Source organism: Pseudomonas fluorescens, from assembly GCF_001648775.1.
Classification (GTDB): Bacteria; Pseudomonadota; Gammaproteobacteria; order Pseudomonadales; family Pseudomonadaceae; genus Aquipseudomonas; species Aquipseudomonas fluorescens_M.
In genome coordinates this window covers 1-57671 of the sequence record NZ_LVEJ01000011.1, presented here as the reverse complement: position 1 = coordinate 57671, position 57671 = coordinate 1, and the positions used below count along the sequence as shown (strand labels likewise).

Here is a 57671-nt window from a genome sequence, read left to right as displayed (position 1 = left end):
GCCAGTACGAATAACCCCCAATCCCCTGTGGGAGCCAGCCTGCTGGCGATAGCAGCACCTCGGTTTTCCTGAAAAACCGCAGCGCCAGCATCGCGAGCAGGCTCACGCCTACATTTAGATCCCCTCCGGGCCTGCCCCGCTCGCCCTCGGCCCCATGCCCCGCTATACTCGTCGGCTTTTCCTGAATTAATGCCAATAGGGTCCCGCCGCGCATGGATAAGACCTACCAGCCGCACGCCATTGAAACTTCCTGGTACAACACCTGGGAGTCCGAGAACTACTTCGCCCCGCAAGGCGCGGGCGACTCCTACACCATCATGATCCCGCCGCCGAACGTCACCGGCAGCCTGCACATGGGGCACGGTTTCAACAACGCGATCATGGACGCGCTGATCCGTTTCCGTCGCATGCAGGGTCGCAACACCCTGTGGCAGCCGGGCACCGACCACGCCGGCATCGCCACGCAGATGCTGGTGGAGCGTCAACTCGAAGCCCAGGGCCAGAATCGCCATGATCTCGGTCGTGAGAAATTCCTCGAGAAAGTCTGGGAATGGAAGGATCAGTCCGGCGGCAACATCAGCCGTCAGATCCGTCGCCTCGGTTCATCCGTCGACTGGAGCCGCGAGCGCTTCACCATGGACGACGGCCTCTCGGAAGCGGTTAAAGAAGCGTTCGTGCGCCTGCACGAAGACGGTCTGATCTATCGCGGCAAACGCCTGGTCAACTGGGACACCAAGCTGCACACGGCGATTTCCGATCTCGAAGTGGAAAACCACGACGAGAAAGGCTTCCTGTGGAACCTGAAGTACCCGCTGGCCGACGGCGCGAAAACCGCTGATGGCAACGACTTCCTGATCGTCGCGACCACCCGTCCGGAAACCATGCTCGGCGACTCCGCCGTCGCGGTTAACCCGAACGACGAGCGCTACCAGGCCCTGATCGGCAAATTCGTCGAGCTGCCACTGGTTGGCCGCCGCATCCCGATCATCGCCGACGATTACTGTGATCCTGAGTTCGGCACCGGTTGCGTGAAAATCACCCCGGCCCACGATTTCAACGACTACGAAGTCGGCAAGCGTCACAACCTGCCGTTGCTGAACATCTTCGACAAGAACGCCAACGTGCTGCCGGCAGCCCAGGTGTTCAACCTCGACGGTACGCTGAACGACAGCATCGACGGCGCGATTCCGGCTGAATACGCCGGTCTCGAGCGTTTCGAAGCACGCAAGCAGATCGTGGCTGCGTTCGACGCCGCTGGCCTGCTGGTCAGCGTCAACGACCACGGCTTGAAAGTGCCGAAAGGCGACCGCTCCGGCACCATCATCGAGCCGTGGCTGACCGACCAGTGGTACGTGTCGACCAAGCCTTTGGCCGAGCCTGCGATTGCTGCCGTTGAAGACGGTCGCATCCAGTTCGTACCGAAGCAGTACGAAAACATGTACTTCTCGTGGATGCGCGACATCCAGGACTGGTGCATCAGCCGTCAGCTGTGGTGGGGCCACCGGATCCCGGCCTGGTACGACGAGTCGGGCAAGGTCTACGTCGGTCGCGACGAAGCCGAAGTGCGTGCCAAGCACAACCTCGGCCCGGACGTGGCGCTGCAACAGGACAACGACGTACTCGACACCTGGTTCAGTTCCGGCCTGTGGACGTTCTCCACCCTGGGCTGGCCTGAGCAGACCGAGTTCCTGAAGAAATTCCACTCCACCGACGTACTGGTCACTGGTTTCGACATCATTTTCTTCTGGGTCGCCCGGATGATCATGCTGACCATGCACCTGATCAAGAACGAGGACGGCACCCCTCAAGTACCGTTCAAGACCGTGTATGTGCACGGTCTGGTGCGCGATGGCCAGGGTCAGAAGATGTCCAAGTCCAAGGGCAACGTCCTTGACCCGCTGGACATCATCGACGGTATCGAGCTGGAAGACCTGGTGCAGAAACGCACCTCAGGCATGATGCAGCCGAAACTGGCGAAGAAGATCGAGAAGCAGACCCGCGACGAGTTCGCCGACGGCATCGCCAGCTACGGCACCGACGCCCTGCGTTTCACTTTCTGCTCGCTGGCTTCGACCGGTCGCGACATCAAGTTCGACATGGGTCGCGTCGAAGGCTATCGCAACTTCTGCAACAAGATCTGGAACGCCGCGCGTTACGTTCTGGACAAGGGCGAAGACTGCGGCCAGAACGGCGAAGCCTACGAACTGTCGCTGGCGGATCGCTGGATCATCTCGCAGCTGCAACGCACCGAAGCCGAAGTGACCCGTCAACTCGATCAGTTCCGTTTCGACCTCGCCGCGCAAGCGCTGTACGAGTTCATCTGGAACCAGTATTGCGACTGGTACCTGGAACTGTCCAAGCCAGTGCTGTGGGACGAGAACGCGCCGGTTGAGCGTCAGCGCGGCACTCGCCGTACGCTGGTTCGCGTGCTGGAAGTGGCGCTGCGGCTGGCGCATCCGTTCATGCCGTTCATCACTGAAGAAATCTGGCAGCGCATCGCGCCGCTGGCAGGCATTCAGGGCAAGACGATCATGCTGCAAGCGTGGCCAGTGGCCAACGAAGAGCGCATCGATCCGGCTGCCGAAAACGACATCGAATGGCTCAAGGAACTGATGCTCGGCACGCGTAACATCCGTGGCGAAATGAACATCGGCCCGGGCAAGCCACTGCCGATCTACCTGAAGAACGTCAGCGCTGAAGACCAGCGCCGTCTGACCGAGAACGAAGCGCTGCTGAAGAAGCTGGCGCGTCTGGAATCGATCACCGTTCTGGCGGCTGGCGAAGAAGCGCCGCTGTCCGCTACCGCTTTGGTTGGCGAGATGGAAGTGCTGGTGCCAATGGCCGGCCTGATCGACAAGGGCGCAGAACTGGCGCGTCTGGACAAGGAGATCCTGCGCCTGCAGGGCGAAGTCCAGCGCGTTGGCGGCAAACTGTCCAACGCCGGTTTCGTTGACAAGGCCCCGGCCGAAGTCATCGACAAAGAACGCGCCAAACTGGCCGAGGCGGAACAAGCCTTGGGCAAACTGGCCGAGCAGCATGCGCGGATTGCCAGCCTGTAACGGCAAATCGCAATAAAAAGGCGCGCCACCCGATTGGGTGACGCGCCTTTTTTATTGCCTACTTTCCTTCATCCACTGCCAATCCCTGTGGGAGCGAGCTTGCTCGCGAAGAGGCCGTGTCAGGCGAAAGTGATGTTGACTGAGAGGACGCTTTCGCGAGCAAGCTCGCTCCCACAGAGATCGGTGGTGTTGCTGATATTGAGTTCGCAACGGCTGGATGTGGGACAATACCCGCCACTTTCAGCCATACCCGAATCGACCACGCCCATGAACGCCCCCCGCACACCCAAACCTGCGCGCAAGAAGCCTGACTCCGCGACCCCGGCCAAGACCGTCGAGCCGCGTGAAAAGGCCAGCTTGCACCCGCGCAATCGCCATCAGGGTCGTTACGACTTCCCGGCGCTGATCAAGACCACGCCGGAACTGGCGAAGTTTGTGATCACCAACCCGTACGGCAAGGAAAGCATCGACTTCGCCAGTCCCGATGCGGTGCGCGTGTTCAACCGGGCGCTGCTCAAGTCGTTTTATGGCATCCAGCATTGGGACATCCCGGCAGACTACCTCTGCCCGCCTGTTCCGGGCCGTGCTGATTACGTGCATTTCCTCGCAGACCTGCTCGCCAGCATGAACGACGGCAAGGTCCCGCGTGGCGCGATCGTCAATGTGCTGGATATCGGCATGGGCGCGAACTGCGTTTATCCGCTGATCGGCAACAGCGAATATCGCTGGCACTTCCTCGGCTCGGAAATCGACCCGACCGCCGTGGCCGCTGCCAAAGCCATCGTCCAGTCCAACGACCTGAGCAAGGTTATCCAGCTGCGCCAGCAGGAAAACCGCAAGCACATTCTGATTGGCTTGCTGGAGCCCGGTGAGCGCTTTGATCTGACCATGTGCAACCCGCCGTTCCACGCCTCGATGGACGAAGCGACCAAGGGCAGCGAGCGTAAATGGCGCGCACTGGGCAAGGCCGATCCAAAACGCAAACTGCCGGTGTTGAACTTCGGCGGTCAGTCGGCCGAGCTGTGGTGTGAAGGCGGCGAAGCACGCTTCGTGACGCAACTGATCGCTGAAAGTGCGAACTTCCAGCACAAGGTTCTGTGGTTCAGCACGCTGGTGTCGAAAGCATCGAACCTGCCAGCCATTGAAACCGCGCTGAAAAAGGCTGGCGTGCTGGAAAGCCAGGTGGTGGAGATGTCGCAAGGGCAGAAGCAAAGCCGCTTCGTCGCGTGGACCTTCCAGACCAAGTCCGAACAGCAGATCTGGCGCCGCGAGCGCTGGGTTCGCTAAACACTGCACCGACGGACACAGATCAATTGTGGGAGCGAGCTTGCTCGCGAATGCGGCGCATCAGTCAATTCAACTCTGACTGACACACAGCCTTCGCGAGCAAGCTCGCTCCCACAATGGTTTATGGTGGTCATGAGTCCGCCACCAAATCGCAGACACAAAAAAACCGTGCCCGGATCGCTCCGGGGCACGGTTTTTTTATCGCTGCGTCTTACTTGTTCACAGCGTCGGTCAGGCCTTTGGCCACAACCAGCTTGATCACTTTCTTTGCAGGGATTTCGATGGCAGCGCCAGTCGAAGGGTTACGGCCAGTGCGGGCAGGACGCTCGGTCACTTTCAGCTTGCCGATACCTGGCAAGGTGATTTCGCCGCCGTTTTCCAGCTGATCGGCAACGATTTGGCCCAGTTGGTCCAGAGCGTTACGCGCGGTGGTTTTCGGCGCGTCGATAGCTTCAGCGATGTCGGCGATCAGTTGGTCTTTAGTAAGAGCCATGTAGTGTTCCTTCCCTATCAAATTCATATGGATTGCAGAGTGCAGTGTCAGCCATCGAGCCCGATCTTCTGGATCTGGCACCCTCGGCGATAACCACGACGAGTCGGGTTATAGATACCGAAATCAGGGTTTGGTTCGACCTGACAAATGCTGATTGCACGCTTAACGCAGTGACTTCGCGTAAGACCGGGCAAAACTAGCACAGAGACGGGGAAATATCCGCCTCTAGCTACCCATTTGGTCAGCTTTATTGCTCTAAATCGGTAAAAAACTGCATAAGGCCGGTCGTGCGCCCCGGTTTTGCCCTACAACCCGCGCCAAAACCAGTGGTTGCGGTACACTGGGCGCTTTTTCGGGGGAGCCTGCCCTCCTCCCTTCCAACAGCCGAGAAGCCCATGCCGATCCGTCATTGCATCGTCCACCTGATCGACAAAAAACCCGACGGCACGCCCGCAGTTCTGCACGCCCGTGACACGGAACTGGCCGAGTCTGCAGCCATCGAGAACATGCTCGCCGACCTCAACGAGAGCTATAACGCCAAACAGGGCAAAGCCTGGGGCCTGTTCCATCCGGAGTCCGGTGCGTTCCCGTTCAGCGGCTGGCTGAAGGAATACATGGAAGGCGGCAAGGACTTCACCGCGTTCAGCAAAGTCGCGGTCGAGCACCTGCAAAAACTGATGGAAGAGTCGAACCTGTCGGTCGGCGGCCACGTGCTGTTCGCTCACTATCAGCAAGGCATGACCGACTACCTGGCCATCGCCCTGCTGCACCATAGCGAAGGCGTGGCGGTGACCGACGAGCTGGACGTGACCCCGTCGCGCCACCTCGACCTCGGCCAATTGCACCTGGCGGCGCGCATCAACGTTTCCGAGTGGCAGAACAACAAACAGTCCAAGCAGTACATCTCGTTCATCAAAGGCAAGAACGGCAAAAAGGTCTCGGAATACTTCCGCGACTTCATCGGCTGCCAGGAAGGCGTCGACGGCCCGGGCGAGACCCGCACGCTGCTCAAGGCCTTCAGTGACTTCGTCGAGAGCGAAGACCTGCCGGAAGAATCCGCCCGCGAAAAGACCAAGACCCTGGTGGATTACGCCAGCAGTCAGGCCAAACTTGGCGAACCGATGGGCCTGGAAGAGCTTTCGGAGCTGATCGACGAAGAACGCCCAAAGGCCTTCTACGATCACATCCGCAACAAGGATTACGGCCTGTCGCCAGAGATCCCGGCGGACAAACGCACCTTGAATCAATTCCGTCGCTTCACCGGTCGCGCCGAAGGCCTGTCGATCAGCTTTGAAGCGCACCTGCTGGGTTCGAAGATCGAATACGACGAAGAAGCTGGCACCCTGGTGATCAAAGGCCTGCCAACGTCGCTCACCGATCAGCTGAAGCGCCGCAACTGATGCTCGGTAATGTGCTGAAGAAGGTCGCCCTGGTTCTGCTGGTGGTCGTGGTTTATCAGAACTGGGGCAAGATCGAGCGGGTGTTCAACCCGTCGCAAATGGTTGCCGAGCAGACGCGCGCGCAAGCCAACGTGGTGCTCTACGCCACCGACTGGTGCGGCTACTGCAAGCAGACCAAGCGCTTTCTCGACAGCAAGGGGATTCCCTTCAAGGAGTTCGATATCGAGAAGGATGCCGAGGCGCGCAAAGCGTATGAGGCGCTGGGTGGACGCGGGATTCCGTTGATCGACGTTAACGGCACGTTGATTCGCGGGTTTGACCCGGACGAAATCCTCGCCGCTTTGAAATAACCAATGTGTGCGAGCCTGCTCGCGAAGACGGCTGATCATTCAACACTGTTGTTGTCTGACACACCGCTTTCGCGAGCAGGCTCGCTCCCACAATGGATCCTTAGCGGGCTTCGATGCGGAATCCAAAGCGCGGGAAGTGCACATGCACCACGCCGCCACGCTCGTCCTCACGACGAATGATCAACTCTTCGCTACCGGCAAACAGCAACTCACCCACCACCGGATCAACCCCGTAATCCGTCGCCGAGATTGCCACCTGCTGGCCAGCCTTGAATCCATTCGGATCAACAAACTGCTCGTCCGGCAATGCCGCCGGTGTCGCGTTGCGTGCCACTTCCAGCGCCTCCTCAGACGTCATCGCACTCGCGGCGCCATGACCAACGCCCAGCACTCGCCCCAACCACGCCGACACCGCCGGATACTCATCCACCAGCGGCGCGGTGACGTGCGTCGCCTTGAGGAACCACAGTGGATGCGCCAGCGCAAAGTCGGCAATCGACGGTTCACCAAACAGGAAGTCACCCTGCTCGCGCTGCAACTGCTGCTCCAGACGCGCCATGATCGTCGGCCACTGATGCTTGGCCTGCTCAGCGGACAAACGTGTCGCACTGCCACCGGAGAACAGACCGGCTCGGTCGGCGATAAAAGCTTTGATCGCTTCCGGCGGCAGCTTGGCGAAACGCACAGCCACCGATTCTGGCTGGAACACCAGGCTCACCGCATGTTGAAACACCACCGAGTCAGCCCACGTGGCAAAACTCGCGGTGGTGAACTCCTGACCTTCGGGGAAGAATGCCGGCAAAGCCTTTTCCTGCTCGAGGCGCCGCGCGATCAACGAAGTGTCGCAATAGATATCAGCGCCAATCTGCAGCACCGGGGTCTTGCGGTAGCCGCCCGTCAGCGCGGTCAGATCCGGTTTCGGCATCACCGGCGAGATATGCACCGAGCGCCACGACAAGCCTTTGAAGCCCAGCAGCAAACGGGCTTTCTCGGCAAATGGGGAGGTCGGGTAATGATGCAGAATCAACTCGGACATGCTCGGCTCCGCCGCTCAGATAGTGAGCTGGCAGCTTAGCGTGCATTTGCTTAGCAGCCTACAGATCTGCCTGATGGGAACCGATCAGTCAGATTGATAAGACGCGACCAGGCATTCCTTGGCGCTCTTGCGCAGCTTTTTGATCAGCCGCTCCTGGCGCAACGCATCGCTCTTGTCTCGGCACAGTTCGGTGTAGACCAGCGCCATGGCCGGGCTGGAGAGGAAGAACCGTGCGCCCTTGCCGCTTTGATGCTTGGCGAAACGACGCACCGGGTCGTCGCTGATCCCGCAATACAGCGAACCATTGGCCGCGCGAACGAGGTAGACGAACCAGGACTTGCTCACCGGTTCGGCCACATCGACAGATTTTTCGCTAAGGCTGGTCACTTCGGGATCAAGACGTGTAGGAAACAGGCGGCGATCTTATCAGCGACCGGCCTGAAATGCCTTCAGTCCCTTCAATGCCTGTGCGCGAACGGCGTTGCGCACCAGTGGTGTCCAGCCCAGCAGCAGGCCTTTGAAACCCAGGGCCTGACGCGACCAGCGCCACAGATCGAAGTGATCGTGGTGCTCGCAGATCTTGCCGTCCCGGAAAACGAAACGGGCCTGGATATCGTTGATGACGATGTTGCCGGTCTGGCTGAACAGGTAGGTCGCGACCCAATGCGCGCCGCCACTGCGCTCATCGGCGCGGACGTTGTCGAAGGTCAGCGAGAAGTCCTTGGCCCGGGTGGTGAGCATGCGCCACATGTCGCCGGCATCGCGCCCGCGCAGTTCACCGAAGGCCGGATCGCTGAACACTACGTCGTCGGTGTAGCAGGCGGCCATGGCTTCGGCATCGAGGCGTTGGAAGGCCTGGTAGAAGCGGGTGATCAACGCGGCGTTAGCTTCGCTCATGGGCAATCTCCAAATAGGTACAGATTGCCAGCACGATAATCTGCAATGCGCAGAAACACTATCGGCATTCGTAAACCGAATACCACGCAAGATCTTAAAGGCGCACCAAAAACTGTGGGAGCGAGCTTGCTCGCGAAGAGTCCGGCACATTCAACTTGATCTGTGCCTGAACCACCGTCTTCGCGAGCAAGCTCGCTCCCACATTGGATATCACTGGCCCCAAAAAAGGCTTAGGCGTCAGATTTTTTCGCTTTGCACTTGCACGTACAGCGCACGCCCGGCACCGAGGCCAGCAATGATCGCACCGGTACCGATGATGCCAAAGATCCAGCCCACGGCATTCCAGCCGCCGGTCCAGTCATGCACCACGCCGACCGCGAACGGCCCCATCGACGCCAGCGTGTAACCGAAGCCCTGAGACATGCTCGACAGGTTCGCGGCGACATGTGAGTCACGCGAGCGCAGCACGATCAGCGTCAACGCCAGACTGAACGTCCCGCCCTGCCCCAGACCCAGCAGAATCGCCCAGCCCCACAGGCCTTCGATCGGTGCATAGAGGCAACCGAACAGTCCGCCGAGGGTCAGCGCCATCACCACCACAATGGCCAGACGTTGATCCTTGCCACGGGTCGCCAGCCACGGCGCAGCCAACGAACTGGCAAGCTGAATGATCACCGAACCGGACAACACCAGACCCGCCTGGGTCGGCGTCAGTCCACGACCAATCAGGATCGACGGCAACCAACCGAACACGATGTAGGCCAGCGACGATTGCAGGCCCATGTACAAGGTCACCTGCCAGGCCAGTGGATCACGCAATAGACCGCGCACGCGATAGGCAACATTGTGTGCGCCATGTTTCTGGCCGATTTGCGGCAGCCAGAACATCGCTGCCACCAGCGCCGGAATCACCCAGAACCCCAGGCCCATCGCCCAGCTGTGACCGAAGTGTTCACTCAACGGCACGCTGGAACCCGCCGCCATCGCTGCACCCAGGCACAGCGCCATGGTGTAGACGCCGGTCATGGTGCCGGCGTGTTTGGCGAAGTCGCGCTTGACGATGCCCGGCAGCAGAACACCGATGATGCCGATGCTGGCGCCGCCCAATACGCTGCCGGCGAACAGGCCGATTTCACCGAAGTTGCTGCGCAAAATGATCCCGCCGGCCAACGTCAGCAGAATCCCGAGTACCACCCGTTCAGCGCCGAAACGCCGCGCCAGAATCGGCGCCAGCGGGGCGAACAAACCGAGGCAGAGCACCGGCAGCGTGGTCAACAAACCGGCTTGAGCCGCCGACAAACCAAGGCTTTTCGACACGTCGCTGAGCAACGGCGCCATGCTCGACAGCGCCGGACGCAAGTTCAGCGCCACCAGAATCAACCCCAGCAGCAACAACCACGGGCGTTTCACCAGTGGATGGGTTTGTTGCACTTGCTCGTCGTCAGCCTCGGCGTCGATCAGCAGTTCTTCAAGCTCTGCCGTGCGTTTGGGGGCTGTGGATATCTCACTGCGGGACATGGATTTCTCGGTTTCAAGGTTCATTGATCAACTGCCTCGACAAAGCTTTGGCCCGTTCCGGGTCGCGTTGCTCGACCGCATCGAGCAACTCGATGTGCAGGTCGAACACTTCCTGACGGCGCGGGACGATGTTCAGGGTCTGGCGCAATTGCGCGCCGACGATGCTGGAGAAATAGCGATACAGCTCGCTGAGGGTCGGGTTGTGCGCGGCGTCGACCAGCCGGCGATGGAACACCAGATCGCAGGCGATGTAGGTGTCGAGGTCGCCGTGGTAATGGCTGCCGCTGGTGCCGAGGGCATCACGCAATGCGGCAAGGTCTTCGTCGGTGCGGCGCAACGCGGCCAGGCCAATCGCCTCGACTTCGAGGATGTGCCGGGTTTCCCGCGCTTGTTCGAGCGAGCAACGCGACAGCGCTTTCAGCGTATCGAGCGGATCGACCAGCGCGCGCAAGTAACTGCCATCGCCCTGACGAATTTCGATCAAGCCGGAAAACGCCAATACGCGCATGGCTTCACGCACGGTGTTGCGGCTGATGCCGAGTTCGGCGCACAGCTCGGGTTCGGTCGGCAACCGCTCGCCAACCTGCCAGGCGCCGCTGTTGATGCGCTGGCGAAGCTGATCCAGGGCCTGATCGACCAAGGATCGCTTAATGAGTGGAGAAATGTCTGACATGGGATTCGCCCTTTCATCCAATCATAGGATGAATTTTCCGACATGTTATTCGGACCCATATAGGACGGCAACCACCTAGGGTCAAAAGGCGACACATGGAGCGGTATTTTCGATTGGTCAAAATTACCCTTTAAGGGTAATTTCAGGGACAGGGTTTTGGTTTCTTATGGAAAAGAACACACCCCATTACGACTTGGTGGTAGTGAAGCAAGAGTCATCAGACTGGGCGCTAAAGCCTTCACAGGAAGCGCGATGAGCTCGGGCAAGGGCATGGGGTTAAACCTCAAACGCATGCAGCAAGCCATCTGCTCGCTGGATCGCCGGATGTTCTACAAGTCCATGACTTGCTACACCAACCACAGACACTGGCAGGATGTTTACCACATTGGATTTCACGACTTGGAGTTGTATATCAAAATCACCTACTGCCCCAACGGCGGTCCTCCCGTGATCTCTTTCAAGGAGAAGAATTTATGAATACACGGCAATGCTTGAGCTGTGGCACTCAAGAGGCGATGCAACATTTCGAACGTCGCAGTTTGACTGTCAACTACAAGAATGTTTCACGTTGGGTGCACGGCATTGCAGGGTGGGAATGCAAAGCCTGCGGCGAGATCATTTTTGATAACGATACTGACAGCGCCGAACGTTATTCTGACGCCGGCGATAAATTGCTCGAAGAGTGCTTCCACGTAATGGGTGCCGAGATGAAACGCATCCGCCGCAAATTGCATCTCACCCAAAAAGAAGCAGTTAAATTGCTATCCGGCGGAGGTCACAACGCTTTTTCCCGCTACGAACGCGGCGAGCTTTCACCGCCTCAACCGTTGTTCAATCTTATGCGCCTGCTAGACCGGTACCCTCACCTGCTCGCCGAAATACACGCGATGAACGAAGGCAGTGAATTGCGGCGATTGCTCGCCGCGCGCTTCCCGGAACAGGAGACGGCACCGGTGCCTTGACAAAATCTGGTAAAAATAAACCCGGAGCTCGGTCCGGGTTTATTTCAGAACGTAGGTCAGATCAATGCAAAATCTGACTCAAGAACAGCTTCGTCCGCTCATTCTGCGGATTATCGAAGAAGTCATTCGGCGCTGCCTGTTCAACGATCTCACCCTTGTCCATGAAGATCACACGGTTCGCCACAGTCCGCGCGAAGCCCATTTCGTGAGTCACGCAGAGCATGGTCATGCCGTCTTCAGCCAGACCGATCATGGTGTCGAGCACTTCCTTCACCATCTCCGGATCGAGCGCTGAAGTCGGTTCATCGAACAGCATGATTTTCGGTTTCATGCACAGGGCGCGGGCAATCGCCACACGCTGTTGCTGGCCGCCAGACAGTTGCCCCGGAAACTTGTGCGCCTGCTCCGGAATGCGTACGCGTTCCAGGTAGTGCATGGCGATTTCCTCGGCCTTGCGCTTGGGCATCTTGCGCACCCACATCGGCGCCAGGGTGCAGTTCTGCAGGATGGTCAGGTGCGGGAACAGGTTGAAGTGCTGGAACACCATGCCGACTTCACGGCGGATCGCTTCGATCTGCTTGAGGTCGTTGGTCAGTTCCACGCCGTCGACGACGATGCGGCCCTGCTGGTGTTCTTCCAGACGATTGAGGCAACGAATCGTGGTCGATTTGCCGGAACCCGACGGGCCGCACAGGACGATACGCTCGCCCTGCTTGACGTTGAGGTTGATGTCTTTGAGCACGTGGAACTGGCCGTACCACTTGTTGACGCCCTGCATCTGAATAATGCCTTCAGGACCTACAGGCTTTTTGATTGCTTCACTCATTTACAGAACTCCTAACGCTTGTGGCCAGTGTCGAGCTTGCGTTCCAGATGCATGGAATAGCGCGACATACCAAAACAGAAAATCCAGAACACCAGGGCGGCGAACACGTAGCCTTCGGTGGCCATGCCCAGCCATTTCGGATCGGCAGCGGCTTGCTTGACGCTGTTGAGCAGGTCAAAGAGGCCGATGATGATCACCAGACTGGTGTCCTTGAACAGCGCAATGAAGGTGTTGACGATGCCGGGGATCACCAGCTTCAGGGCTTGCGGCAGAATCACCAGGCCCATCGAACGCCAGTAGCCGAGGCCCATCGCCGCAGCCGCTTCGTACTGACCTTTGGGGATCGCTTGCAGACCGCCACGCACCACTTCGGCCACATAGGCCGACTGGAACAGAATCACCCCGATCAACGCCCGCAGCAGCTTGTCGAAGTTCATGCCTTCGGGCAGGAACAGCGGCAGCATCACCGACGACATGAACAGCACCGTGATCAACGGCACGCCGCGCCAGAACTCGATGAAGGTCACGCAGATCACGCGAATCGCCGGCATGTTCGAGCGCCGACCCAGCGCCAGCACGATGCCCAGCGGCAAGGCGCCAGCGATGCCGACGGTGGCGATGACCAAGGTCAGCATCAGACCGCCCCACTGGCTGGTCGCCACGTTGCTCAGGCCGAAACCGCCGTGCAGCAGGATGTAGGCGATGATCGGGTACAACACCAGAAAGCCCAGCCCGTACATCGCTTTACGCGGGAAGCGCGAGATGAACAGCGGTGCCACACCGATGACCGCCAGCCACACGGTCAGGTCCACACGCCAGCGCAGATCCGCCGGGTAGTAGCCGTACATGAACTGGCCGAAACGTTGCTGAATGAACACCCAGCAGGCGCCGTCCTTGGTGCAATCGGCGCGCGTGGTGCCCACCCAGTTGGCATCGACGATCGCCCAGCTGAGAATCGGCGGTACCACGAGATAGATCAGATAAAACGCGAACAGGGTCAGCAGGGTGTTGAGCCAACTGGAGAACATGTTTGCGCGCATCCATGCGACCACGCCGATGCTGCGGCTCGGTGGAGGCATGTCGGGTTTGAAAGTATGAGTACTCATGCGCTTTTCCTTACCGCTCGATCAGCGCAATGCGCTTGTTGTACCAGTTCATCAGCATGGAAATGCTGATACTGATCGCCAGGTACACGCTCATGGTGATGGCAATCACCTCGATCGCCTGACCGGTCTGGTTGAGCACCGTACCGGCGAACAACGACACCATTTCCGGATAACCGATACCGGCCGCCAGCGACGAGTTTTTCGCCAGGTTGAGGTATTGGCTGGTCAGCGGCGGGATGATCACGCGCAGGGCTTGCGGGATGATCACCTTGCGCAGGGTCGGACCGTTGCGCAGGCCCAGCGAACGCGCCGCTTCGGTCTGGCCATGGCTGACCGACTTGATGCCGGAACGCACGATCTCGGCGATGAACGCTGCGGTGTACACGGTCAGGGCCAGCGTCAGGGCGAGCAGTTCAGGGATCAGCACCCAGCCGCCAACAAAGTTGAAGCCTGAAAGCTTGGGCATTTCCCAGTGCAACGGCGCGCCGAAGATCAGTGCGGACAAGCTCGGGATCACCAGCAAAATCGCCAGGCTGACCCAGAACTTGTGGAACGGTACGCCGGTTTCTTCAAAGCGCTTGGTGGCCCAGCGAGTCATCAGCACGACGCCGACGATCGCGACCAGCACACTGATCACAAACGCCCAGAAGCCGTCAGCCATCAAGGCGGCCGGCATGTTCAGGCCGCGACTGCTGACGAAGAAGGTGTCGCCGAAGTTGTGGCTGTTGCGCGGTCCCGGCATGGCCGTGAACACCGCGAAGTACCAGAACAGGATTTGCAGCAGCGGCGGAATGTTGCGGAACACTTCCACATACACGGTCGCCAGTTTGCTGATGATCCAGTTCTGCGACAGCCGCGCCACGCCGATGATGAAACCGAGAATCGTCGCCAGAATCACGCCGATCACGGTCACCAATAGTGTGTTGAGCAGACCGATGACAAAGACGCGGGCATAACTGTCCGCTTCGGTGTAGTCGATCAGGTGTTGAGCGATGCCGAACCCGGCACTGCGCTCCAGAAAGCCGAAACCGGAAGTAATGCCCCGGTGCTGAAGGTTGGTTTGCGTGTTATCGAACAAGTACCAGCCCAGCGAGACCACCGCCAAAACCGTGATGATCTGGAATAGCCACGCACGCACTCGTGGATCGCTGAGGCTGAACCTCTGCTTTGGTGCGCCGATTGAATTTTGCATGAAGTGCCCCGGAAAAAATGGAACAAGAACATCACCCGGCGGTTGGCCCGCCGGGTGATAGAACCATTAGCGCACTGGTGGTGCGTACTGAATGCCGCCATTGTTCCACAGGGCGTTCAGACCACGGTCGATCTCCAGCGGAGTGCTCTTGCCGAGGTTTTTCTCGAAGATTTCGCCGTAGTTGCCGACTTGTTTAACGATCTGCACAACCCAGTCTTTCGGCAGTTTCAGGTCTTTGCCGTATTCGCCGTCAGCGCCGAGCATACGGGCGACGTCCGGGTTCTTGGTCGACTTGGCTTCAGCTTCGACGTTCTTCGAAGTGATGCCGGCTTCTTCGGTGTTGAGCAGCGCGTAGCCAACCCAACGCACGATGGCCAGCCACTCGTCGTCGCCATTACGCACGACCGGGCCCAGTGGCTCCTTGGAAATGGTTTCCGGCAGCACCACGTAGTCCTTCGGCGAGGCCAGCTTGCTGCGCTGGGCGAACAGTTGGGACTTGTCGGAGGTCAACACGTCGCAACGACCGGATTCCAGCGACTTGGCGCTTTCATCGGAGGTGTCGAAAGTGATCGGGGTGTATTTCAGACCGTTGCCACGGAAGTAGTCGGAAACGTTCAGCTCGGTGGTGGTACCGGCCTGGATGCAGATGGTTGCACCGTCCAGCTCTTTGGCACTTTTCACGCCCAGTTTGTTGTTAACCAGGAAGCCGATGCCGTCGTAGTAGGTAATGAAGCCCGGGAATTTCAGGCCCATGCCCGCGTCACGCGAACTGGTCATGGTGGTGTTGCGCGACAGAATGTCGATCTCGCCGGACTGCAGGGCGGTGAAGCGCTCCTTGGCGTTCAACTGGCTGAATTTGACCTTGTTGGCGTCGCCGAATACGGCAGCGGCCACAGCACGGCAAACGTCAGCGTCGATCCCGAGGATCTTGCCGGTGGCGTCCGGTACCGAGAAGCCCGGCAGACCGTCGCTCACGCCACATTGCACGAAACCTTTTTTCTGCACGGCATCCAGGGTTGCACCCGCCTGAGCGAACCCGCTGACGCCGAGTACTGTTGCTGCAGTCACGATCGCCAGAGTGGATTTCAACATCTTCATTCAAACCTCCAGTTTTGCTCTTGTTGTGTCGGAGCTTGAGTCCAGTCGCACCCTTTTGAGGCGTTGTTGACCCGTGTTGGCTTTTTTTGGGGTCAACCGACGTCAGGACCTTCGCTATGAGTCTTTCAGGAGAAAATCCACATCATGGACAACTCACTTCTCACCAATCGGCCGAACGGGCTGTAGCCCTTTCACGTTCGCTGCGCCCGTAGCGGCCTTTGGCGAACATCCATCACCGGATTCTTTGCAATCCCGTCGCGGGTCGTACACTGATAGTGTTACCGCCCACGCAAGATCGGTTGCACGGTTCAAGCCATAGCAAAGCCCGTACCACACCGCTCACCGAATCGATTCGGCGACAGGTCAATAGCAAAACTTGTAACCTTGCGACATCTTCTTAACGGATCAACCTGGCGCGCACTCCAATCACGCACTTAATGAGAGCGCCCGCACATTTTTGGAGCAGACATGACCGAGCCCCTGATTCTTCAGCCTGTTAAGCCCGCAGACGCCTGCGTGATCTGGCTGCACGGCCTCGGCGCCGACCGCTACGACTTCCTGCCGGTGGCCGAGGCATTGCAGGAAAGCCTGCTGAGCACGCGTTTTGTATTGCCGCAGGCACCGACACGCCCAGTGACGATAAATGGCGGATATGCCATGCCGAGCTGGTACGACATTAAAGCCATGAGCCCGGCGCGGGCGATCGATCGGGATGAGCTGGAAGCATCGGCCGAGCGCATCATCGAATTGATCGAAAACGAGCGCGCCAGCGGAATAGACGCCTCGCGGATTTTCCTCGCCGGTTTTTCCCAGGGTGGCGCGGTGGTTTATCACACCGCTTTTCTGAAGTGGCAGGGTGCGCTGGGTGGCGTACTGGCGCTGTCGACGTATGCGCCAACGTTCAGTGATGAACTGGAGTTGTCTGCCAGCCAGCAACGGATTCCGGTGCTATCGCTGCACGGTCAGCACGACAACGTGGTGCAGAACTCGATGGGCCGCAGCGCCTACGAGTATTTAAAGCAGCATGGTGTCACCGTGACATGGCAGGAATACCCAATGGAGCACGAAGTGTTACCCGAAGAAATTCGCGACATCGGCGTCTGGTTGACCGAACGCCTGCGCTAAACATCGAGTTTAAAAACGCCCTTTGATCCCTCCTACTACGCCGCGCCCGTTTCTTGCATTACACTGGCCGGCGTACATTCCTTAATCAATTGATGAGATGACCGTGCTCAAAGCACTCAAGAAGATGTTCGGTAAAAGCGAGGCTGAGCAGCTCGCGCCAGTTCCCAGTGCGCCGTCGCACGCCCCCGGTCATCGCACCGATGCCCCACAGGCCGACCGCCCCGCTCCCGTAGCGGCACCGAAACAGCAGCCAGAACCTGCACCGGCCGAGCCAATCGCCGCCGAGCCTGCGCAGAGCGAAGCGCCGAAACCGGCCAGACCACGCCGCGAACCGAAGCCCAAGGCACCGGTCATTGCGTGGAAACTCGAAGACTTCGTCGTCGAGCCACAGGAAGGCAAAACCCGCTTCCACGATTTCAAACTGTCGCCAGAACTGATGCACGCCATTCAGGACCTGGGCTTCCCTTATTGCACGCCGATCCAGGCGCAGGTGCTGGGTTTCACCCTCGCCGGCAAAGACGCCATCGGCCGCGCGCAAACCGGTACCGGCAAAACCGCCGCGTTCCTGATCTCGATCATCACCCAACTGCTGCAAACGCCGCCGCCGAAAGAACGCTACATGGGCGAACCCCGTGCGCTGATCATCGCGCCGACCCGCGAGCTGGTGGTGCAGATCGCCAAGGACGCCGCTGACCTGACCAAGTACACCGGCCTCAACGTCATGACGTTCGTCGGCGGCATGGATTTCGACAAGCAACTCAAGCACCTCGAAGCGCGCCACTGCGACATTCTGGTCGCCACCCCGGGCCGCCTGCTCGACTTCAACCAGCGCGGCGACGTGCACCTGGACATGGTCGAAGTGATGGTGCTGGACGAAGCCGACCGCATGCTCGACATGGGCTTCATCCCGCAAGTGCGGCAGATCATTCGCCAGACTCCGCCGAAATCCGAGCGCCAGACCCTGCTGTTCTCCGCGACCTTCACCGAAGACGTGATGAACCTCGCCAAGCAGTGGACCACCGACCCGTCGATCGTCGAGATCGAATCGCAGAACGTGGCCAACGAAAACGTTGAGCAGCACATCTATGCGGTGGCCGGTGCCGACAAATACAAACTGCTCTACAACCTGGTCAACGATAATGGCTGGGAACGCGTCATCGTCTTTGCCAACCGCAAGGACGAAGTGCGCCGCATCGAAGAACGTCTGGTGCGCGACGGCATCAACGCGGCGCAACTGTCCGGCGATGTGCCGCAACACAAGCGCATCAAGACCCTGGAAGGTTTCCGCGAAGGCAAGATTCGCGTGCTGGTGGCCACGGATGTTGCCGGTCGCGGCATCCACATCGACGGCATCAGCCACGTGATCAACTTCACCCTGCCGGAAGTCCCGGACGACTACGTGCACCGCATTGGCCGTACCGGTCGTGCCGGCGCCGATGGCGTGTCGATCAGCTTCGCCGGGGAAGACGACTCCTACCAGTTGCCGTCCATCGAAGAGAAGCTCGGTCGCAAGATCAGCTGTGAAACGCCGCCGACGCATCTGTTGCGTGCGGTAGAGCGCAAACGTCCGCAGTAAGCGACGTTTAAGTGAAAAGCGCAGCCGGCAACGGACTGCGCTTTTTTTTGCGCGGATTTTCACCAGGCACTTGCCCGACAAAACTAAAAGTCCATAATGGACAAATAAGTTTAGTTTTTATCTTCGGAGCCTGACATGTCCAATACGCCCTATGTGATTGACCAAGCCCAGGCCCGTGAACTGCTGGCACGCATTGACGTGCCGCAGATCCTGCGCAAGCTGTTCCGGGATCTTGCGGCCGGCCATGCTGTGCAGCCGGCGCAGCAACTGGTGGAATTTCCCCAGGGTGCCGGGGACTTCATCAACTATCTGGGCGTGTTGGCCGAGGATGGCGTGTACGGCGTGAAGACCTCGCCGTACATCGTTCGCGAGCAAGGTGCGCTGGTGACGGCGTGGACGTTGTTGATGTCGATGAAAACCGGCCAGCCATTGCTGCTCTGCGATGCCGCTGAACTGACCACCGCGCGCACCGCCGCGACCACCGCCGTCGCCATCGATGCGCTCGCGCCGTTGAATGCCCGACGACTGGCAATCATCGGCAGCGGCAAGGTCGCCCAAGCGCATCTGCACTACGTGAAATCGCTGCGTGACTGGCACAGCATCAGCCTGTATTCGCCGAGCCTGTGCGCCGACGCTCAAACCCAGGCCCTGTTGAAGGCCATCACGCCCAATCTGAACATCACTGACAGCCGTGAAGCCGCCCTCGCCGAGGCTGACGTGATCATGCTCTGCACCTCTTCGGCGGGTCCGGTGATTGATCCTGCTGAGCTGAGTAAACCGGCGCTGATCACCTCGATCAGCACCAACGCCCCACGCGCCCACGAAGTGCCACCGCAAAGCCTCAACGACATGCAGGTGTTCTGCGACTATCGACTGACCACGCCGGGGTCGGCGGGTGAAATGTTGATTGCCAGTGACCAGCATGGCTGGAGCCAGGATTCGATTGTTGGCGACCTGGCGGATCTGCTCAGCGAGAAAGTGTCGCGCCCGGGTTACGACCGTCACGTGTTTTTCCGTTCAATCGGCCTTGGCCTGGAAGACATTGCCCTCGCCAATGCGATTTATCACTTAACCCACTAACGCCAAAAATCCCCTGTGGGAGCGAGCCTGCTCGCGATAGCGGTCTTACATTCAGCATTATTGTTGACTGATACACCGCTTTCGCGAGCAGGCTCGCTCCCACAGGGGGATAGCGAACGCCTTGATATTGCATACCCACCGGAGACTTTCATGAGCCAGGCAGATTTCATCATTATCGGCGGCGGGATTGCCGGCGCCTCTACCGGTTTCTGGCTGTCGCCGCACGGCAAAGTCATCGTGCTCGAACGCGAATCGCACCCGGCCTATCACTCCACCGGGCGCTCCGCCGCGCTATTCACCGCAGCCTACGGCACGCCGCAAGTGCGCGCACTGACCCAGGCCAGCCGGGCGTTCTTCGACAATCCGCCCAGCGGCTTCTGCGAACACCCATTGCTGACCCCGCGCGGCGAAATGACCGTGGACTTCAGCGGTGACGCCGCCGAACTCAATAACCAATACCTCAGCGCCAAAGCCACGGTCCCTGAGATGCAACTGCTTAGCGCCGACGAAGCCTGCGCGCGGCTGCCGATCCTGCGCCGGGAAAAAGTCCACGGCGCGATCTACGACCCGAGCGCCAGCGACATCGACACCGATGCCTTGCATCAAGGCTACCTGCGCGGTATCCGCCGCAATAACGGTGAAGTGCATACCGATTGCGAAGTGCTCGGCCTCAGCCGCGATGCCGACGGCCTATGGCAGGTTCAAACCAACGGCCAGACCTTCAGCGCGCCGGTGATCATCAACGCCGCGGGCGCCTGGGCCGACAAGATCGGTGCACTGGCCGGCGCCAGGCCGCTGGGCCTGCAACCGAAACGCCGCGCCGCGTTCATTTTCGCCGGCCCCGAAGGCGTCGACATTCACCACTGGCCGATGCTGGTCAGCCTCGACGAGTCCTTCTATATGAAGCCTGACGCTGGCATGTTTCTCGGCTCACCCGCCAACGCTGACCCGGTCGAACCCCACGACGTGCAACCGGAAGAACTCGACATCGCCATGGGCATCTACCAGATCGAAGAAGCCACCACACTGACCATCCGCCGCCCGACCCGCACCTGGGCAGGTCTGCGCAGTTTTGTCGCCGACGGTGATTTGCTCAGCGGCTTCGATCAACAAGTGCCAGGGCTGTTCTGGGTGGCGGCGCAGGGTGGTTATGGCATTCAGACTTCACCGGCAATGGGCCAGGCCAGCGCGGCATTGGTGCGTGGTCAACCGTTGCCCGAGCACTTGCTGCAGTTTGGCTTGAGCAGCGCCATGCTCTCCCCTGCCCGCCTCGCCTGATCGTCCCTGCGGATGACGCGCCCAACGGATTGCGGCACACTCGCAGCGCCTCCTGATCACGGAGGCGTTGACGCTGCCTGGAGCTCCACTGTCATGACCGCCCCTGAATTCGACCCGGCCCTGGATAACTTCCGTGCTATCGCCGATGCCATCGCCACGCTGTTCTTTCCGCACGCCGAAGTGGTGCTGCACGACCTGCGCACACAGAAGGTCGACTACATCGCCAACAACCTGTCCAAGCGCGAAATCGGCGACGACTCCTCGCTAGAGGACATGCTCAGCGAGGATGTTAGCGACCGCAATATCGGCCCGTACGAAAAGCTCAATTGGGACGGCCAGAAGATCCGCAGCCTGAGCAGCGTCCTGCGCGACGGCGAAGGCCTGCCGCTGGCGGTACTGTGCATCAATCTGAATATTTCGCTGTTCGAGAATGCCAAGGCAGCGCTGGACCTGTTCCTGTCGCCGAGCAAACTGATCCCGCAACCGGATTCACTGTTTCGTGATGACTGGCAGGAACGCATCAACACCTTCCTCCACGCCTGGCTGCGCGAGCGGCAACTGAGCCTGAATGTGCTGACCCGCGATCACAAACGTGAGCTGGTGTTGGCGCTGCACGCCGAGGGCGCGTTCAAGGGCAAGAGTGCCTCGAACTATGTGGCCAATGTGCTGAACATGGGGCGGGCGACGGTGTACAAGCATTTGAAGGAAATGAAAGGCTGAAGATTCAGGAGTTGTATTGCCTGGAATGACCTCTTCGCGAGCAGGCTCGCTCCCACAAAGGATTTGTGAACGGCACAGATCCAGTGTGGGAGCGAGCCTGCTCGCGAAAGCGGTAGATCAGTCGCCGTAAATGTCGGACTTGAAATACTTCTGGGAAATCTTCTGGTACTCGCCACTCGCGCGAATACCATCAATCGCGCCATTCAACTGGCTGACCAGTTCCGCGTTGCCCTTGCGCACCGCAATCCCCGCGCCCTCGCCGACGTACTTCGGATCCTTCAACTCAGGCCCGACAAACGCATAACCCTGGCCGCGTGGCATCGATAAAAAGTCATTCAACGGAATGGTGTCGGCAAAAATCGCATCCAGCCGCCCTGCCGCCAGGTCCATGTAGATCTCTTCGTTGTTGCTGTAGCGCTTGACGTTAATGCCCTTGGGTTCGAACACCTCGGTGGCATAACGATCAGTCGTGGTCGCGCGCTGCACGCCAACGTTCTTGCCCTTGAGGCTGGCGTATTGATCGTCAACGCTGGCGCCTTCCTTCATCACCAGGCGCGACGAAGTGAAGTAGTACTTGTGGGTGAAATCCACCGACTTCTTGCGGTCTTCGTTGATGGTCATCGATGACAGCGCCATGTCGATCTTCTTCACTTTCAGCGAAGGAATCAGCCCGTCGAACTCACCTTCGACCCACACGCACTTGACCTTCATCTGCGCGCACAGGGCGTTGCCGATGTCGTAGTCGAAACCGACGATTTCACCTTTGTCAGTTTTCGAGGCGAAGGGCGGGTAAGCGGCTTCGATACCAATGCGCAGGGTTTGCTCGGCGGCGAACACACTGGCGCAGGACAACAGGCTGAGGGCCAGACCGGTGATGAGGGGGAGTTTCTTCATGTTCGTTCTCTCGCGGGTTGTTGTTGGTTTGGCAAGACGAAGAAGAGCAGCTGCGAGCGGGGAGCTACGAGCGGCAAGATTGAAGCTTTTTTGTACTTGTAAATCCATATTGGACTTATAGGTACAAGTCGTCAATCAGGGAGAAGAGAGTGTCTGCGAGGTTTTGGGTGTTGCAGATGGCCTCTTCGCGAGCAAGCTCGCTCCCACATTGGATTTGTGAACGACACAGATCCAATGTGGGAGCGAGCTTGCTCGCGAAGGCTTACTGAAGGGCGCTAGAGGAATTACTTTTTCCAGCGATCCGCCGCCGCATGATCACTGTCCCGCCCCTCAACCCAACGCGGTCCGTCGCTGGTGTTTTCTTTCTTCCAGAACGGTGCGCGGGTTTTCAGGTAGTCCATGACGAAGGCGCAGGCATCGAAGGCAGCCTGGCGATGGGCGCTGGCGGCGCCGACAAACACGATCGGTTCACCCGGCTCGAGCGCGCCGATGCGGTGCAGCACTTCCAGTTTCAACAGCGGCCAGCGCTGTTCAGCGTCCACGGCGATCTTGCCGAGGGCTTTTTCAGTCATGCCTGGATAGTGTTCAAGAAACATCCCGGCCACATCCAGCCCATCATTGAAATCGCGCACGTAGCCGACAAAACTCACCACCGCGCCGACGCCAACATTGGCCGCGTGCATCGCGTTGACTTCAGCGCCCGGATCGAACGGCGTGGCCTGCACACGAATCGCCATGGCTCAGCCTCCGGTTACGGTAGGGAAAAACGCCACTTCGTCGCCATCGACCACCGGCTCGTCGAGCTGACAGAGGTCTTCGTTGCGCGCACACATCAGGTTCTGCTCGCTCAGCACCTCGGCGCCATCGCGTTGTGCCAACAACGCCCGCACGTCATCGACGGTAGCGAAATCGCCTTCAACTTTCACCGAATCGACGCCCAGCGCTTCACGGTAACGGGCAAAAAATTTCACGGTCAGGTTCATGGCTGCTCCGCCTGAAAGTGCCCGCTCTTGCCGCCGACTTTCTCCAGCAGGCGCACGCTTTCGATGGTCATGCCACGATCGACGGCTTTGCACATGTCGTAAATGGTCAGGGCGGCAACGCTGGCAGCGGTCAGCGCTTCCATCTCGACGCCGGTCTGCCCGGACAACTTGCAACGGGCAACGATGCGCACGGCGTCTTCGCCTTCGGCACTGAGTTCGACTTTGACGCCGGTCAGCATCAACGGGTGGCACAGGGGAATCAGATCGCTGGTTTTCTTCGCCGCTTGAATGCCGGCAATGCGCGCCACGGCGAACACATCGCCTTTGGGATGGCCGCCGCTGACGATCATCTGCAGCGTTTCGGGGAGCATGCGCACCAGCGCCTGGGCCGTCGCTTCACGGAACGTCACGGCTTTTTCGGTGACGTCGACCATGTTGGCGCGACCTTGGGAATCGAGATGAGTCAGCACGGGATTACTCCTGATCAGGAGCGTGGATTGTAAACCTGAGAGTCAAATTTTCGCATCACTGATTATGAAATCACCGTTGCCCCTGTGGGAGCGAGCCTGCTCGCGAAAGCGGATTCAGATTCACTATAGATGTCGACTGATACACCGCATTCGCGAGCAGGCTCGCTCCCACAGGGGATATGCATTTATCCATAAAAAACCGGGCGGCTTTAAGGGCCGCCCGGTTTTGGGTGAAGGGTTACAAATGCGTTTCGGCGTATTCAGCCAGGATCGAGCGAGGCACCCCTTGCAGGGTGATGTGCACACCGTTAGGGAAATCCTTGAAGCGTTCGGTCAAGTAGGTCAGCCCGGAACTGGTCGCGGACAGGTAAGGGGTGTCGATCTGTGCGAGGTTGCCCAGGCACACCACTTTGGAACCGGCGCCGGCACGGGTGATGATGGTTTTCATCTGGTGCGGCGTGAGGTTCTGGCATTCGTCGATCAGGATCAGGCTCTGCTGGAAGCTGCGACCGCGAATGTAGTTGAGCGATTTGAACTGCAACGGCACTTTGCTGAGGATGTAATCGACGCTGCCATGGGTGTTTTCATCATCCATGTGCAAGGCTTCGAGGTTGTCGGTGATGGCGCCCAGCCAAGGCTCCATTTTTTCCGCTTCGGTGCCGGGCAGGAAACCGATCTCCTGGTCCAGCCCCTGCACACTGCGGGTGGCGATGATGCGCCGATAACGTTTGCTGACCATGGTCTGCTCGATCGCCGCAGCCAGCGCCAGAATGGTTTTGCCGGAACCGGCCGCACCCGACAGGTTGACCAGATGAATGTCCGGATCCAGCAGCGCATACAGCGCCAGACTCTGATAGATATCGCGCGGCTTGAGCCCCCAGGCTTCTTGATGCAGCAGCGGCTCCTGATGCAGGTCGAGAATCAGCAGGCGGTCTTCTTCAATCTCCTTGATCCAGCCGACGAAGCCCTGTTCATCAATGATGAATTCGTTGATGTGCACCGCCGGCAGGTTGTCGATCAGTTGCACCTGGTGCCAGGTGCGGCCGTGATCCTGACGGGTTTCGACCTTGCTCACGCGGTCCCAGAAGGAGCCGGTCATATTGTGGTAGCCGTTGGGCAACAGGGACACGTCGTCGACCAGTTGGTCGGTGCTGTAATCCTCGGCATCGATCCCGCAGGCGCGCGCCTTGAGGCGCATGTTGATGTCTTTGGTGACCAGCACCACCGATTTTTTCGGGTCGCGGGTGTGCAGGTCGATCAGTTGGTTGATGATTTTGTTGTCGTTCAGATGCTCGGGCAGAATCAGGTTCGATTCAGCCTGCTTGCTCATCAGAATTGACAGCAAGCCCTTCGGCCCGCCCTTGCCGCGCTGGATCGGCACACCCAGTTCGACGTCTTCCGGGGACGCATCGCCCAGGGTCTTGTCGATCAGCCGGATGGCCTGACGGCATTCAGCGGCCACGCTGTGATGCCCGCTCTTGAGCTTGTCCAGCTCTTCAAGCACGGTCATCGGGATCGCGACGTGGTGTTCTTCGAAATTCAGCAGGGCGTTTGGATCGTGAATCAATACGTTGGTATCGAGTACATACAGGATTGGCTGGTTGGAGGAAGGGCTACGTCCGTGATCATCCATACTCGGTCACCTATGTCAGAGCCAGTAGACGCAATACCTTGGCGGTGCTGCGCCTCGAAGTGACTGCCGAAATCTCACCTGCGGAGATTCAAGTGACTGCAAAACAAACGGGTCTTGGAAGACGCCACCTGTGTTGCAGGTTTCGGCGGTCTGTCTTCGTAATACTCCAAAACCCATGACATAAAAAAGCACTTTGACGGTTTTTTTAAGTTTATTTTGCAAAGTGACGAATAGCCCTTGGCGGACTCCCGCGACACCGTTAGAGTCGGAAGTCCACCTGCAGCAAATTCCTTGAAAAATTCACCCCAAGCCCAATGTTTCCGGGCTTTTTGCGTTTCTCAGCGAAACGCGTCCTGACAGTCTTCCCAACCGATGCCGCTCTGCGCGGTTTGCGTGATCAGCCACGGTAACGAGGTCTTCACCGCATCCTGTTTCATGTTGAAATTGATCACCCCGTGCCGCCACAGCAGCATCAGCGTCAACACCCGCTGCGCACTCGGGTTGCCTTTGAGTTTGCCGGCGCCGTCCTGGGCATCGATGTCCCACAGCGCAACTTGCAGGCCCTGAGTGTTGAAGAAACCTTGTGCATCGCTGCGACGCTGCCCTTCCGGTGGGCGGAACAGCGGCGCGTAATTTTCCGGCAACTTGTTCTTCACCAGATCGGCACTGCGCCGCACCGAATCCTGCCAATCCTGCCAGTGGCTGTGCGAGCGGAACTCCCAGCCCTGCACGCCCACGCACTGTTTCGAGAACCCGGCTTGCAGGCTACTGACCGAACGATCGGCCAGCCGCGCCTGAATATCCTTGCCCAACACAAAGAACGTGCCGCTCAGATTCGCCTTGCGCAGGTATTCGGTGAGCCAGCCGGTGTTGTCCGGTTGCAGGTTCGCGGCGCTGTCGAAGGTCAGCAGAAACAGCCGGTCGTGCATCTCGTCGCCGTTGCGCTCGTAGTCACCGAAACGATCGAATTCGTTGCTGGTCTGCGGCGACAGCGCAGCCTTGCGCATCAGTTCGTCGAGATACTGCACATGGAAGATCCGGCTCGGCTCGGCCCACTTGGTGTAATAACTGTCGTCGCTGACCACAAACTTGGCGGCTTGCTCACGCAATGTCGGCAGGTCTTCGACGAGGAAGCAGAACGACGCATCCTGATCGCAGCTCTGCTGGGCATAGTTGTAGTTGGCCAACAGGCGCTGCCAGAGGCGCTGGCGCAGGCCATTGATCGCGTCGATATTGACCGTGCGCAAGCCCAGACGCTGGGCCAGGGCGGCTTCGTCCATCGACTCGGAGCCCAGCAGAACACGGGCGAACATGAGGATTTCCGCGCGTGAGGCCACGTCAAACAAGGTCGGGTTGCTGAGCTGCTCCGGCCAGGTGCTGCGATCCAGCGTCGCCACATCGCCGGGCGCCGCCACGGCACCAAAGCTCAACAGCCACGCGGTGAATAAAAGAACAATGCGCAAAGGGGTGTCTCCATAACAAAACCCGCGCGGCACTATAGCTGATCCTGCCCCATTTCCCGCAGCAACACATATCCCCTGTGGGAGCGAGCCTGCTCGCGAATGCGGTGTATCAGTCGATATTTATAGTGAGTCTGAATCCGCTTTCGCGAGCAGGCTCGCTCCCACAGGGGTTTGAGGTGAGCCGTCGATCACCTATGGGCTTGATAGCTGGAGTCAACACCGACAACCCCCTAGAATCGCCCCCACGATTAAAGGAGACGACTTCATGCTGATGGTGATTTCCCCCGCCAAGACCCTCGATTACGAAACACCGCCGGCGACCCAGCGCTTCACCCAGCCGCAATACCTCGACCACTCGCAGGAGCTGATCCAGCAACTGCGCGACCTGACGCCGGCGCAGATCAGCGAGTTGATGCACGTGTCCGACAAGATCGGCGGCCTCAACGCCGCGCGTTTCGGCAGCTGGACGCCAGCGTTCACTCCGGAAAACGCCAAGCAGGCGCTGCTCGCGTTCAAGGGTGACGTGTATACCGGTCTCGACGCGCAATCCTTCAGCGAAGCCAATTTCGACTACGCGCAGAAACACCTGCGCATGCTCTCCGGCCTGTATGGCTTGCTGCGCCCGCTCGACCTGATGCAGCCGTATCGCCTGGAAATGGGCACCAAACTGGCCAACGCCCGTGGCAAAGACCTTTATGCCTTCTGGGGCACGCGTATCAGCGAATGGCTGAACGAAGCGCTGGCCGATCAAGGCGATGACGTGTTGCTCAATCTGGCGTCCAACGAGTACTTTTCGGCAGTCAAACGCACAGCCCTGAACGCGCGGATCATCAATACCGAGTTCAAGGATCAGAAGAACGGTCAGTACAAGATCATCAGTTTCTACGCGAAGAAGGCCCGTGGTCTAATGAGCCGTTTCGTGATCCAGGAAAAAATCAACGATCCGGCCCTGCTCAAGCAGTTCGATGTGCAGGGTTATCGCTACAGCGCTGAGCAATCGAAACCGGACAATCTGGTGTTTTTGCGCGACCACGCCCCCGAATAAAGCATGCCCAATGCACGACTCTTTCTATAAAGAGTCGTGCAGCTCGCACGATGTCAAAAAACCCTCGCCACATTTCGCCATTTTACTGGCGCCAGAAAAACCATCCTGTCTTTTCTAAGATTAGTTTCACTCGACACTGATCATTTTTTTCAGTAGTGGCACCTGATTTTTTTCACCGTAGTGGCACAAAACTATCTAACGTGATTTTCCGCCTGTTATTAAAGGTCGAAAACGAAAGTGCTATCAAATTGAGACTAGTGCCATCTCTGACAATATTTCAAGAAATTTCAGTTTTCACGATGAGCGGGCAGGAACTTCGTTCGAATGCATAGCTCATACCACCGGTAACGATTCTCGCCGAGTTTGTACGAGATAACTTACGCAGAGCAGATAGCCATGTAACCAAGTTGTCACAGCAACTTGCCTAGATGACTAACTAGTCTCAAAACAACCGATGGACAGGAGATACGCACCATTAATATCCCCTACAAAGGCCATGGCCGCGCCCTTATAAACGTGCTCGCCTGAGCACCCAACCGCTTGATTCACGGGCTTCCCGCCTGACATCAAGCGCGCAAGACCACTGCACAAGAGTCTTCCCGAGAGAAGATTCGCTGCATAACAGGGCAAGTCATAACTACAAGGCCTAGTTGCGCACATCTTGAGTGCACTTATTTAGACACTCGAAACTTAGTATGCCTGCACACGGCATTGTGGCGCCTGTAAGCCGCACTTTCGAGTGCACTAGTGACCGCTGAACACCATTAACTCCGGCCCTCTAAGGCCTGATATATACAGAGGTAATTGCGATGCGCATCAGCATATTTGGTTTGGGTTACGTTGGCGCAGTATGTGCCGGTTGCCTGTCTGCACGGGGCCATGACGTGGTTGGCGTCGATGTTGCCAAAGACAAGATCGACATGATCAACGCCGGCAAATCGCCGATTGTTGAACCGGGCCTGGGCGAACTTCTGCAACAGGGTATCCAGACCGGTCGTTTGCGCGGCACGACCAACTTCGCCGAGGCGATTCGCGACACCGACCTGTCGATGATCTGCGTCGGCACGCCGAGCAAAAAGAACGGCGACCTCGAACTGAACTACATCGAAGCGGTGTGCCGCGAGATCGGTTTTGTTTTGCGTGAAAAATCCACCCGCCACACCATCGTCGTGCGCAGCACCGTGTTGCCAGGCACCGTCGCCAACGTGGTGATCCCGATTCTCGAAGACTGCTCGGGCAAGAAGGCCGGTGTCGACTTCGGTGTCGCGGTCAACCCTGAGTTCCTGCGTGAATCCACCGCCATCGCCGACTACGACCTGCCACCGATGACCGTCATCGGCGAGTTCGACAAAGCTTCCGGCGACGTTCTGCAATCGCTGTACGAAGAACTCGACGCCCCGATCATCCGCAAGGACATCGCCGTTGCCGAGATGATCAAGTACACCTGCAACGTCTGGCACGCAACCAAAGTGACCTTCGCCAACGAGATCGGCAACATCGCCAAAGCGGTCGGCGTCGATGGCCGTGAAGTGATGGAAGTGGTTTGCCAGGACAAGACCCTCAACCTGTCCCAGTACTACATGCGCCCGGGCTTCGCCTTCGGCGGTTCGTGCCTGCCAAAGGACGTGCGCGCCCTGACCTACCGCGCAGGCTCCCTGGACGTCGAAGCGCCGCTGCTCAACTCGCTGATGCGCAGTAACGAATCGCAAGTGCAGAACGCTTTCGACATCGTGGAAAGCCACGACAAACGCAAAGTCGCCCTGCTCGGTCTGAGCTTCAAGGCCGGCACCGACGACCTGCGCGAAAGCCCGCTGGTGGAACTGGCCGAGATGCTGATCGGCAAGGGTTACGACCTGAGCATCTACGACAGCAACGTCGAGTACGCCCGTGTTCACGGTGCGAACAAGGACTACATCGAGTCGAAAATCCCCCACGTGTCGTCCCTGCTCAACGCGGACTTCGACTCGGTGATCGACAACTCCGACGTGATCATCCTTGGCAACCGCGACGAGAAATTCCGTTCGCTGGCTCAGCAAGCACCACACGGCAAACAAGTCATCGACCTGGTCGGCTTCATGGCCAAACCCACCGACGCCGGTACTCGCACCGAAGGTATCTGCTGGTAAAGCAGCCCTAAGCGACAAGCCTCGAGCTGCCAGCCAAAGCGTTTCGCTTGCAGCTCGAAGCTTGCGGCTTGAAGCCTTCTCACCTTCGGATGACGTTGATGACCAAGCTCAAACATTTTTTTCTGCAATCAGCCGGCTGGCTTTTTTATCTCAGTCTGCTGATGGGCCTGGCCTTGATGCTGCCCACGTCCACATTCGACTCCGAGTCGAAGGACTTCATTTTCCTGATTGGCGCCGTGGGTATCTGGCGCTACTCGATGGGTGCAACGCACTTTGTGCGCGGCATGATTTTCCTCTACATCGTTTACCCGCACCTGCGCCGCAAAGTGCGCAAGCTGGGTAAAGCGGCGGACCCGTCGCATGTGTTCCTGATGGTCACCAGTTTCCGTATCGACGCGCTGACCACAGCGCAGGTCTACAGCTCGGTGATCCGTGAAGCCATCGACTGCGAACTGCCGACCACCGTGGTCTGCTCGATCGTGGAAATGTCCGACGAACTGCTGGTCAAGGCGCTGTGGGCGCGGATGAATCCGCCAGAGCGTGTGAAGCTCGACTTCGTACGGATTCCCGGCACCGGCAAACGTGATGGCCTGGCCTATGGTTTCCGCGCGATCTCCCGTCATCTGCCGGACGACCGCGCAGTCGTCGCCGTGATCGATGGCGACACCGTGCTCGGCGAAGGCACTGTGCGCAAGACCGTGCCGTGGTTTCAGTTGTTCGGCAACGTCGGCGGCCTGACCACCAACGAGTTCTGCGAAGTGCGCGGCGGCTACATCATGAGCGAATGGCACAAGCTGCGTTTCGCCCAGCGCCACATCAACATGTGCTCGATGGCCCTGTCCAAACGCGTGCTGACCATGACCGGGCGCATGTCGGTGTTCCGCGCCACCGTGGTGACCAACCCGGAATTCATCGCCGACGTTGAAAGCGACTCGCTGCAACACTGGCGTCTGGGCCGTTTCAAGTTTTTGACCGGCGACGACAAGTCGAGCTGGTTCAGCCTGATGCGCCTCGGCTACGACACTTTCTACGTGCCTGACGCGGCGATCAACACCGTTGAACACCCGCCGGAAAAGAGCTTCATCAAGGCCAGCCGCAAACTGATGTTCCGCTGGTACGGCAACAACCTGCGCCAGAACTCGCGAGCGCTGGGCCTGGGTGTGAAACGCCTCGGTGCCTTCACCTCGGTGGTGCTGTTCGACCAACGCGTATCGATGTGGACGTCCTTGCTCGGCCTGACCGTGGCGATCATCGCCAGCTTCAAATACGGCACCGCGTTCATTCTCGTGTACCTGCTGTGGATCGGCATCACCCGCCTGATCCTGACCTTGCTGTTGTCGTGCTCCGGTCACCGCATCGGCCCGGCTTACCCAGCGATTCTTTATTACAACCAGATCGTCGGCGCGATGGTGAAGATCTACGTGTTCTTCCGCCTCGACCAACAATCCTGGACGCGCCAACCCACATCCCTGACCCGTGATCTCGCCAGCTTTCAACGTTGGTTCAACACCTGGTCGTCTCGGACCATGACCTTCTCCGCCGGCAGCATTTTCGTCGCCGTGCTGCTGATGATGGTCTGACCCGCCCCTATTGAATTAACAAGGAAATCGCCCCTATGAATACCGCCGTCAACGCCAACGTAGTGCATGAATCCGAAGCCCAGCGCCAACACGCCCGCGTGAAAATCCCGGCCAAACTGCGCTTCTTCGGTCCTGACCGGACGCCGGTCGAAGCGCGGGTGCTCGACCTGTCCGCCGGTGGTCTGGCGTTCAACGCCGGGCAACTGCCGCTGACCATCGGCGAGGTGTACAAGGCGCGCCTGCAATTTGTCATCGACAACCTTGGCCTGGCGATGGACGTTGAACTGCAAGTGCGTTCCTACGACCGCCAGACCGGCCGCGTCGGTTGCCAGTTCCAGAACCTCGAGCAGCAGGACATTTCCACCCTGCGCCACCTGATCACTTCGCACCTGGCTGGCGACATCGTCAGCATCGGCGAAGTGCTGGCGACCTTGCAGCGCGACAACTTCACCAAGGCGCGCAAGGTCAAGGACGGTGGCTCCGGCATGACCCCGTTCGGTCGCTTGAAAGCGGTGACCTTCAGCGCCGGTATCTTCGCGGTCGGTCTGGTTGCAGCGGGTTTCATTTTCAAATCGGTGTACGGCATGTACTTCGTCAGCCACGCGCAGGCTGGCCTCGTCAGCGTGCCGGGGATGAACATCACCATGCCGCGCGACGGCACCGTGCAGAGCCTGGTCAAGTCCGATGGCGTCGCCGCCAAAGGCGCGCCGCTGGCGACCTTCAGCACCAGCATGCTCGACGTGCTCAAGGGCCATCTGGACGAAGACCAACTGGCCCCGGCCAAGGTTGAAGAACTGTTCGGCAAGCAAATGACCGGCACGCTGACTTCGCCGTGCAATTGCACCGTGGCCCAGCAACTGGTGGCTGACGGTCAGTACGCCAGCAAGGGCGATGTGATCTTCCAGTTGGTACCGCGCAACACCCAGGCCAACGTTGATGCGCGCTTCTCCTATCGCCAGTTCGGCGACGTGCGTCCGGGTACGTCAGTGAGCTTCCAGATCGCCGGCGAAGACAAGACCCGCACCGGCAAGATCGTCAGCAGCACCAGCCTGAAAAGCGCCGACCTGTCCTCCGACATCCGCGTACAGATCCAGCCTGACGAGCCGCTCGACAGCAGCCTCGCCGGCCGCCCGGTGGAAGTGAACAGCGACCGTGGCCCGAACCTGAACTGGCTGATCGACAAAGCCATGGCTGCCGGTCTTTAAGTCGAGGACATGCCTGTGACTACTCCACCCATCTCAAGCACACCACAAACCCTGTGGGAGCGAGCTTGCTCGCGAATGCATTCTGACATTCAGCCTCAGTGCCGACTGACACACCGCTTTCGCGAGCAAGCTCGCTCCCACATGGGTTCAGTGTGCGCCTTGGCATTGGCGGTGAGCCTGGCCGGTTGCGCCGGCCTGCCCGATCAGCGTCTGGCCAACGAAGCGCTCAAGCGTGGCGACACCGCCACTGCTGCGCAGAACTATCAGCAACTGGCTGATCTGGGTTACAGCGAGGCACAAGTCGGCCTCGCCGATATCCAGGTCGACAGCCGTGACCCTGAGCAAATGAAACAGGCCGAAGCGACTTACCGTGCCGCCGCCAGTGTTTCGCCGCGTGCTCAGGCGCGTCTCGGTCGCTTGCTGGTGGCCAAACCGGGTTCCACCGAAGCCGAGCACCACGAAGCCGAAAGCCTGCTGAAAAAAGCCGCCGCCAATGGCGAAGGCAACACGTTGATCCCGCTGGCGATGCTCTATCTGCAATACCCGCACAGCTTCCCGAACATCAACGCACAGCAGCAGATCGATCAATGGCGCAAATCCGGTTATCCGGAAGCGGGTCTGGCCCAAGTGCTGCTCTATCGCACCCAAGGCACCTACGACCAGCACCTGGATGACGTGGAAAAAATCTGCAAGGCCGCGCTCAACACCACCGACATTTGCTACGTCGAACTGGCCACCGTTTATCAGAAACGCGCTCAGCCTGAGCAACAAGCCGAGCTGATCAAGCAGATGCAGGCCGGTTACAGCCGTGGCACCGTCACCGCTCAGCGCGTCGATTCGGTGGCCCGTGTATTGGCCGATTCGACCCTGGGCAAGCCCGACGAAAAAACCGCGCAGTCGCTGCTTGAGCCGATCGCGCCAGGTTACCCGGCGTCGTGGGTGACCCTCGCGCAATTGCTCTACGACTACCCCGAACTGGGCGACGTCGACCAGATGATGAAGTACCTCGACAACGGCCGCGCCGCCGACCAGCCGCGCGCCGAGCTGTTGCTGGGCAAGCTCTACTACGAGGGGAAAATGGTCCCGGCCGACGCCAAAGTCGCCGAAGAACATTTCCAGAAAGCCGTTGGCCGTGAAGTCGCCGCCGACTACTACCTCGGCCAGATCTATCGCCGTGGTTACCTCGGCAAGGTCTATCCACAAAAGGCTCTCGACCACTTGCTGACCGCTGCGCGCAACGGCCAGAACAGCGCCGATTTCGCCATCGCGCAACTGTTCTCCCAAGGCAAAGGCACCAAGCCCGATCCGCTCAACGCCTACGTGTTCAGCCAGTTGGCCAAGGCGCAAAACACCCCGCAAGCCGATGAGCTGGCGACCACTGTCGCCGCGCAATTGCCGCCCGAGCGTCTGGCCGAAGCCCAACGTCTGCTGCAACAGGAGCAAGCCAGCCGTGGCGCTCTGAACCCGAACACGCTGCAACTGCACGCCCTGCAAGAAGAAGACGGCGAGGAAAAATTATGAAGTTGAATCCATTCGTGAAGGCCGGTATTGGCCTCACTTTCGCGCTGATCTGGTCTTGCCCGACACTGGCCGCGATGACTGAAACCAAGAACTTCGGCCTCGAAGTGAAAGTCACCGGCCAGTCCGAAGACGACCGCGACCTCGGTACCGCCAGCGGCGGCGACGTCAACGGCGTCGGCCTCGACCTGCGTCCGTGGATCTACGGCGAAAGCGGCGCGTGGAGCGCCTACGCCATGGGCCAGGCCGTGACCTCGACCGACATCATCGAAACCGACACCCTGCAACAATCCGACGGTGAACAAGCCACCGACAACGGCGATCGCAAAACCAAGAAAAACTACCTGGCGATGCGCGAGTTCTGGGTCGGCTACAGCGGCCTCACCCCGTATCCGGGCGAGATGCTCAAGTTCGGTCGCCAGCGCCTGCGCAATGACGATGGCCAATGGCGCGACACCAACATCGAAGCGCTGAACTGGACCTTCGACACCACCCTGTTGCGTGCCAACGCTGGTGTCGCCGAACGCTTCAGCGAGTACCGCACCGACTTGAAAGAGCTGGCGCCGAAAGACAAGGATCGCCTGCACGCCTACGCCGATGCCGCATACCAGTGGACGCCGGGCCAGTGGGTCGGCATTCGCGGTCACCACACCCACGATGACGGCAAACTCGATTACGCCGAGCCGGGTGTACCACGCGACTCGCTGGATAAAACCCAGAACGGCGACATCAGCTGGCTCGGCCTCACCGCCGACAGCGACGCCTACAACTGGCGCAACACCAACACCGTCAACTACTGGGGCAGCATCACCGGCATGAGCGGCGACCGTGACACGGTCAACGCGCTGAACGCTGATGGTTCGCGCCCGGCACAAGCCAAGCGTAGCGATGACGTCAATGGCTGGGCCACGGACATCGGTGTGCGCCTGCGCCTTGATCCGCAATGGCAAGTCGGCGGTGCGTATGCCCGCGCCAGCGCCGATTACGAGCAGAACGGTCTGGAAAGCAACCGCTCCAACTACACCGGTACGCGCTCGCGGGTGCACCGTTTCGGCGAAGCGTTCCGTGGCGAAATGAACAACATGCAAACCGCGACATTGTTCGGTTCGTGGATGGTCAACGACGAGTACGACGCCAGCCTGATCTACCACAAGTTCTGGCGTGTCGACGGCAACAAGCCGGTGGGCAGCAACGGCATCAACGCGGTGGAAAACAACACCGACGACGCCACCGGCGCCATTCTCTCCAGCACCTCGCTGCCGCTTGAAGACGGCAACAAGGACCTGGGTCAGGAGATGGACCTGGTCGTCACCAAGTACTTCAAGCAAGGCCTGTTGCCGGCGGCGTTGAGCCAGTCGATCGACGAGCCTTCGGCCCTCGTGCGTTTCCGTGGCGGTGTGTTCAAACCGGGCGATGCCTACGGCAAGCAGGTTGATTCGTACATGCACCGCGCGTTCATCGACGTGATCTGGCGCTTCTGATGCAAACCGCCAAGGGAGTGCCCGACATGATCAGCACCAGGACAGGCTCACTCAGCCTGCTGGCCGGCGCGATGCTGCTGGCCAGCGCTGGCGCCTTCGCCAACGTGGAGCCGACGGCGCCACAACCGGCCAAGCCGGCCACCGTGGCCAAAGAACTACAACAAGCCAAGACCTACACCGTCAGCAGCGCGCCGACCGAAGCGCTGAATCTGGCCGCGCCGAAACTGCCGGACATTTCCGGCTACACCGCCGAAGCCGCTGCGGCGAAAATCGTCCGCAGCAAACCGGGCAAGATCAGCGTGCGCCGGATGATGCAGGAAGACGCGCTGAAGGACTTCATCGGCGGCGACAACAAGATGGCCGAATGGGTGGTGCGTCAGCACGGCATTCCGCAGGCAATCTTCGTCGACGACGGTTACATGAACCTCAAGGATCTTGCGCAGAAACTGCCCAAGCAGTATTTCAGCGAGACCTCGCCGGGCGTGTACTTGTCGAAGCTGCCGATCGTCGTTGGCCGTAAAGGCATCCTCGAAATCGATGGCCAGACCCAGGAACTGCGCCTGTCGCAAGAAGCCGGTGCGTTCATGGTCAACGACGGTCAGTTGTTCGTGCGTGACACCAAAGTCACCGGCTGGCGCGAAAAGGAAAACGGCCCGGCGACCTTCCGTTCGCCGAAGGAATTCCGTCCGTTCCTGCTCGCCTGGGGCGGCACCGAGACCTACATCGTCAACAGCAAGATGGCCAGTTTCGGTTACGCCAACAGTAAGTCGTACGGCGTGAGTATTTCCCAGTACACGCCGAACATGGCCAAGGTGCTCAAGCGCCCTGAACCGACCGGCTGGATCGTCGGCTCCGAGTTCTCGGACATGTGGTACGGCTTCTACTGCTACGAGACCCGCGACTTCGTGGTCAAGGGCAACACCTACAAAGACAACATCGTTTACGGCATCGACCCGCACGACCGTTCCCACGGCCTGATCATTGCCGAGAACACTGTGCACGGCACCAAGAAGAAGCACGGGATCATTATTTCCCGTGAGGTCAACGACAGCTTCATCTTCAACAACAAGAGCTTCGACAACCACCTCTCGGGCCTGGTGATCGACCGAAACAGCGTCAACAACATCATTGCCTACAACGAGATCTACAAGAACCACACCGACGGCATCACCCTCTACGAGTCCGCCGATAACCTGCTGTGGGGCAACAAGGTCATCAGCAACAAGCGCCACGGCATTCGCATTCGTAACAGCGTGAACATCCGCCTCTACGAAAACGTCGCCATGGCCAACGGTTTGACCGGCGTCTACGGCCACATCAAGGACCTCACCGACACCGACCGTGACATCAAGCTCGACCCGTTCGATGCGCAGGTGTCGCTGATCGTCGTTGGCGGTGAGCTGGCAGCCAACGGCAGCGGCCCGCTGTCGATCGATTCACCGTTGAGTGTCGAGCTGTATCGCGTGTCGATGCTGGCGCCGACCAAATCCAGCGGCATCAGCTTCAACGGCATCCTCGGCGAGCGCCAGGATGAAATTCTCGACCTGCTGGTACGCCAGCAGAAAGCCGTGCTGATCGACCCTGTCGAACGCCAGACCGAAATGCAGGACTGAGGATAATTTTATGCACCCACACTTGATCAAATTACTCAGCCTGTCGGCCCTGACCGTGGGCATTCTCGCGGCCAGCAACGGCGCCCGCGCCGATGAAGGTGCCACCGCGACGCCGCCGAAGTTCAGCGCCGAACCGTGCTGCAACCTGTGCCCGGCTGCCCATGACGCGAAGAACTACACCACGCGTTATCAGCAGAACTTCACCACCCTGGTGCAGGCGCAAGGCGACTGGCTGTTCCGGACTCAGGAAGATTTGCGCACCGAGTTCGACACCACCCCGGCCGGCTACAAACGCCTGCAACAACTGCACGACGCGTTCAAAGCCAAAGGCGTTGAGCTGGTGATCGTCTACCAGCCGACCCGTGGCCTGGTGAACCGCAACAAGCTCAACCCGCAGGAAAAAGCCGCGTTCGATTACGAGAAAGCGCTGGGCAACTACAAGACCATGCTCGGCCGTTTCGCCAAGATGGGTTACGTGGTGCCGGACCTGTCGCCGCTGACCAACGAATCGCTGCCGGACACCCTGCCCGCCCACGATTTCTACTTCCGCGGCGACCAGCACTGGACGCCATACGGTGCACAGCGCACGGCGAAAATCGTCGCCGAGAAGGTCAAGCAGATCCCGGCCTTCGCCGACGTGCCCAAGCGCGAATTCGAAACCAAGCGCTCCGGGCGCATGGGCAAGACCGGCACCCTGCACAACATGGCCGGGCAACTCTGTGGCACCAGTTACGCGATCCAGTACATGGATCAGTTCACCACCGAGCCTAAGGGCGAGGCCGGTGACGGCGACCTGTTCGGTGATTCCGGCAATCCGCAAATTACCCTCGTCGGTACGTCGCACAGCGGCAAGAACTACAACTTCGCCGGCTTCCTCGAAGAAGCCATCGGCGCCGACATTCTCAACGTCGCCTTCCCGGGCGGCGGTCTGGAAGGTTCGATGTTGCAGTACCTCGGCAGCGACGAATTCCAGAAGACTCCGCCGAAAATTCTCATCTGGGAATTCTCGCCGCTGTACCGCCTCGACCAGGAAACCATCTATCGCCAGATGATGTCTCTTCTCGACAACGGCTGCGAAGGCAAAGACGCGCAAATGTCCGCGAGCACCACGCTCAAGCCGGGCGGCAAACAAGAACTGCTGGTCAACAGCAAGAACCTGAACCTGCAGAACAGCAGCCATCAGGTCGACATCCGCTTCGCCGACCCTTCGGTGAAAACCCTGCAAGCCACCCTCTGGTACATGAACGGTCGCCACGAGAACATCAAGATCGAGAAACCGGAAACCTCCGACACCGACGGTCGTTTCGCCTTTGAGCTGCGCACGGACGAAGACTGGGCCTCGCAAAACCTGCTGGCGGTCGAAGTCCAGGGCCCGGAAGCGGGCACCGCGCCACAAAAAGTCGAAGCGAAAATCTGCAAACGCAACGTATTCCCGGGCGCTGGGCCACAAACCGCTCAGGTCGGGCAATGAGGTCTGCTATGCGAAACTCGAAACTGAAAACTCTTTTAGCGCCGACGCTGCTCGGGCTGGCGATCTTCGCCGGCACCGCGCAGGCCGCCGCGCCACTGCGTCCGCCACAGGGCTATTTTGCGCCTGTGGATAAATTCAAGACCGGTGACAACAGCGAAGGCTGCGATGCAATGCCGGCGCCCTACACCGGGCCGCTGCAATTTCGCAGCAAATACGAAGGCTCGGACAAGGCCCGTTCGACGCTGAACGTACAGTCGGAAAAGGCCTTCCGCGACACCACCAAAGACATCACCACGCTGGAACGCGGCACAGCCAAACGGGTGATGCAGTTCATGCGCGACGGTCGTCCGGAGCAGCTCGATTGCACGCTGAACTGGCTGACCGCGTGGGCCAAGGCCGACGCGTTGATGTCGAAAGACTTCAACCACACCGGCAAGTCGATGCGCAAATGGGCGCTGGGCAGCATGGCCTCTTCGTACATTCGCCTGAAGTTCTCCGACTCGCATCCGCTGGCGCAGCATCAGCAGGAAGCGCAGGTGATCGAAGCGTGGTTCAGCAAAATGGCCGATCAGGTGGTCAGCGACTGGGACAACCTGCCGCTGGAAAAAACCAACAACCACTCGTACTGGGCCGCCTGGTCGGTGATGGCGACCTCGGTCGCGACCAACCGCCGCGACCTGTTTGACTGGGCGGTGAAGGAATACAAGGTCGGCGCCAATCAAGTCGACGCCGACGGTTACCTGCCGAACGAACTCAAGCGCCAGCAACGCGCCCTCGCCTACCACAACTACGCGCTGCCGCCGCTGGCGATGATCGCCAGTTTCGCCCAGGTCAACGGTGTTGATTTGCGTCAGGAAAACAACGGCGCGCTGAAGCGTCTGGGTGATCGGGTGTTGGCGGGGGTGAAAGACCCGGATGAGTTCGAGAAGAAGAACGGCAAAGAGCAGGACATGACCGACTTGAAAGAGGACATGAAATTCGCCTGGCTCGAACCGTTCTGCACGCTCTACACCTGTGCGCCGGATGTCATCGAGAAGAAGCGCGGCATGCAGCCGTTCAAGACTTTCCGGCTGGGTGGCGACCTGACCAAGGTCTATGACCCATCCCATGAAAAGGGCAACAAAGGCTCATAAAGCAAAAGCCCCTCACCCTAACCCTCTCCCAAAGGGAGAGGGGACTGACCGAGGTGGCTGTGCGAGTTACACCGAAATGAAATACCGAGCCGATCTCAGGCTTTGAAGAACAACCGAGATCAGGCTGCAAAGAAATACCGGGTCGATCTCCATTTTTGAAAACCATGGAGATCAGGCTGCAAGGAAATACCGAGTCGATCTCCATATTGGCAGCGCCAGAGATCAGGCTCCCTCTCCCTCCGGGAGAGGGCGGGGGGTGAGGGGAAGATTTCAAGGCCCTGCACAACCCTGACAGAAACACCGTTTCACCCCTCCACTACCACGGGGGGTTTGGGGGGGCTTTGGCCCTTGACTGTTGGTTCAAACATGGAGAGATCGGGATGGTATTTTCATCCAACGTGTTCCTGTTTCTGTTCTTGCCGATCTTTCTCGGCTTGTACTACTTGAGCGGGCAACGCTATCGCAACCTGCTGCTGCTGATCGCCAGCTACGTGTTCTATGCCTGGTGGCGTGTGGACTTCCTCGCGCTGTTCGCCGCCGTTACGCTGTGGAACTACTGGATCGGCCTCAAAGTCGGTGCCGCTGGCGTGCGGACCAAACCGGCGCAGCGCTGGCTGCTGCTCGGTGTCGCAGTCGACCTGTGCATCCTCGGCTACTTCAAGTACGCCAACTTCGGCGTCGACAGCATCAACGCGATGATGACCTCGGTCGGTCTCGAGCCGTTCATCCTCACCCACGTGCTGCTGCCGATCGGGATTTCGTTCTATATCTTCGAGTCGATCAGCTACATCATCGACGTGTATCGCGGCGACACCCCGGCCACGCGCAACCTGATCGACTTCGCCGCATTCGTAGCGATCTTCCCGCACTTGATCGCCGGCCCGGTGTTGCGTTTCCGCGACCTCGCCGACCAGTTCAACAACCGCACGCACACCCTCGACAAATTCTCCGAAGGCTGCACGCGGTTTATGCAGGGTTTCATCAAGAAGGTCTTCATCGCCGACACCCTCGCGGTGGTCGCCGACCATTGCTTCGCCTTGCAAAACCCGACCACGGGTGACGCCTGGCTCGGCGCGCTGGCCTACACCGCGCAGTTGTATTTCGACTTCTCCGGTTACAGCGACATGGCCATCGGTCTGGGCTTGATGATGGGTTTCCGCTTCATGGAAAACTTCAAACAGCCGTACATCAGCCAGTCGATCACCGAGTTCTGGCGTCGCTGGCACATCAGCCTGTCGACGTGGCTGCGTGACTATCTGTACATCACCCTTGGCGGTAACCGTAAAGGCACGCTGATGACCTATCGCAACCTGTTCCTGACCATGCTCCTCGGTGGTCTGTGGCACGGCGCGAACATCACCTACATCGTCTGGGGCGCCTGGCACGGCATGTGGCTGGCGATTGAAAAAGCGCTGGGCCTGAACACCTCGCCGCGCAGCCTCAACCCGATCCGCTGGGCGCTGACCTTCCTGCTGGTGGTGATGGGCTGGGTGATCTTCCGTGCCGAGAACCTGCACGTTGCCGGTCGTATGTACGGTGCGATGTTCAGCTTCGGCGACTGGTCGCTGTCGGAACTCAATCAGGCCAGCCTCACCGGTCTGCAAGTGGCAACTCTGGTTGTGGCGTACGTGACGCTGGCGTTCTTCGGCCTGCGCGATCTGTACACCAATCAACCGCCAGCCAAAACCAAACCTGAAGTCAACGTCGAGGCCAACGGCCCTGCCACCGCGACTCCGGGAATGATCAAGGCAGCCCCTGGCGAAAACCCGGCAAGCATCCATGAGCCTGGCTACACCGTCGGCGTCGAAGCCCAGGTGCAACCAGCCTACTGGAGCGCGGACTGGTCACGCTATGTGATGCGCGGCCTGATCCTGCTGCTGTTCATCGCCTCGATTCTCAAACTTTCGGCGCAAAGCTTCTCGCCGTTCCTTTACTTCCAGTTCTGAGGGATCTGACATGACCCGCTCATTACGCATCTTCTACATCGCCCTGTTCCTGGTGACCCTGTTGGTCCTCGGTGTGTGGTCGGTTCGCAGTTTCTTCGGCTTCAGCACCAACGCCGAGGCGACGGTGCTCAATGGCCGCTGGACCAAGGCGGTGGAAACGCATTACGACGATGAATTCCCGATCAAGCGTCTGGGCACCAACCTCTGGGCCGCGCTGGATTTCAAACTGTTCAACGAAGGTCGTCCGGGCGTGGTGCTCGGCCGCGATCAGTGGTTGTACAGCGATGAGGAATTCAACCCGATCGTCAACGAAGAGCTGAACCTGCAAGGCAACTACGCGCTGGTCGAAGGCGTGCGCCAGACCCTCAAAGCGAAAGGCGTGAAACTGGTGATGGCGATCGTGCCGGCCAAGGTTCGTCTGTACCCGGAGCATCTGGGTGAAGTGAAACCGGCGAGCATCCACGAAAATCTCTATCAGGATTTCCATGCTCGTGTAGCCGCCGACAAGATCCTCGCCCCTGACCTGCTCAAGCCGTTCCAACAGGCCAAGCAAAGCGGTCAGCAAGTGTTCCTGCGCACTGATACGCACTGGACACCTGAGGGCGCCGAGATTGCCGCGAACACCTTGGCGAAAACCATCGCCGACAAGTTCCCGCTCAGCGGCGAGCCGCAGCGCTTCGTCACCACGCCAGCCGAGAAAGTCACGCACAAGGGCGATCTGCGCTTGTTCCTGCCGCTCGACCCGCTGTTCGAAAACCTGATGCCGGCGCAAGAGCCGCTGCAAAAACGCAACACCGTCGCGGCCGGCGATCAGCCTGCCGGTGACGACGCGCTGTTTGCCAGCAATGAAGTGCCGGTCGCGCTGGTCGGCACCAGCTACAGCGCAAACCCTAACTGGAACTTCGTCGGTGCCCTGAAACAAGCGCTGCACAGCGACGTGGTGAGCTACGCCGAAGACGGCCACGGCCCGATCCTGCCAATGCTCAGCTACCTGAAAAGCGATGACTTCAAGAACAGCCCGCCACAGGTGCTGATCTGGGAGTTTCCTGAACGTTATCTGCCTGTGAACAACGAAATCGGCGACGCCGACCCGCAGTGGGTCGCAGAGCTTAAACAAGCCGGCGCGCGCCAACAAAACGTAGCAATCAACACTAAATCCGAGACGCCCGATCGGGCGCAAAACTGAAAGAGAGGTACACCATGACTTTCACGACTACTCCTCGTCGTCTCGCAAAACGCATTGCACTGGTTGCAGGTTTGAGCGTGCTATCGGTTCAGGCTTTCGCTGGTGGTGACGCCGCCCTTTACGGCCCGACCGCACCGAAAGGTTCGACCTTTGTCCGTGTCTATAACGCCAGCAATGCTGAAGTCAGCGCGACTGTCGGCAGCACCAACCTGAGCGATGTTGCACCACTGGCCAGCAGCGACTTCAGCTTCATGCCGGGCGGTGATTACAGCGCCAAGGTCGGCAGCCAGACCCTGCCGGTGAAACTCGCCGGTGACCACTACTACACCCTGGTCAACAACGCTTCCGGCGCGCCGCAACTGATCGAAGAGCCGCCGTTCAAGAACAAGCAGAAATCCCTGGTACGCGTGCAGAACCTCAGCGACAAGCCGCTGACCCTGAAGACCGCCGACGGCAAGACCGACGTGGTGCCGAACGTGGCCGCCAAGGGCCGTGGCGAACGTGAAATCAACCCGGTGAAAGTCAGCCTGGCGCTGTACGAAGGTGACAAGAAAGTCGGCGACGTCAAACCGGTCGCCCTGGAGCGCGGCGAAGCTGCGGTGCTGTACGTCACCGGCAGCGGCAGCAGCCTGTCGCCAGTCTGGGTGAAACGCCCGGTATCGACTCGCTAATCATTTTTCCTGACTGACACATATCCCCTGTGGGAGCGAGCTTGCTCGCGAAAGCGGTCTGACATTCAACAGATGTGTCGACTGATACGCCGCCTTCGCGAGCAAGCTCGCTCCCACAATGAATCGGGTTGTCAGTTCGGGTACGAGACAAAAACAAGAGTGAAACGACACAGCGTTCGTGCCTCTAACCAATCGATTTTATGGAGTAAACAATATGATTCCGGTGATCTTGTCAGGTGGTAGCGGTTCGCGTCTCTGGCCGCTTTCGCGTAAGCAATTCCCTAAACAATTCCTCGCCCTGACCGGCGAACACACGCTGTTCCAGCAAACCCTGGAACGCCTGGTGTTCGAAGGCATGGACACGCCGATCGTGGTCTGCAACAAGGATCACCGTTTTATCGTCAACGAGCAGTTGAGTGCACGCAATCTGGAAACCCAGCGCATCCTGATGGAGCCGTTCGGTCGCAACACCGCGCCGGCCGTGGCGCTGACTGCGATGATGCTGGTCAATGAAGGCCGTGACGAACTGATGCTGGTGCTGCCGGCCGACCACGTCCTTGATGATCAGAAAGCCCTGCAACGCGCACTCGCGCTGGCCACCGTCGCCGCCGAAAATGGCGAGATGGTCCTGTTCGGCGTACCGGCAACCAAACCGGAAACCGGCTATGGCTACATCAAATCCACCGCTGATTCGCTGCTGCCCGAAGGCGTCAGCCGCGTCTCGCACTTCGTCGAAAAACCTGACGTCAAACGCGCCACCGAGTACGTCGAATCCGGTGGTTACTACTGGAACAGCGGCATGTTCCTGTTCCGCGCCAGCCGCTTCCTCGAAGAGCTGAAAAAGCACGACCCGGACATCTACGACACCTGCCTGCTGACCCTTGAGCGCAGCGAACAGGATCCGGACACCATCACCTTCGACGAAGCCACCTTCGCCTGCTGCCCGGACAATTCCATCGACTACTCGGTGATGGAAAAAACCCAGCGCGCCTGCGTGGTGCCACTGACCGCTGGCTGGAGCGATGTCGGTTGCTGGTCGTCGCTGTGGGAAGTCAACGAGAAAGACGCCAACGGCAACGTCAGCAAAGGCGACGTGGTCATCCAGGACAGCAAGAACTGCATGATCCACGGCAATGGCAAACTGGTCTCGGTGATCGGTCTGGAAAACATCGTTGTGGTCGAAACCAAAGACGCGATGATGATTGCCCACAAGGACTCGGTTCAGGGCGTCAAGCAGATGGTCAACACGCTCAACGAGCAGGGCCGCAGCGAAACCCAGAACCACTGCGAGGTCTATCGTCCGTGGGGCTCGTATGACTCGGTGGACATGGGCGGGCGTTTCCAGGTCAAGCACATCTCGGTGAAACCGGGCGCGTGCCTGTCGCTGCAGATGCACCACCACCGCGCCGAACACTGGATCGTGGTCAGCGGCACCGCCGAAGTGACCTGCGATGAAAACGTGTTCCTGCTCTGCGAAAACCAGTCGACCTACATCCCGATCGCCTCGGTGCATCGCCTGCGCAACCCGGGCAAGATCCCGCTGGAAATCATCGAAGTGCAATCGGGTTCGTACCTGGGTGAAGACGATATCGAACGCTTCGAAGATATCTACGGTCGCTCCACCCCGGTCGAACGCGGCGTATCGGTGAAAACCATCGCGCAGTGATCGATCTGCAATAAGAAGCCCCCGTCCAGCCCGCTGCGTCCCCTATCCGCAGTGGGTTGGGCGGGGGCTTTTTTTCAACCGTGCGAATGTTGTCGGGTCAGTTTTGGTCGGGTACTTCCTCCTAGCGACTGCTGCCTTCCTGCGTATGGCGTGGGCGCAATCAATCCGATGAAATCCTGGGTCCGTTCCAGCGCTTGAACGGTGCTCCAGGTTTGCATTGACAGTTCGGCGACCGTTTCGAATAGCTCAGGATCTGAGCTGTCGGCAGTAGCCAACTCGGTGACGATGGCCAACGTCCTGAATGTCACCATGTCGATGTTTGCCGGAATATGTTCGTAAGCCTGACTCAAGTCGCCGGCATTCAATCCTTGCCCGGCATGAGCGAATTCCCGTGCCGTCTGGATCAATCCGGGCGCCTGCGACCACACTTTTTCGCCGATTTTGTCGATCACTTTGTCCTCGACCTTACTGCGGGCCATTTTCAACAGGCGTGAGCGGCCGTCGGCAGTGCGCGGATCATGTGCGGCCAACTCCAGTTTCACCGTCAAGAGACTGGGTTTTGCTGTTGGCTCTACGCCTTCAACAAAAGCCTTAGGGTTCATCTCACTGCCCTTGAAGTTGATCGGACGGTTCAACTGAAAGGTATCCACAATCTTGTCGATGGCTGTATCCGCCAGTTTGCCGCTGACCTGTTCACCCAGTGTGCCCCCCAGCGCGCCCGCTGCCGGCCCCAACGTCCCCCCCAACGCAGCGCCTGCCGCACTACCCAATGTTCTAGCCCCCGCACTGACCGCACTGCTGACCAGTTGTGTCGTCACTCGCCTGGCCAAGGCTTGAAACCGGTGTCGGGATTGAGTGTGGTTGAGTAACGAATTTCTGACTTCCGCCGCTGTTGACGTCATCGAATCGAGCAGTGCCTTCTGCTTTTGCGCGCTGTCGGCCAACGCTGACGTATCGGTCTTTTCACCGCCGTCGCTATCGGCATGCCGCATGGGCGAATTGCCAACCATCTGGTATAGGTTCGGCCCGTCGATATAGCCTTTCGGATCAGGGTTGAGCCAACGCTGCAACCACGGCAAGTAATAGCGAAACCCGTAGTAGTACAGGCCCGTTGCATCACGTTCCTTGCCCGAATAACGCACGGTTTTATAACTGACGTCGCTTTCCTCACTCCACGCGGTCGCACCGAACGGATGGAAATACTCGCGGCTGATCAGTTGTGCATCTGCCGCCAGTTCAAGGTTGGTCGAACCCAGATGATCGTTGAAACTGTAGCGATACTGATCGTTGACGCCTGCCGGCGGCGGGCTCTCCCAGTGCAGGACACGGACACTGTTCAAAGCGGTGTGCACCGTGATGACTTGCAGCGCCTCACCCGTTCCGTTATCGGTGCGCAATTCCAGTTCCGGCAGATAACGTACCTGCGCAACGACAGTACGAACATTGGTCTGCAGCGAACGAATTTTGCGCACACGCTGGCCAGCGCCGTCATAGAGATAGAGTTCGCGATCATCCGCGTCAGAGTCACGCTGCACCGCCGTGACCGAAGCCAGTTGATTACGCAGATTCCACTGCAGTTGCCGCCCTTGATCCAGCAGCCGCCTGTTACCGCAAGCATCAAACGCCGCGGCGATCTCTGCCTCGTCGGGAGGCACGCCATTGCGCCAGGGCAGGCAACGATTGCTGTAGCGGGCAGCCTGCAGATCGTGACCTGGACTCTGTGCGCCAACGTGGCTGAGCTTGAGCAGATTGCCGCCAGCGTCATAACGATAACGTTGCCAATAGTTGGTGATCGCTGTCGGGCCACCCTCGCCATCGCCCGCCTCCCACCCGCTGGCCTCGCTCAACTGGTAGAGGCTGTCGTAGGTGAAACGGCTGATCGGATCGATGCGCTCGTTGGCGAAGTAGCGCACAGGCAGAGCCTTGTCTTCGATGCTCAGCACATTGCCTGTCCGGTCATATAGGTAAACCAGGTGCTGCAAGACCCCGCCCTGACTTTTTTCGGCGTGACGCACAGTCAGACGCCCGTCTTCGTGCCGATACGTCAACGTTGTCAGTACGCCATTACCCGCCCGTTCCTGGGTGACTTGCCCCTCTGCGTTGTAGCGAATGTCGCTGACCACCACCTGTCGTTCAGTCTGATCTTTTAACTGCAGATGACGAGCGCGCAAGGCACCCTCAAGGGTCAATTCGCTGCCATGCCGGTTACCTTTCGCATCGATCTGCGCGAGCACCGCCCCGAGAGGCCCAAAACGCCAGCGAGTCGTTGCGCCCTCTCCGGGTTCCAGCAAATGTTGACGTTGATCAAGCGGTTCGGGCCAATCCGCAGAAGAGGGTTCAAGGGTGAGATGCCTGACGCCCTCTACGTTTTCCCCAGTGATCGCGAAGGCCTCGAGCAGCACGCTTCCCGCCGGGTCATCGTGACGAATCAACTGGCCAAGCTGATTACGCAGCGGATCGGCAATACCCGGCTGACCATAATCAAAACGCTCCGTGCAACGGCGTGGTTGCAACTCACCTGCTTCGAACACTGCCGTCGGCCGCAGTAGCGAATCATGTTCAATGTCCCGACGGGTGCTGCGACTGTCGATAACCATCAGTGTTTCAGCCCCCAAACCGAGCAGGCTGATCTGCACCCCGGCGTCGACACTGTTCGAGCGCAGAACCTGCCCGATCAATGAGTACACGACGCTCAGATTGGGCGGTGCCAGCGGATCATGACTTTGCAGCGTCCACAATCGCGGGTCCCACTGTTGCACCGCGTGACCTGCCACGTCGTGGGCCGTGCGATGGATGCGGGTTTCGGGCGGTTGACGGGCGTCGCTACGCCAGTAGTCGACCCTGCGGATCGCCAACCCACGCGGATCGATTACTGCCAGCACTGGTGTGTTGCTGAACATGCCCATGTACCTCGCCCCGCAATAACTGCGCCCTCTGCGCCTGCAAGTATCTGAGCAGACGCGCGACAAGGTGCCTACTGTCAGAAATTACAGTTCCGACCAACGGGCAAATCACACACGCAGCGAATGTCCATTCCCGCCGCCCTTCGGTAGGATGGTGCTCACGAACTCAAGGAGTGTTGCAACATGTTCATCGGCGTCTTGCTGATCATCACCTGGCTGATACTGCTGCTGCGCTACCCGGCCAAGGCTGTGCCGGTGTCGGTGGCCGCGGCTATCGGGCTGGGGCTGGTGGCCATGTGGGTGGTGTGGCTGGACAACCGCGAGATCAAACAACTGGCGCGCCTTGAGATGCGCATCAGCTATGCACCGCAGCAATGCCCGGCGGATCGTCCGCTGCAACTGAAAATGAACAACGGCAACGACGTTCCCCTGACCGAACTGCGCTGGCGCATCGCAGCCTACGCGCCGGGCGACACGGTCAATCTGGCCGACAATCAATACGCTGCCCCACGTTATCGCGGCCCTGGCGAATTGCAGGCCGGCGGCGCCTGGGAAGACTGCTTGCCCATGCCGCCACTGCGTCCCGGTTATCGCCCGCAAACCCTGGAGTTTCGCGCCGAGCGCTTGCAGGGTAGTTTCTCCGACTGATCCCTCCCTTAACTTTTCTGCACAAGGAATGCGCCATGCCCGTTGCGTTGATTACCGGTTGCTCCAGCGGTATTGGCCGCGCCCTCGCCGATGCGTTCAAAGCCGCCGGTTACGAAGTCTGGGCCAGTGCGCGCAAGGCTGAAGATGTCGCCGCACTCAGCACCGCCGGCTTCACCGCCGTGCAACTGGACGTCAACGACGGCGCCGCTCTGGAACAACTCGGCCAGCGCATCAACCAGCAGCACGGCGGCCTCGATGTGCTGATCAACAACGCCGGTTACGGGGCCATGGGCCCGCTGCTCGACGGCGGCGTGCCGGCGATGCAGCGCCAGTTCGAAACCAACGTGTTCTCGATTGTCGGCGTCACCCGCGCACTGTTTCCGCTGCTGCGCCGGGCCAAAGGCCTGGTGGTGAATATCGGCAGCGTGTCCGGTGTGCTGGTCACCCCGTTTGCCGGCGCCTACTGCGCATCGAAAGCCGCCGTGCATGCCCTGAGCGATGCACTGCGCATGGAATTGGCGCCGTTCGGCATTCGCGTGATGGAAGTCCAGCCCGGCGCAATTCAATCGAGCTTCGCGAAAAACGCCGGGCATGAAGCCGAACAATTGATCAATGAGCAATCGCCATGGTTTCCCCTGCGCGAAGGCATTCGCGCGCGGGCCAAGGCCTCGCAGGACAAGCCGACACCGGCCAGTGAGTTTGCCGCCGGGTTGCTCAAGGCTGTGCAGCAGAGCAAACCGCCACGCTTGATCCGCATCGGCAATGGCAGCCGGGCGTTACCGCTGCTGGCGATGTTATTGCCCAAGGGCTTGCTGGAATCGACGTTGATGAAGCGCTTCGGTTTGCGCGGGCGGCTATAAGACGGCGTTGATACTTTCGCGAGCAGGCTCGCTCCCACAGAGATCATCAGTGCAATGCAGATCCAGTGTGGGAGCGAGCCTGCTCGCGATGGCAGCACCTCGGTTTATCCTTTATCCACAACCTCCTGCCGCACCACCACCGTACAAGTAATCCCCGCCGCCAACAAAACCCCCTCCGGCACTTCATCAATGTGAATGCGCACCGGCACCCGTTGCGCCAGGCGTACCCAGTTGAACGTCGGGTTGACGTCGGCGATCAGCTCGCGGCTTTCCGGGTTGTCGCGGTCGTAGATGCCGCGCGAGATGCTTTCGACATGACCCTTCAAGACTTCGCCGCTCATCAACTGCATGTCGGCCTTATCACCGACTTTGACGTGGGGCAATTTGGTTTCTTCAAAAAAGCCGTAAACCCAGAACGAGTTCATGTCGACCACGGCCATTTTCGCCTCGCCGATGCGCGCGTAGTCACCGCGATGCACGTTGAGGTTGGTCACATAACCATCGACCGCCGCGCGCACTTCGGTGCGTTTGAGGTTGAGTTCAGCGGCTTCCAGTTGCGCTTGCGCGTGTTGGTAATCGGCGAGCGCGGCGTCGGCGATGTTGCTGGCGTCGTCGCGGTTTTCCTTGGAGATCACCAGGTTGTCGAGGTCGGCGCGGCGGTGGGCGTTGACCTTGCGCATCTCCCACGTCGACTTGCGCGAAGCGACCAGCGACTGCGCCTGTTTGACCGCGATGCGGTAGTGCTCGGGGTCGATCTGCATGAGCAAATCGCCCTTCTTCACCAGTTGGTTGTCGCGCACCGGCACATCGATCACTTCGCCGGTGACGTCGGCAGCGACGTTGATGATGTCGGCGCGAACGCGGCCATCGCGCGTCCACGGCGTGTTCATGTAGTGCTCCCACAACGTGCGGCCGATCCACAGCGCCAGGGCCAGCACCAGCAGGGTCGCGAGCAGGCTGAAAAACTTTTTCATCAAATCGTTCTCAACGGTAGACAGTCAGCGCCATGGCGCCGAACAGACAGGTAAACAGACTCAGACGCAGCAGCGCCGGGTGCCAGAAGAAGCGGTACAGATCGAACCCGGACAAGAACCGGTCCACCGCCCAGGCCAGTGCCGCAGCGATGAAAAACATCAGGGTCATGGTCGGCATGTACACGCCGTGGAAGGCGATTTCACGAGGCATGGGCAAGTCCTTCGGGCTTGGCGATGGTGTAGGCAGTGAGCGGTGATTGCGGGTCGAGCAACGAGGTGCGGATGAAGTGCAGATAACTCTTCACCCGGCGCAATGCGGAAGTATCGAAGTGCGGCGCGAACGGCTCATCGGTGGCCGCGACGCGACTGATGGCGTGATCGACGGCGACCAGTGCGCGCTCGAGATTGCTGGAGTTTGGTTGCAGAAAAAGTCGCACCAGTGCGCGGCCCATCACACGGATCGCCTGGCGCCACGGCTGCGATTCCGCGTAGGCCGGGTGCACCGGCAGAATCGCCTGCTCCTTGCGCAACTCGATGATCGCGTGGCCGACTTCCAGCACCACGAACATCCAGCGCAACAGGTGCTTCTGTACCTTCGGCTGCCCCGCCGCGAGACCGTACGCCTGATGCAGCAAATCGCGGGTGCGGCTCTCGAAACTCGAGGCCAGGCCTTTGAGTTTGCCGCTGATCGCGTAGACCACTTGCCCGCGCAGATCCTGCTCCAGCCGCTTCCACAACCAGCGACTGTTCGGCGGCAGAATAATCGCCCCGGCCGCCGCGCAGACCAACATGCCCATGACCATGGCGATGTAGTCGTTGATGAAGGTGTAAGGGTTGTAGATGGTCAGGTTATCCGGCACCGATCCGGTACTGAAAAAAATCAGCAAACCGAGGCCGACACCGGCGTACTGCGGCCGCGACGTGAGGAACGAACCGAGCACGATCACCGGCGCGAGCATCACGCACAGCAACGGAAAACCATCGATCCACGGGAAGATGAAAAACATCTCGACGAAGCCGATCAGGGCACCGAGGAAAGTGCCGCACGCCATCTGGAACGCCATGCGTTTCGGGTTTGGCGTGGCGGCGGAGAGGCCCACGGTGGCGGCGGCGATCAGGGTCATCGTCGCGCCACTTGGCCACGCGGTGGCAACCCAATAACTGCCAAGCACCACCAAAATGAACGAGGCGCGAATGCCCGAGGCAGCAGCAGCCCACCAGTTGGTTTGCGGCGTGAAGGGTTCGTCCCAGCGCTCGCGTTCGTGGCGATGATCGGCCAACGACGCGTGAGTCTGTGCATAACTGTGCAAGTCGTCGACGAAGCGATACAGCAGTTCGTACGCGGTGTGGAAATCCAGTTGTTCGGCTTCGCTCGGATCGGAGTCCTGAAAGATTGCGCGCAGGCTGCGCACACGGGCCGGCAGGCCTTCCTTGTAGCTCGCCAGTGCGGTCGCCAAACGGGCGGCATCGGGGCTGGTCAGGGCGCGGCCGCTAAAGCCGTCGAGCACTTCGGCGAGATCCTGCAGGCCCGGCCTGATCGCCGCGACAACGTGTTCTTCGCCGTTGCCGCGCAAGCGTTCGAGCAACTGATGCAAAGCGTTGAAGCGCGTGGTGATACCCATGAACTCGCTGTTCAAACGGCTCAGTCGACCGTTGCGCCGGCGCATGTGCGGGTCTTCGAACACGGTCACGCTGCGCAGCCCTTCGAGGCCTACGGCTTCGGCGATAAAACGCACGTTGCTTGCCTCGAAAGCGTCGGCCTTGCTGCGCCCGCGCAGGCCATCGGTGACGAACAATGCGAACACGCCGAAGCGCTGATACAAGGCGTTGCGCATCGCCGCACTCGCAGTTTGCGGCAGGATCGCGGCGCTGATCAGCGTCGAGCAGAGAATCCCCAACGAGATTTCCAGCACGCGCCACACTGCTGCCATAAACGCGCCGTCCGGGTGCGCCAGCGCCGGCAAGCCGACCATCGCGGCGGTGTAGCCGGCGAGGACAAAACCGTACGCGCGAAAGTTACGGCAACGTGCGGCACCGGCCGAGCAGATGCCGACCCAGATCGCCAGCGAGCCGAGAAACAGTTCAGTGTTTTGCGCGAACAACGCGATCAGCGTGACCATCATCGCCGACCCGGCCAACGTGCCGAGGAAACGATAAAAACTCTTGGCGAACACCTGGCCGCTCTGCGGCTGCATGACGATAAACACGGTGATCATCGCCGTGCGCGGCTGCGGCAGTTCCAGGCGCATGGCCAGCCACAACGTCAGGAACGCGGCGAGCAACACCTTGAAGATGTAGACCCAGGTCACGCCATCGCTGCGCGCCCAGTCGAAGAAACCACGGCGCCATTCCAGGGTGTAAAGCCAGCGCAGAGGTGCGGGCAAGGGAGTCATGAGTTCTGCTCAAAAAAATCGGGTCGGACCGGGACCCTGTGGGAGCGAGCTTGCTCGCGAATGCGGTGAGTCAGTCAACCAATGTGCTGGCTGACACGCCCTCTTCGCGAGCAAGCTCGCTCCCACAGGTTGTGTGCTCAACGCAGGAGTACCGGGGTTTTCGGCGCTTGGGTTTTCTCGGCCGTCGGCACATCGTTGCCAGCACCTAGGCCACCACCCAACGCAGTCACCAACTCGGCATGCGCACTGAGTCGCGCCGCCTGCACCTGCTGCTGCACTTGCTGCTGCTTGAACAGCAACGTCTGCGCATTGAGCACGTTGAGGTAATCGGTGAGCCCACGCTGATAAGCGATCATCGCGATGTCGTAAGTCTTCTGCGCCGTGGCCACCGACTCGGCGGCGAAACCCTGCTGTTTGTCCATCGACTCGCGGCGGATCAACTGGTCGGAAATATTCTTCAGTGCATTGATCAGCGTCTGGTTGTAATGCGCCACGGCGATGTCATAACCGGCCGAGGCTTCACCCAACTCGGCACGCAAGCGTCCGCCGTCGAAGATCGGCAAAGAGATCGCCGGGCCGACGTTGTAGTTGAGCTTCTTGCCGGTCAAAAACTCCAGCGCACCACCGCCGGTGGCCATGTAACCGAGGCTGCCAACCAGATCGACGTTGGGATAAAAACCGGCGTGCGCGACATCGATGCCGCGTGCTTGCGCCGCGACTTGCCAGCGACTGGCGACCACGTCCGGACGCTGGCCGAGCAGTTCGGCGGGCAACGCCGACGGCAGTTTCAGCGCTGCACCGAGGGCCAGGGTCGGACGCTGCAACTGTGCGCCCTCGCCCGGCCCTTTCCCCGCCAACGCCGCCAGCTGATTGCGGCTGAGGGCGATTTCTTCATCCAGTGCATCGATTTGCCGATGGGTTTCCGGCAACGGCGTTTCCGCCTGACTGACTTCGAAATGGGTGCCAATCCCGCCGTTCAGACGCTTTTGGGCGAGGTCGAGAATCTGTTGCTGCTGCTTGAGCGTCGCCGCAACGATGTCGCGCTGAGCGTAATGCAGCGACAACTCGATGTAGGCGCGAACGATGTTGTTCTGCAATTCCAGCTGCGCCAGCCGCGCTTCGGCCGCGCTCATGTGCGCCAGATCCACCGCGCGTTCACTGGTATTGCTTTCGCGGCCCCAAAGGTCGAGGGCGTAGCTGAAACCCAGCGCCGCGTTGTTATCCCACGTCGTGGTGTTGGCCAACTCGCCCGGACCGTAGAACTGGTCGGTCGGCCAGTTGTGCCGTTTGAGCGTCGACTCGCCATTGATCTGCAACGACTCGGCCGCTTCGGCGACACCGGCCATGGCTTTGGCCTGACGCACCCGCGCAGCGGCCATGGCCATGCTCGGGCTGCCTTGCACGGCGAGGTCGATCCAGCGATTGAGTTGCGGGTCACCGTAGGCTTGCCACCATTGCGCGGTGGGCCAATGGGCGTCGCGGGCGGCGTGAGCGATGGCGTCGTCGGTGGCCAGTGAATTGGCATCGAACGCGTTGCCTTGCGGGGCAATTCCGTCAGTTGAGAGGCAGCCGCTGAGACCCAGGGTAAAAGCCAGAACACTGAGCGGCAAAAGCGCTCTGTTGATGCGACGCGGCACAGCTGCGAATTCCTGAAATAGGGGGGAAGAACCGAGACCCTGTGGGAGCGAGCCTGCTCGCGAAAGCGGCGCCGCCGTTTGAGCTGACAAACCGGCGTCTGCACCCCGATTCCCACAACGGCGCAATTCTAGGGGCCGCCCCGAACGGCGATAAGCTGGGATTTCTGTGAATCTTTGTTACGGTTAACGAGATAATCCCTTGGTCGGGGGTCTCGCCCCTGAAACTTCGTGTCACAATTTGCCATCTCCCTTGAGAGCACCCCATGGACACTTTGCAAAACATGCGCGCCTTCAGTTGTGTCGCCGAAGCCGGCAGCTTCACCGCCGCCGCCGTGCAACTCGACACCACCACCGCCAACGTCTCGCGCGCGGTCTCCAACCTGGAAGCCCACCTGCAAACCCGCCTGCTCAACCGCACGACCCGACGCATCGCGCTGACCGAAGCCGGCAAACGCTACCTGCTGCGCTGCGAACAGATCCTGGCTTACGTCGAAGAAGCCGAAGCGGAAGCCAGCGAGGCCCACGCCCGCCCGGCCGGGCAATTGAAAGTGCACACCATGACCGGCATCGGTCAGCACTTCGTCATCGATGCAATTGCCCGTTATCGCAAGAGTCACCCGGACGTCACCTTCGACCTGACCATGGCCAACCGCGTGCCGGACTTGCTCGACGAAGGCTACGACGTGTCCATCGTGCTCGCCCGCGAACTGCCCGACTCGGGCTTCGTCTCGCAACGGCTGGGCATCACCTACAGCATCGTCTGCGCCTCCCCGGCCTACGTGAAAGCCAACGGCTGCGCGCAGAAACCGAGCGACCTGCTCAACCACGCCTGCCTGCGCCTGGTCAGCCCGGTGATCCCTCTGGAGAAATGGGCCTTCGACGGCCCGGAAGGCCAGGAAATGGTCACCATCAACAGCTCACCTTTTCTGGTGAACTCCGCCGACGCCATGAAAACCGCGATCATCAGCGGCATGGGCGTGGGCGTGTTGCCGGTGTATGCAGCGATCGAAGGCTTGCGCAACGGCACGCTGGTGCGCGTGATGCCCAACTACCGCTCGCAAGAGTTGAACCTGTATGCGATCTACCCTTCGCGGCAATATCTGGATGCGAAGATCAAGACGTGGGTTGAGTATTTGCGCGGGTCGTTGCCGGAGATTCTGGCGGCGCATCAGGCGGAATTGGCGGCGTATGAATTGAGTGGGAGTCTGGCTGGGGTGCGTGTCGCCAACTGATTTTTAAACGCACCGCGTCCCGCTGCAGGAGCTGTTGCAGTCGGGGATTTTTTGACCTCACTGTTTAAAAATCAACAAGTCGCGACCTACGGCAGAGCCTACAGAAACGGGTATTTCACGGATCTTTCCGACAGGTTTTGACGGTTGTCCGTCGGAAGTGTGGTGGCTAGGATTTGGGTGTCGCTGACGCATCAGCGACCGGGTCTGGAAAACCCGCAGGATCACAGCACATGACATAATGCCGCGCTTTTTCGGCGCCGAAGTTTTGTTATGGCGGCTGTACGTGGGAGACCTTCGGGTCTGCCGGGTTTGATCCTTTGCCGGTTTTTCCAGTCCGCGTACAGCTGCCACCCTCTTCGTCTGGAAAACGAAAAGTGGCAGCTCCATTTTCTTAAAAGGATCTTTGCCATGTTCAAACCAACGCCTAATCCACCCGAAACCGAAGACACCACCCCCTACGAATTCCCCGGCTCAAAGAAATTCCACGAAGCCGCCGAACGCGCCCTCGACCACTACTTCAAACCCAACGCCCTCACCCTGCGCTTCCACAAACCCAGCACCATGTTCCAGGTCGCCCCCGATCAGGACAGCGAAAGCCTGCTGGTCCACGCCTGCGAATCACTGGCACAGGCCAGCCTCATGACCAGCGACATCGCCGCCTACATCGACCTGCCGCAGCGGCGTACGGTGCTGGCGATCCAGCAAATCATCATGTTGGCCGAACTGGCGGTGAACCAGGTGCTGGATAACCACGAAATCCCCCAACCTCCGGCACACAGCTAAAAGCCCCTCACCCTAACCCTCTCCCGGAGGGAGAGGGGACTGACCGTGGTGTTTGGGCGAGCTACGCCGACGTGCAATACCAAGTCGAACTTGAGCTTCAAAGCCTGAATCAACAGCCCCCTCACCCTAGCCCTCTCCCGGAGGGAGAGGGGACTGACCGAGGTGTTTGGTAGAGTTACGCCGACGTGAAATACCGAGTCGAACTTGAGCTTCAAAGCCTGAATCAACAGCCCCCTCACCCTAGCCCTCTCCCGGAGGGAGAGGGGACTGACGAGGTGTTTGGGCGAGCTACGCCGACGTGAAATAACGAGCCGAACTCAAATTCTGAAAGCCCCACAAATCGGCTCCCTCTCCCTCGGGAGAGGGCTGGGGTGAGGGGAAAATCCACCACAAATCCAAAGCCGACCACGCCCCGCTCTTCACCACTCAATAGGCCGAGTGTCAGCTCGCCTGCTCTTGATCTTGATCTTGATCCACGGGC

49 protein-coding genes and 1 pseudogene (1 of these 50 running past the window's edge) are annotated in these 57671 nt (G+C 59.6%); 29 read left to right on the top strand and 21 right to left on the bottom strand.

The window, feature by feature from the left end:
• The 3 genes from A8O26_RS13220 to rlmF all read left to right on the top strand — a co-directional run.
• Window positions 1-14, top strand: partial view of a hypothetical protein gene (locus A8O26_RS13220; RefSeq protein WP_064118422.1) — the 3' end only. The gene continues 382 nt to the left of window position 1, outside the view; 14 of the gene's 396 nt are visible here — the last part of the coding sequence; its start codon lies off the left edge, out of view; its stop codon occupies window positions 12-14.
• A 198-nt stretch (window positions 15-212) separates the two neighbouring features.
• A complete protein-coding gene (locus A8O26_RS13215; protein WP_064118421.1) occupies window positions 213-3059 on the top strand; it encodes a valine--tRNA ligase in 2847 nt (948 codons plus the stop codon).
• Window positions 3060-3326: 267 nt separating this feature from the next.
• Window positions 3327-4346 carry a 23S rRNA (adenine(1618)-N(6))-methyltransferase RlmF gene (gene rlmF / locus A8O26_RS13210; protein WP_007909052.1) on the top strand — a complete coding sequence of 340 codons (1020 nt, stop codon included), beginning with the start codon at window positions 3327-3329 and terminating at the stop codon, window positions 4344-4346.
• A gap of 211 nt (window positions 4347-4557) precedes the next feature.
• Here rlmF and A8O26_RS13205 read toward each other — a convergent pair whose 3' ends face one another.
• The gene (locus tag A8O26_RS13205; protein WP_003221909.1) at window positions 4558-4839 is read right to left on the bottom strand and encodes an HU family DNA-binding protein; all 282 of its coding nucleotides are present in this window, start codon (window positions 4837-4839) and stop codon (window positions 4558-4560) included.
• A gap of 395 nt (window positions 4840-5234) precedes the next feature.
• On the opposite strand from A8O26_RS13205, the gene yejK reads away from it, so the two are divergent.
• Entirely contained in the window at window positions 5235-6239 is a 1005-nt protein-coding gene (yejK, locus tag A8O26_RS13200; RefSeq protein WP_007909053.1) for a nucleoid-associated protein YejK, read from the top strand.
• Window positions 6239-6589, top strand: coding sequence for a glutaredoxin family protein (locus tag A8O26_RS13195; RefSeq protein WP_034154584.1), 351 nt, complete (start codon window positions 6239-6241; stop codon window positions 6587-6589). The genes yejK and A8O26_RS13195 overlap by 1 nt, the downstream gene beginning before the upstream one ends.
• Before the next feature lie 100 nt (window positions 6590-6689).
• Here the strand turns inward: A8O26_RS13195 and A8O26_RS13190 are convergent, their stop codons facing one another.
• The 5 genes from A8O26_RS13190 to A8O26_RS13170 all read right to left on the bottom strand — a co-directional run bounded on the left by A8O26_RS13190 (window position 6690) and on the right by A8O26_RS13170 (window position 10713).
• Entirely contained in the window at window positions 6690-7625 is a 936-nt protein-coding gene (locus A8O26_RS13190; RefSeq protein ID WP_064118420.1) for a glutathione S-transferase family protein, read from the bottom strand.
• A gap of 84 nt (window positions 7626-7709) precedes the next feature.
• The gene (locus A8O26_RS13185; RefSeq protein WP_008083651.1) at window positions 7710-8012 is read right to left on the bottom strand and encodes a GIY-YIG nuclease family protein; all 303 of its coding nucleotides are present in this window, start codon (window positions 8010-8012) and stop codon (window positions 7710-7712) included.
• A 39-nt stretch (window positions 8013-8051) separates the two neighbouring features.
• Window positions 8052-8522 (bottom strand): nuclear transport factor 2 family protein, encoded by a 471-nt coding sequence (locus A8O26_RS13180; protein WP_064118419.1) that lies wholly within the window; start codon window positions 8520-8522, stop codon window positions 8052-8054.
• A 237-nt stretch (window positions 8523-8759) separates the two neighbouring features.
• A complete protein-coding gene (locus tag A8O26_RS13175; RefSeq protein WP_064118418.1) occupies window positions 8760-10064 on the bottom strand; it encodes a CynX/NimT family MFS transporter in 1305 nt (434 codons plus the stop codon).
• Complete coding sequence (locus A8O26_RS13170; protein ID WP_064118417.1) at window positions 10054-10713, bottom strand: FadR/GntR family transcriptional regulator; 660 nt, start codon at window positions 10711-10713, stop codon at window positions 10054-10056. Before A8O26_RS13170 ends, A8O26_RS13175 begins: the two co-directional genes overlap by 11 nt.
• A gap of 166 nt (window positions 10714-10879) precedes the next feature.
• On the opposite strand from A8O26_RS13170, the pseudogene A8O26_RS13165 reads away from it, so the two are divergent.
• Window positions 10880-11190: pseudogene (locus A8O26_RS13165) on the top strand (type II toxin-antitoxin system MqsR family toxin).
• The gene (locus A8O26_RS13160) at window positions 11187-11675 is read left to right on the top strand and encodes a type II toxin-antitoxin system MqsA family antitoxin (RefSeq protein WP_064118416.1); all 489 of its coding nucleotides are present in this window, start codon (window positions 11187-11189) and stop codon (window positions 11673-11675) included. The pseudogene A8O26_RS13165 and the gene A8O26_RS13160 overlap by 4 nt, the downstream one beginning before the upstream one ends.
• Before the next feature lie 61 nt (window positions 11676-11736).
• On the opposite strand, the gene A8O26_RS13155 is transcribed toward A8O26_RS13160, so the two are convergent.
• From A8O26_RS13155 to A8O26_RS13140, 4 genes are all read right to left on the bottom strand, one after another.
• Window positions 11737-12501 (bottom strand): amino acid ABC transporter ATP-binding protein, encoded by a 765-nt coding sequence (locus A8O26_RS13155; protein ID WP_008080191.1) that lies wholly within the window; start codon window positions 12499-12501, stop codon window positions 11737-11739.
• An 11-nt stretch (window positions 12502-12512) separates the two neighbouring features.
• Window positions 12513-13607, bottom strand: a complete 1095-nt coding sequence (locus A8O26_RS13150; protein WP_064118415.1) for an amino acid ABC transporter permease — start codon at window positions 13605-13607, stop codon at window positions 12513-12515.
• Window positions 13608-13617: 10 nt separating this feature from the next.
• Window positions 13618-14799: an amino acid ABC transporter permease gene (locus A8O26_RS13145; RefSeq protein ID WP_064118414.1), complete on the bottom strand. Its 1182-nt coding sequence runs from the start codon at window positions 14797-14799 to the stop codon at window positions 13618-13620.
• Window positions 14800-14865: 66 nt separating this feature from the next.
• Complete coding sequence (locus A8O26_RS13140) at window positions 14866-15897, bottom strand: amino acid ABC transporter substrate-binding protein (RefSeq protein WP_064118413.1); 1032 nt, start codon at window positions 15895-15897, stop codon at window positions 14866-14868.
• A 468-nt stretch (window positions 15898-16365) separates the two neighbouring features.
• Here A8O26_RS13140 and A8O26_RS13135 point away from each other — a divergent pair, with 468 nt between their 5' ends.
• The 5 genes from A8O26_RS13135 (at window position 16366) to A8O26_RS13115 (ending at window position 21676) form a co-directional block, all read left to right on the top strand.
• Window positions 16366-17022 (top strand): alpha/beta hydrolase, encoded by a 657-nt coding sequence (locus A8O26_RS13135; RefSeq protein WP_064118412.1) that lies wholly within the window; start codon window positions 16366-16368, stop codon window positions 17020-17022.
• A gap of 97 nt (window positions 17023-17119) precedes the next feature.
• Window positions 17120-18598, top strand: coding sequence for an ATP-dependent RNA helicase RhlB (gene rhlB / locus A8O26_RS13130; RefSeq protein ID WP_064118411.1), 1479 nt, complete (start codon window positions 17120-17122; stop codon window positions 18596-18598).
• 135 nt (window positions 18599-18733) lie between these two features.
• Complete coding sequence (locus tag A8O26_RS13125) at window positions 18734-19678, top strand: ornithine cyclodeaminase family protein (RefSeq protein ID WP_064118410.1); 945 nt, start codon at window positions 18734-18736, stop codon at window positions 19676-19678.
• 150 nt (window positions 19679-19828) lie between these two features.
• A complete protein-coding gene (locus A8O26_RS13120) occupies window positions 19829-20956 on the top strand; it encodes an NAD(P)/FAD-dependent oxidoreductase (RefSeq protein WP_064118409.1) in 1128 nt (375 codons plus the stop codon).
• Between the two features lie 93 nt (window positions 20957-21049).
• Window positions 21050-21676: a helix-turn-helix transcriptional regulator gene (locus A8O26_RS13115; protein ID WP_064118408.1), complete on the top strand. Its 627-nt coding sequence runs from the start codon at window positions 21050-21052 to the stop codon at window positions 21674-21676.
• A gap of 117 nt (window positions 21677-21793) precedes the next feature.
• Here A8O26_RS13115 and A8O26_RS13110 read toward each other — a convergent pair whose 3' ends face one another.
• The 6 genes from A8O26_RS13110 to A8O26_RS13085 all read right to left on the bottom strand — a co-directional run bounded on the left by A8O26_RS13110 (window position 21794) and on the right by A8O26_RS13085 (window position 27119).
• Entirely contained in the window at window positions 21794-22570 is a 777-nt protein-coding gene (locus A8O26_RS13110) for an ABC transporter substrate-binding protein (protein WP_064118407.1), read from the bottom strand.
• A gap of 284 nt (window positions 22571-22854) precedes the next feature.
• Window positions 22855-23307 carry a molybdopterin synthase catalytic subunit MoaE gene (gene moaE / locus A8O26_RS13105; RefSeq protein ID WP_064118406.1) on the bottom strand — a complete coding sequence of 151 codons (453 nt, stop codon included), beginning with the start codon at window positions 23305-23307 and terminating at the stop codon, window positions 22855-22857.
• A 3-nt stretch (window positions 23308-23310) separates the two neighbouring features.
• Window positions 23311-23553, bottom strand: coding sequence for a MoaD/ThiS family protein (locus A8O26_RS13100; protein WP_016985014.1), 243 nt, complete (start codon window positions 23551-23553; stop codon window positions 23311-23313).
• On the bottom strand, window positions 23550-24023 hold the full coding sequence (gene moaC / locus A8O26_RS13095; protein ID WP_064118405.1) for a cyclic pyranopterin monophosphate synthase MoaC: 474 nt from the start codon (window positions 24021-24023) through the stop codon (window positions 23550-23552). The genes A8O26_RS13100 and moaC overlap by 4 nt, the downstream gene beginning before the upstream one ends.
• Window positions 24024-24261: 238 nt before the next feature.
• A complete protein-coding gene (locus A8O26_RS13090; RefSeq protein WP_064118404.1) occupies window positions 24262-25656 on the bottom strand; it encodes a PhoH family protein in 1395 nt (464 codons plus the stop codon).
• A 338-nt stretch (window positions 25657-25994) separates the two neighbouring features.
• Window positions 25995-27119, bottom strand: a complete 1125-nt coding sequence (locus A8O26_RS13085) for a polysaccharide deacetylase family protein (RefSeq protein WP_064118403.1) — start codon at window positions 27117-27119, stop codon at window positions 25995-25997.
• 265 nt (window positions 27120-27384) lie between these two features.
• Here A8O26_RS13085 and yaaA point away from each other — a divergent pair, with 265 nt between their 5' ends.
• The 13 genes from yaaA (at window position 27385) to A8O26_RS13020 (ending at window position 45760) form a co-directional block, all read left to right on the top strand.
• A complete protein-coding gene (yaaA, locus tag A8O26_RS13080) occupies window positions 27385-28164 on the top strand; it encodes a peroxide stress protein YaaA (protein WP_064118402.1) in 780 nt (259 codons plus the stop codon).
• An 809-nt stretch (window positions 28165-28973) separates the two neighbouring features.
• Window positions 28974-30290 carry a nucleotide sugar dehydrogenase gene (locus A8O26_RS13075; protein ID WP_064118401.1) on the top strand — a complete coding sequence of 439 codons (1317 nt, stop codon included), beginning with the start codon at window positions 28974-28976 and terminating at the stop codon, window positions 30288-30290.
• A 98-nt stretch (window positions 30291-30388) separates the two neighbouring features.
• On the top strand, window positions 30389-31870 hold the full coding sequence (alg8, locus tag A8O26_RS13070; RefSeq protein ID WP_172828158.1) for a mannuronan synthase: 1482 nt from the start codon (window positions 30389-30391) through the stop codon (window positions 31868-31870).
• Between the two features lie 35 nt (window positions 31871-31905).
• Complete coding sequence (locus tag A8O26_RS13065) at window positions 31906-33075, top strand: alginate biosynthesis protein Alg44 (RefSeq protein ID WP_064118399.1); 1170 nt, start codon at window positions 31906-31908, stop codon at window positions 33073-33075.
• Between the two features lie 9 nt (window positions 33076-33084).
• Window positions 33085-34596 carry an alginate biosynthesis TPR repeat lipoprotein AlgK gene (gene algK / locus A8O26_RS13060; protein WP_437339882.1) on the top strand — a complete coding sequence of 504 codons (1512 nt, stop codon included), beginning with the start codon at window positions 33085-33087 and terminating at the stop codon, window positions 34594-34596.
• Entirely contained in the window at window positions 34593-36074 is a 1482-nt protein-coding gene (locus A8O26_RS13055) for an alginate export family protein (RefSeq protein ID WP_064118397.1), read from the top strand. The genes algK and A8O26_RS13055 overlap by 4 nt, the downstream gene beginning before the upstream one ends.
• A 26-nt stretch (window positions 36075-36100) precedes the next feature.
• Complete coding sequence (algG, locus tag A8O26_RS13050) at window positions 36101-37687, top strand: mannuronan 5-epimerase AlgG (protein WP_064118433.1); 1587 nt, start codon at window positions 36101-36103, stop codon at window positions 37685-37687.
• Window positions 37688-37697: 10 nt separating this feature from the next.
• A complete protein-coding gene (locus A8O26_RS13045) occupies window positions 37698-39158 on the top strand; it encodes an alginate O-acetyltransferase (protein ID WP_064118396.1) in 1461 nt (486 codons plus the stop codon).
• A gap of 8 nt (window positions 39159-39166) precedes the next feature.
• The gene (locus A8O26_RS13040; RefSeq protein ID WP_064118395.1) at window positions 39167-40291 is read left to right on the top strand and encodes a mannuronate-specific alginate lyase; all 1125 of its coding nucleotides are present in this window, start codon (window positions 39167-39169) and stop codon (window positions 40289-40291) included.
• 380 nt (window positions 40292-40671) lie between these two features.
• Window positions 40672-42237: an MBOAT family O-acyltransferase gene (locus A8O26_RS13035; protein ID WP_064118394.1), complete on the top strand. Its 1566-nt coding sequence runs from the start codon at window positions 40672-40674 to the stop codon at window positions 42235-42237.
• 10 nt (window positions 42238-42247) lie between these two features.
• Window positions 42248-43423 carry an alginate O-acetyltransferase gene (locus tag A8O26_RS13030; protein ID WP_064118393.1) on the top strand — a complete coding sequence of 392 codons (1176 nt, stop codon included), beginning with the start codon at window positions 42248-42250 and terminating at the stop codon, window positions 43421-43423.
• Window positions 43424-43437: 14 nt separating this feature from the next.
• A complete protein-coding gene (locus tag A8O26_RS13025) occupies window positions 43438-44094 on the top strand; it encodes an alginate O-acetyltransferase AlgF (RefSeq protein ID WP_003221835.1) in 657 nt (218 codons plus the stop codon).
• Between the two features lie 214 nt (window positions 44095-44308).
• A complete protein-coding gene (locus tag A8O26_RS13020) occupies window positions 44309-45760 on the top strand; it encodes a mannose-1-phosphate guanylyltransferase/mannose-6-phosphate isomerase (protein WP_064118392.1) in 1452 nt (483 codons plus the stop codon).
• 74 nt (window positions 45761-45834) lie between these two features.
• Here the strand turns inward: A8O26_RS13020 and A8O26_RS13015 are convergent, their stop codons facing one another.
• Window positions 45835-48666 carry an RHS repeat domain-containing protein gene (locus tag A8O26_RS13015; protein WP_437339881.1) on the bottom strand — a complete coding sequence of 944 codons (2832 nt, stop codon included), beginning with the start codon at window positions 48664-48666 and terminating at the stop codon, window positions 45835-45837.
• Window positions 48667-48846: 180 nt separating this feature from the next.
• Here A8O26_RS13015 and A8O26_RS13010 point away from each other — a divergent pair, with 180 nt between their 5' ends.
• Window positions 48847-49311, top strand: a complete 465-nt coding sequence (locus A8O26_RS13010) for a hypothetical protein (RefSeq protein WP_064118391.1) — start codon at window positions 48847-48849, stop codon at window positions 49309-49311.
• A gap of 35 nt (window positions 49312-49346) precedes the next feature.
• The gene (locus A8O26_RS13005; RefSeq protein ID WP_064118390.1) at window positions 49347-50171 is read left to right on the top strand and encodes an SDR family oxidoreductase; all 825 of its coding nucleotides are present in this window, start codon (window positions 49347-49349) and stop codon (window positions 50169-50171) included.
• A 104-nt stretch (window positions 50172-50275) separates the two neighbouring features.
• Here the strand turns inward: A8O26_RS13005 and A8O26_RS13000 are convergent, their stop codons facing one another.
• The 4 genes from A8O26_RS13000 to A8O26_RS12985 form a co-directional block, all read right to left on the bottom strand.
• Window positions 50276-51145: an efflux RND transporter periplasmic adaptor subunit gene (locus tag A8O26_RS13000; RefSeq protein WP_064118389.1), complete on the bottom strand. Its 870-nt coding sequence runs from the start codon at window positions 51143-51145 to the stop codon at window positions 50276-50278.
• A gap of 10 nt (window positions 51146-51155) precedes the next feature.
• Window positions 51156-51356, bottom strand: a complete 201-nt coding sequence (locus A8O26_RS12995; RefSeq protein ID WP_007914106.1) for a DUF1656 domain-containing protein — start codon at window positions 51354-51356, stop codon at window positions 51156-51158.
• On the bottom strand, window positions 51346-53538 hold the full coding sequence (locus A8O26_RS12990) for an FUSC family protein (RefSeq protein WP_064118388.1): 2193 nt from the start codon (window positions 53536-53538) through the stop codon (window positions 51346-51348). Before A8O26_RS12990 ends, A8O26_RS12995 begins: the two co-directional genes overlap by 11 nt.
• 137 nt (window positions 53539-53675) lie before the next feature.
• Complete coding sequence (locus A8O26_RS12985) at window positions 53676-55175, bottom strand: efflux transporter outer membrane subunit (RefSeq protein WP_064118387.1); 1500 nt, start codon at window positions 55173-55175, stop codon at window positions 53676-53678.
• Window positions 55176-55438: 263 nt separating this feature from the next.
• Here A8O26_RS12985 and A8O26_RS12980 point away from each other — a divergent pair, with 263 nt between their 5' ends.
• On the top strand, window positions 55439-56407 hold the full coding sequence (locus tag A8O26_RS12980) for a LysR family transcriptional regulator (protein WP_064118386.1): 969 nt from the start codon (window positions 55439-55441) through the stop codon (window positions 56405-56407).
• A gap of 408 nt (window positions 56408-56815) precedes the next feature.
• Window positions 56816-57190: a DUF6124 family protein gene (locus A8O26_RS12975; protein WP_064118385.1), complete on the top strand. Its 375-nt coding sequence runs from the start codon at window positions 56816-56818 to the stop codon at window positions 57188-57190.
• Window positions 57191-57671: the final 481 nt, after the last annotated feature.

Bases quoted from the DNA above. Each gene is read 5' to 3' on its own strand.
- A8O26_RS13115 (WP_064118408.1), top strand. From the start codon at position 21,050: ATGACCGCCCCTGAATTCGACCCGGCCCTGGATAACTTCCGTGCTATC.
- A8O26_RS13150 (WP_064118415.1), bottom strand. From the start codon at position 13,607: ATGAGTACTCATACTTTCAAACCCGACATGCCTCCACCGAGCCGCAGC.
- A8O26_RS12995 (WP_007914106.1), bottom strand. From the start codon at position 51,356: ATGCCTCGTGAAATCGCCTTCCACGGCGTGTACATGCCGACCATGACC.
- A8O26_RS13175 (WP_064118418.1), bottom strand. From the start codon at position 10,064: ATGAACCTTGAAACCGAGAAATCCATGTCCCGCAGTGAGATATCCACA.
- A8O26_RS13135 (WP_064118412.1), top strand. From the start codon at position 16,366: ATGACCGAGCCCCTGATTCTTCAGCCTGTTAAGCCCGCAGACGCCTGC.
- A8O26_RS13030 (WP_064118393.1), top strand. From the start codon at position 42,248: ATGACCCGCTCATTACGCATCTTCTACATCGCCCTGTTCCTGGTGACC.
- A8O26_RS13155 (WP_008080191.1), bottom strand. From the start codon at position 12,501: ATGAGTGAAGCAATCAAAAAGCCTGTAGGTCCTGAAGGCATTATTCAG.
- A8O26_RS13215 (WP_064118421.1), top strand. From the start codon at position 213: ATGGATAAGACCTACCAGCCGCACGCCATTGAAACTTCCTGGTACAAC.
- algG (WP_064118433.1), top strand. From the start codon at position 36,101: ATGATCAGCACCAGGACAGGCTCACTCAGCCTGCTGGCCGGCGCGATG.
- A8O26_RS13110 (WP_064118407.1), bottom strand. From the start codon at position 22,570: ATGAAGAAACTCCCCCTCATCACCGGTCTGGCCCTCAGCCTGTTGTCC.
- A8O26_RS13015 (WP_437339881.1), bottom strand. From the start codon at position 48,666: ATGGGCATGTTCAGCAACACACCAGTGCTGGCAGTAATCGATCCGCGT.
- A8O26_RS12975 (WP_064118385.1), top strand. From the start codon at position 56,816: ATGTTCAAACCAACGCCTAATCCACCCGAAACCGAAGACACCACCCCC.
- A8O26_RS13035 (WP_064118394.1), top strand. From the start codon at position 40,672: ATGGTATTTTCATCCAACGTGTTCCTGTTTCTGTTCTTGCCGATCTTT.
- A8O26_RS13025 (WP_003221835.1), top strand. From the start codon at position 43,438: ATGACTTTCACGACTACTCCTCGTCGTCTCGCAAAACGCATTGCACTG.
- A8O26_RS13205 (WP_003221909.1), bottom strand. From the start codon at position 4,839: ATGGCTCTTACTAAAGACCAACTGATCGCCGACATCGCTGAAGCTATC.
- A8O26_RS13090 (WP_064118404.1), bottom strand. From the start codon at position 25,656: ATGGATGATCACGGACGTAGCCCTTCCTCCAACCAGCCAATCCTGTAT.
- A8O26_RS13000 (WP_064118389.1), bottom strand. From the start codon at position 51,145: ATGAAAAAGTTTTTCAGCCTGCTCGCGACCCTGCTGGTGCTGGCCCTG.
- yejK (WP_007909053.1), top strand. From the start codon at position 5,235: ATGCCGATCCGTCATTGCATCGTCCACCTGATCGACAAAAAACCCGAC.
- A8O26_RS13045 (WP_064118396.1), top strand. From the start codon at position 37,698: ATGCACCCACACTTGATCAAATTACTCAGCCTGTCGGCCCTGACCGTG.
- rlmF (WP_007909052.1), top strand. From the start codon at position 3,327: ATGAACGCCCCCCGCACACCCAAACCTGCGCGCAAGAAGCCTGACTCC.
- alg8 (WP_172828158.1), top strand. From the start codon at position 30,389: ATGACCAAGCTCAAACATTTTTTTCTGCAATCAGCCGGCTGGCTTTTT.
- A8O26_RS13020 (WP_064118392.1), top strand. From the start codon at position 44,309: ATGATTCCGGTGATCTTGTCAGGTGGTAGCGGTTCGCGTCTCTGGCCG.
- A8O26_RS13170 (WP_064118417.1), bottom strand. From the start codon at position 10,713: ATGTCAGACATTTCTCCACTCATTAAGCGATCCTTGGTCGATCAGGCC.
- A8O26_RS12990 (WP_064118388.1), bottom strand. From the start codon at position 53,538: ATGACTCCCTTGCCCGCACCTCTGCGCTGGCTTTACACCCTGGAATGG.
- A8O26_RS12980 (WP_064118386.1), top strand. From the start codon at position 55,439: ATGGACACTTTGCAAAACATGCGCGCCTTCAGTTGTGTCGCCGAAGCC.
- A8O26_RS13005 (WP_064118390.1), top strand. From the start codon at position 49,347: ATGCCCGTTGCGTTGATTACCGGTTGCTCCAGCGGTATTGGCCGCGCC.
- A8O26_RS13100 (WP_016985014.1), bottom strand. From the start codon at position 23,553: ATGAACCTGACCGTGAAATTTTTTGCCCGTTACCGTGAAGCGCTGGGC.
- A8O26_RS13190 (WP_064118420.1), bottom strand. From the start codon at position 7,625: ATGTCCGAGTTGATTCTGCATCATTACCCGACCTCCCCATTTGCCGAG.
- A8O26_RS13125 (WP_064118410.1), top strand. From the start codon at position 18,734: ATGTCCAATACGCCCTATGTGATTGACCAAGCCCAGGCCCGTGAACTG.
- A8O26_RS13065 (WP_064118399.1), top strand. From the start codon at position 31,906: ATGAATACCGCCGTCAACGCCAACGTAGTGCATGAATCCGAAGCCCAG.
- algK (WP_437339882.1), top strand. From the start codon at position 33,085: ATGCCTGTGACTACTCCACCCATCTCAAGCACACCACAAACCCTGTGG.
- A8O26_RS13040 (WP_064118395.1), top strand. From the start codon at position 39,167: ATGCGAAACTCGAAACTGAAAACTCTTTTAGCGCCGACGCTGCTCGGG.
- A8O26_RS13195 (WP_034154584.1), top strand. From the start codon at position 6,239: ATGCTCGGTAATGTGCTGAAGAAGGTCGCCCTGGTTCTGCTGGTGGTC.
- A8O26_RS13010 (WP_064118391.1), top strand. From the start codon at position 48,847: ATGTTCATCGGCGTCTTGCTGATCATCACCTGGCTGATACTGCTGCTG.
- A8O26_RS13160 (WP_064118416.1), top strand. From the start codon at position 11,187: ATGAATACACGGCAATGCTTGAGCTGTGGCACTCAAGAGGCGATGCAA.
- rhlB (WP_064118411.1), top strand. From the start codon at position 17,120: ATGACCGTGCTCAAAGCACTCAAGAAGATGTTCGGTAAAAGCGAGGCT.
- A8O26_RS13075 (WP_064118401.1), top strand. From the start codon at position 28,974: ATGCGCATCAGCATATTTGGTTTGGGTTACGTTGGCGCAGTATGTGCC.
- A8O26_RS13055 (WP_064118397.1), top strand. From the start codon at position 34,593: ATGAAGTTGAATCCATTCGTGAAGGCCGGTATTGGCCTCACTTTCGCG.
- moaE (WP_064118406.1), bottom strand. From the start codon at position 23,307: ATGGCGATTCGTGTGCAGGCCACGCCGTTCGATCCGGGCGCTGAAGTC.
- yaaA (WP_064118402.1), top strand. From the start codon at position 27,385: ATGCTGATGGTGATTTCCCCCGCCAAGACCCTCGATTACGAAACACCG.
- A8O26_RS13120 (WP_064118409.1), top strand. From the start codon at position 19,829: ATGAGCCAGGCAGATTTCATCATTATCGGCGGCGGGATTGCCGGCGCC.
- A8O26_RS13180 (WP_064118419.1), bottom strand. From the start codon at position 8,522: ATGAGCGAAGCTAACGCCGCGTTGATCACCCGCTTCTACCAGGCCTTC.
- A8O26_RS13140 (WP_064118413.1), bottom strand. From the start codon at position 15,897: ATGAAGATGTTGAAATCCACTCTGGCGATCGTGACTGCAGCAACAGTA.
- A8O26_RS13145 (WP_064118414.1), bottom strand. From the start codon at position 14,799: ATGCAAAATTCAATCGGCGCACCAAAGCAGAGGTTCAGCCTCAGCGAT.